Raw genomic sequence first — 47270 nt, 5'->3', positions numbered from 1 at the left:
TCCGCGTCGTCGATCAACAGGTTGATCGAGCGATTCGGAATGTCGATCAGCACTTTGTCGCCGTCGCGGACCAGGCCGATTGCGCCGCCCGCCGCTGCTTCAGGAGAGGCGTGCCCAATGGACAGGCCTGAGGTCCCGCCGGAAAAACGCCCGTCGGTGAGCAGCGCACAGTCTTTGCCCAAGCCTTTGGATTTCAGGTACGACGTCGGGTACAGCATCTCTTGCATGCCCGGGCCGCCTTTCGGGCCTTCGTAACGGATGATCACGATGTCACCGGCCTTCACTTCGTCCGCCAGAATGCCGCGAACGGCGCTGTCCTGGCTTTCAAAGATCTTGGCGTTGCCTTCGAACACGTGAATCGACTCGTCTACGCCTGCGGTTTTCACCACGCAACCGTCGAGTGCAATGTTGCCGTACAGCACGGCCAGGCCGCCTTCTTGCGAATAAGCGTGCTCGACGCTACGGATGCAGCCGTTCTCGCGGTCGTCGTCCAGGGTTTCCCACCGGGTCGACTGGCTGAAGGCCGTCTGGGTCGGAATGCCGGCAGGGCCCGCTTTGAAGAAGTGATGAACCGCTTCGTCGTCGGTCTGGGTGATGTCCCACTTGGCGATGGCTTCTTCCATCGACGTGCTGTGCACGGTCGGCAGATCAGTGTGCAGCAGGCCGCCACGGGCCAGCGACCCCAGGATACTGAAGATACCGCCGGCCCGGTGGACGTCTTCCATGTGGTACTTCTGGATGTTCGGCGCGACTTTGCACAGCTGCGGCACGCGGCGCGACAGACGATCGATGTCGCGCAGGTCAAACGGGATCTCGGCTTCCTGAGCGGCGGCCAGCAAATGCAGGATGGTGTTGGTCGAGCCACCCATGGCGATGTCGAGGGTCATCGCGTTTTCAAATGCCTTGAAATTGGCGATGTTGCGCGGCAATACCGAGTCGTCGTTGTCTTTGTAGTAGGTTTTGCACAGGTCGACGATGGTGCGGCCAGCCTGCAGGAACAGCTGCTCGCGATCAGAGTGAGTCGCCAGTGTCGAACCGTTGCCCGGCAGCGCAAGGCCCAGGGCTTCGGTCAGGCAGTTCATGGAGTTGGCGGTGAACATCCCGGAGCACGAGCCGCACGTCGGGCAAGCACTGCGCTCGTATTCGGCGACTTTCTCGTCGGAAGCGGTGGAGTCTGCGGCGATGACCATGGCGTCGACCAGATCCAGCCCGTGGCTGGCGAGTTTGGTCTTGCCGGCTTCCATCGGACCGCCGGAAACGAAGATCACCGGGATGTTCAGGCGCAATGCAGCCATCAGCATGCCAGGGGTGATCTTGTCGCAGTTGGAGATACAGACGATGGCGTCGGCGCAGTGAGCGTTGACCATGTACTCGACCGAATCGGCGATGATTTCGCGACTTGGCAGCGAATACAGCATGCCGTCATGGCCCATGGCGATGCCGTCGTCGACAGCGATGGTGTTGAATTCCTTGGCGACGCCGCCCGCTTTTTCGATCTCGCGCGCCACCAGTTGACCCATGTCCTTCAAGTGGACGTGGCCTGGAACAAACTGGGTAAACGAGTTGGCGATGGCGATGATCGGCTTTTTGAAGTCGTCGTCCTTCATGCCCGTGGCACGCCACAGAGCGCGGGCGCCGGCCATATTGCGGCCGTGGGTGGACGTTTTCGAACGGTAATCAGGCATTGGAGCACTCCGGCTAATCGGCTAACAAGGAAGGGAGTGAGCTTCTATTGACGTCGGGTGCAAAAGGCAGTGACCGGATGCAGCGAAGAAACCGAACGATACGGGATCACCGTACGCTCAGCCTGAGCTCATAAACCCGCCGGGGGATGACTGGCGATGAATAGCGCTGATTCTACACCTGTGCGGGCGGGAGGGAATGGTGGGGAGACGCGAGGGCATGATCTCTGTCATGAGGCACCGACTTTCCGCCGTCAAACTGCGATAGCACATCACACCCATATCGCGTCCCAGAGCGGGTAATCGTGAATGCGGGTGACCAACCCTGCTCTTATGGGATTCGCAACGATGTAACGCGCGACCGCTTGCAAATCCTCCTCTTTTCTAACCGTTCGATCGTGATAACCCTTCTGCCATAGTCGGTGGCTGCCTCCATTGAGCTCGTTGAATGCCCGCACGGCTCTTGACTTGGTTTTACACATCAAGACAGGCAGATGAACGTTCTGAAGTTCAACTAACCAATGAAAATGGTCTGGCATGACGACCCACGCCAACGATCTTGCGGCGCCTTCTTCCTCTGCGAGGCGAAACGCGTTTACCAGGAGACGCCCCGTTTGCCAGTCGCTGAAGAAAGGCACGCGACCTCGTGTCACGCTGGTTAGGAGATATATTTGGCCGCTTTCGGAAAAACGTCCGAAGCGCAGGCGATGTGCGCCGGGGGATAGTTCAGACAATACGCTGCCCTCATCTTTGAAAGTGAGGAAAACGTTAGCGGCTCGAGGATCGTATCAACGCGAAATTGTGTGACAGAAGATCGCGGGCCTGTAGGAGCGTGGCTTGTCCCGCGATCTGTTGCGAAGCGACAGCAACCCTGCGAAGGCATTTAACCAGGCACACCACAAGCGCCTGGTTTCACTGCCGGTTTCCGGCACAATCGCGGGACAAGCCACGCTCCTACAGGTTTTGCATTTTGACCTGCAGGAGTGTGCGGGCTCGTTACGCCACAGGCATCAGCTGTTCGGCAATAGCCGGCAGGTGATGCTCTTGATGTAGCGCGTCTCCGGGATAGCAGGGTGGACCGGGTGGTCCGGACCCTGCCCGCCGCGCTCCAGCAACTGGATGTTGCGGTCCAGATGGCGGGCGCTGGTGAGGAGGATGTTCTGCAAATCGTCCTCCGGCAGGTGCATCGAGCAGGAAGCGCTGACCAGGATGCCGTCCTTGCTGAGCAGACGCATGGCTTGCTCATTCAGGCGACGGTAAGCGCCTTCGCCGTTTTTCATGTCCTTCTTGCGTTTAATGAACGCAGGCGGGTCGGCGATGATCACGTCGAAGCGCTCTTCAGCCGCTTTCAGCTCCTTGAGCGCTTCAAACACGTCGCCTTCGATGCAAGTAACCTTCTCCGCAAAGCCATTGAGCGCTGCGTTGCGCTCCACGCCGTCCAGCGCAAAGGCCGACGCATCGACGCAGAACACTTCGCTGGCGCCGAACGCACCGGCCTGAATGCCCCAGCCGCCGATGTAACTGAACAGGTCCAGTACACGCTTGCCCTTGGCGTACGGTGCGAGACGCGCGCGGTTCATGCGGTGGTCGTAGAACCAGCCGGTCTTCTGACCTTCCATCACTGGCGCCTCGAACTTTACGCCGTTCTCTTCCAGCGCAACCCACTCCGGCACCAGGCCGAACGCGGTCTCGACGTACCGGTTCAACCCTTCGGCGTCGCGCGCGGCAGAGTCATTCTTTAGCAGGATGCCGCTCGGCTTGATCACTTGAATCAGCGCGGCGAGTACGTCGTCCTTGAGTTGCTCCATGGCCGCTGACGCCAACTGCACCACGAGGATGTCACCGAAGCGGTCCACCACCAGACCCGGCAACAGGTCGGAATCGCCATAGACCAGACGATAGAACGGCTTGTCGAACAGACGCTCGCGCAGCGACAGGCAGACGTTCAGGCGATGAACGAGCAACGACTTGTCGAGGGGCAGCTTGATGTCGCGCGACAGCAAACGCGCGCAAATCAGGTTTTGCGGGCTCATCGCGACGATGCCCAGCGGCTTGCCGCCAGCGGCTTCAAGAATCGCTTGGGCGCCCGGCGCGAAGCCGTTGAGCGGGGTGGCAGCGACGTCGATTTCGTTGCTGTAGACCCACAAATGGCCGGCGCGCAGGCGGCGATCGGCGTTGGGCTTGAGGCGCAGGCTAGGCAGGGACATGACGTCGCTCCGGAAAAAAGAGCGGGAGTATACCGCGTGATCTGGTTGGCAGGCGCGCCGTGCTTGATTACCGTCTGGCAGTCCGTCGGATCCGTAGAATCGTTACCCGGTTGCCGACGCATGGGCGCGAGGGGTTAGAATCGTGCCCTGAACCCGAGTGAGAAGTTATGTCTCAAGAGCTTACGTCCGAGCAGATCCAGCAGGCGCTACAAGGCATCAGCGTTCCGCCCCAGCCGCAAATCATGGTGGATTTGCAGATGGAGCAGTACATGCCCGACCCTGACCTGGGTGCCATCGCCCGGTTGATCTCCCAGGATCCGGGGCTCTCCGGCGCGCTGCTGAAAATCGTCAATTCCAGCCACTACGGCTTGAGCAACAAAATCGCCTCGATCCAGCGGGCGGTTAACCTGCTCGGCAGTCGCTCGGTCATCAATCTGATCAACGCGCAATCGATCAAGGGCGAGATGAGCGATGAAACCATCGTGGTGCTCAACCGGTTCTGGGACACCGCCCAGGACGTTGCGATGACCAGTCTGACGCTGGCCAAGCGCATCGGCTCGCAAACGGCCGACGAATCCTACGCGCTGGGTCTGTTCCATGACTGCGGCGTGCCGCTGATGATCAAGCGCTTCCCCGATTACATGAGCGTGCTGGAACAGGCTTACGCCAACACCACGGCCGAGTGCCGGGTGGTGGACACCGAAAACAGGCTGCTGAATACCAACCACGCCGTGGTGGGTTATTTCACCGCCAAATCCTGGCGTTTGCCTGAACATGTCAGCAATGCGATCGCCAACCACCACAATGCGCTGGCGATTTTTCAGGACGACTCGGGTCGCAACGCACCGCTGAAAAACATGCTGGCCGTCCTCAAAATGGCTGAACATGTCTGTGAATCGCACCGAGTTCTGGGCAACACGGACGTCGACCACGAGTGGAACAGCGTTGGTCCTCTGGTGCTCGACTACGTCGGTTTTTCCGACTACGACTTCGAAAACCTCAAAGAAAGCATTCGCGAGTTGCGCGCGCACTGACCCTGTACGCCTGACTTCGCCCTTCATCGAGCTGCCGCATGCCTGAGTTACCTGAAGTCGAAACCACCCGCCGGGGCATTGCGCCGCATCTGGTGGGCCAGCGCGTTAGTCGCGTCATTGTGCGTGATCGTCGCCTGCGCTGGCCGATCCCCGAAGATCTCGACGTGCGCCTGTCGGGGCAGAAGATCGTGGCCGTCGAGCGGCGTGCCAAGTATCTGTTGATCCAGGCGGAGGTCGGCACGTTGATCAGCCACCTCGGCATGTCCGGCAACTTGCGTCTGGTGGACGCCGGTTTGCCGCCCCTCAAGCACGAGCACGTCGACATCGAACTCGAGTCAGGCATGGCATTGCGCTACACCGACCCTCGTCGTTTTGGCGCCATGCTCTGGAGCCTCGACCCGCTCAATCACGAGTTGCTCGCACGGCTTGGACCGGAACCGCTGACCGAGGTGTTCGACGGTCTGCGTCTGTTCGAAATGTCCCGTGGCCGCGCGATGGCGGTGAAGCCGTTCATCATGGATAACGCCATCGTCGTCGGGGTCGGCAATATCTATGCGACCGAAGCACTGTTTGCCGCCGGCATTGATCCGCGTCGCGCCGCCGGGAGCGTTTCCAAGGTGCGCTATATAAAGCTCGCGATTGAAATCAAACGCATTCTGGCCGCTGCCATCGAGCGGGGCGGTACCACGCTGCGTGATTTCATCGGCGGAGACGGCCAGCCGGGCTACTTCCAGCAGGAGCTGTTCGCATACGGCCGCGGCGGGCAACCGTGCAAGGTATGCGGAACCACGCTTCGAGAGGTGAAGCTGGGTCAGCGGACCAGTGTCTACTGCCCGAAATGCCAGAAGTAGTTCATGGCAGCGCTGCGGCCTGAAGAGCTTAATCGCCGCTTGATACCCCGGGGCGCTATTCGACTCCTCCTACAGGACGTGTGTCGTCAATGAGACGCCTCGGCTCTTGCGTAAGCCCAAGCCGTGTTTATAGTGAACAGCATCATTTCTGCCAAAGCCTGAAGGACCATGCCATGAGCCCGTTTCGCCTGCTTGCTGCCACGTTGGCCGTGTTCTTCGGTTTGCAAATCACGCCTGCACTGGCTCAAGACGCGGCGGGCAGTGGTGATCCCGTCTACGAGATCGAGAGTCCTCCTGCGTACGCGATGATCGGCGATCTGCTGATTGCACGGCCGATTCTGATCGCGGCAACCATCATTGGCGCAGGGCTGTTTGTCGTCGCGTTACCTTTCACCGCCACCGGTGGCGGCATTGGCCGCACCGGTAAGGCGCTGGTCGTTGACCCGGGCAAGGCCGCTTTCGTCCGCTGCCTCGGTTGCACCGGAGATGGCTACGGCAAGCAGGACTGATCGGCGCAGGCGCGCATCAGCTTCAGCGCGGCATCGGGTTTGAAGGTCGTCGAAACGCCGACACCCCGCGGATCGCTGGCTGCTTCAACCCGGGCACTGTTCTTGTGCCACAACAATACCTGCTGATTGCCAAAATCTTTCGCGGTCTCCTTCAGCGTATAGCCGCGCTCGCGCAGATCAGCCAAGTCGTGCTCCGTGAAGGTGCCCGGCTCGTACTCCACCACATCCGGCGTGTATTGATGGTGGTAGCGAGGCGTTGATACCCAGTTGGTGATCGGCTGACCGTCCAGGTATTGCAGCATCGACAGCAATACCATGCTGGGGATGCGGCTGCCCCCCGGGGTACCAAAGGCGGCGAGCGACTGCGGGCCTTCGATAAAACTCGGACTCATGCTTGAGAGGGGCCGCTTGCCCGGCTCGATGGCGTTGGCATGAGCGGCTGGAAGCGCCGAGGTGCCCTGGCCTTTAGGGTCGATGGCGAAGTCGTCCATTTCATCGTTCAGGACTACCCCGGTACCGGGAACGGTAAACGCGGAGCCGAAGGGCAGATTCAGCGAAAGTGTCGCCGTGACGGCGTTGCCTGCGTTATCCAGCACGGCGAAATGGCTGGTGTTGTCGCCCTCACGCCAGCGCGGTGCGGGCGGCAGGATGTTATTGGGCGTAGCGCGATGAGGGTCGATGCTGGTGGTCAGTTGCTCCAGGTAATCGGCGTCCAGCAGTTGAGCCACCGGGTTGGGCACAAAGTCCGGGTCGCCCAGCAAGACGCGATCACGGTACGCGCGGCGCAGGGCCTCGATCACAAAGTGCGCTCGCTGGATTTTCCCCGCCTCTCGCCAGGGCAGTTGCTGCAGCATGGACAGGCTCTGGGCCAGAGCAATGCCGCCTGCCGAGGGTGGCGGTGCGCTGATCAGCTCGCGTTGATCGGCCATCTGCACGCGCAGAGGGGTGCGCGTTATGACTTCGTATTCTTCAAGGTCGTGGTAATTCCAGATGCCGCCGGCGCGGCGAACGCCGCTGACCATCGACTGGGCCACCAGGCCGCTATAAAACCCGGCGCGGCCCTGGTCGGCAAGGCGCTCCAGCGTTTGCGCCAGTTCAGGCTGGGTAATCACTTCACCCAGGTTGGGCACGTCGTTGTTGCGCAGAAACAGGCGCGCGCTTTCCTTGTTGTTGCGCAGCGCGAAAAGCCGCCAACTGGCGCGCTCGCGATAAACGCTGTCCACCTTGAAGCCCCGGTAGGCGACCCGAATGGCTGGCGCCAACGAGATCGAGAGCGGTAGCTGACCGTAGCGCTCCGCCAGCTCAACCAGCGCAGCGGGCAGCCCCGGAATGGCCGCTGCCAGAGGGCCGTTCAGGGACAGGTCCGGCTGGAGGATCCCGTTGCGATGGAACATTTTGGGTTTGGCTTTGAGGGGCGCTTTTTCACGTGCGTCGAGAAACTGATACTGAACAGGGTCGCCCGATTGCCGCAGCAGGAAGAACCCGCCGCCACCGAGACCCGATCCGTAAGGTTCGACGACGGCGAGCGTGGCGCTGATGGCAATGGCGGCATCGAATGCATTGCCGCCGTCGATCAGGATCTCCTGACCGGCGGCCGTGGCGATGGGATGCGGGCTGGCAATGGCGGCCTGATCAGGGTGATCGGGACTGGCCTTGGCCGAAAAAACGCACAGCAGAACCACTGCGCCTGACAAAACAGGTATCCGTTCCAGCATAGAGATCATGCGTGTCTCGCTCAATTCAACGGGCGTTATAAGCCAGTGTCTTCGGCGAAAGCACGTATGCCGACAGGGTATGCGTTCGGTTTATGCCTTGGTGGTGATCAGGTTGTACTTGGCCATGAGCTCGTCCTTGCTCTCCACGTGGTTTTCGTCCAGCGGAATGCAATCCACGGGGCAGACTTGCTGACACTGCGGCTCGTCATAGTGGCCTACGCATTCGGTGCACAGGTTGGGATTGATCACGTAGATCTCTTCGCCTTGGGAAATCGCTTCGTTCGGGCACTCGGGTTCGCAGACGTCGCAATTGATGCAATCGTCGGTGATGATCAGGGACATGGATACTCCTGCCACGGTCGGGACCGGGCATATCAAAACGAATGCGGCGAATTGTGCCGCATTAGCGCTCGGTATGCACCTCGCCTCGACGCAAGGCTTCAGGCTTTGAAAAGTTCGCTCAGCGCCTGGGCCACGGCAGGATGTACGAATTTGGTGATATCACCGCCTAACGCTGCGATTTCCCTGACCAGCGTAGATGAAATGAACGAATAGCGTTCTGATGGCGTAAGAAAAAGACTTTCGACGTCCGGTGCCAGTTGCTTGTTCATGTTGGCGAGCTGAAATTCGTACTCGAAATCGGAAACCGCACGCAGGCCGCGCAGCAGAATGTTGGCGTTCTGTTCCTGGGCGAAGTGCGCCAGCAGCGTCGAAAACCCCACGACTTCCACGTTGGGCAGGTGTTTGGTCGCTTCGCGGGCGAGCGCAACACGTTGCTCCAGCGGGAACAGCGGATTTTTCTTGGGGCTGGCGGCGACGGCAATGACCACTTGATCGAACAGGCGCGAGGCGCGTTCAACCAGATCGCCATGACCCTTGGTGATAGGGTCGAAGGTGCCGGGGTACAACACTCGGTTCATCGCGTCGTCCTGGTCGGAGTTCGTTGGGGACTCGATGGTAGCTCAGCGGGATGGGTCGGCCAAGTCGCCGAAGGGTGTGGTTGAATTTATGGATAATGGCGCTATGACGTCAGCGGCGCTTGCGCTCGGTCACAGGCGCACGCCAGACTGCCGGGACTACATTTTCACCACGGCCCCGCACTACCTGACACGGAGTCTTGATGCGCACGGACTATCTGGCGTTTTTCATTTCCCTTTTTCTCTCACGGCTCGCCGATCAGGTTCTCCTGTTTCTGGTGCCGCTGATCGTTTTCCAGACCACTAACAGCGCGTCTCTGGCAGGCCTGGCGTTCTTTGTCGAGACGTTGCCGCGCTTTCTTGCATTCCCGCTTTGCGGCGCGCTTTGCGACACCTGTTCACCCATCCGGCTGCTTCACATCAGCCAGATCTACCGCGCCGCCGTGTGTCTGGTCGCGATGGGCCTGTACGGCCTGTTTGGCGGCATCGGCTGGCTGATCGGGCTGTCGGCAATCTGCGGCATTCTGACCACTCAGGGCATCATGGCCCGAGAGGTAGTGATGCCGCATATCTTCCCGGATTACCGCTACGGCAAGACGCTCTCCTACTCCCAGATTGCCGATCAGAGCGGCCTGGTGCTTGGGCCGCTGCTGGCAGCGCTTGCGCTGGAGGTGTGTCCCTGGTGGGGCGTCGTCATCGGTGTGGCGCTGGTTTTCGTTGCGGCTGATGTGGCCATGCGCATCTGGCAACGCAAAAGCGATGTCACCCTGCAACGCTTCGAGCAGCACGCAGGCATCTGGACGCAGCCGCTTGGAATCGCCCTAGGTCACATTCGGCGACTGCCCGAGCTTCAGAAAATCATTTTGCTGGCCGTCGGGGTCAACCTGATCGTCGGCGTCACCCTGGCGAGCTCGGCAGCGATGGTGATCGGCTCGTTTGGCGAGAGCAAAGACTTCTACGCCGGCCTGCAGGCAGCCGGCGCTTTGGTGACCATTGCGATCCTCTTCGTGCTGGCCCGCATCAGCCTGCCGCTGAAACTGCTCGGTGTGATGTCTTACATCGCCTTGCTGCTGGGCGCACTCGTTACCGCCACCAGTGCTTCATCGGGGCTCTACCTTGTCGGCTTTCTGCTGATTGTCGGCTTCGACAAAGTGTTCAATGTCTATATGCGCACCGTTCGGCAGCGGGTCATCCCGGCGCGCGATTTTGGCAAGACAGTGGGCGTCATCACGCTGCTGAATAACCTGTCGCAACCGCTCGCCGGTCTGCTGGTCGGGGTGCTGACGGCGCCCCTCGGGCTGCGCGCGGTTATTTTGATCAGCGCGTTGGGGGCAGGCGTGGTCGGCTTCGGCGCAGCGGCGATGGTGCGGCTCAAGGTGGCGACCGCCGTGGAGCGATGAAGTCTGCAACGGGTTCAACGCTTGCGTTAAGATCCAGCACATCCCTGTTACGTTTCGACGTTCGAGTTGAACATGGCGCCGCGCATCAAAACCGTACGCATCAGCACCCGTGGACGCATCGTGCACAGCAGCCTGGAGCTGTTCAATCAGCAGGGCGAGCGCAGCGTGAGCACCAATCACATCGCGGCGCACATGGAAATGTCGCCCGGCAATCTGTACTACCACTTCCCCAACAAGCAGGCGATCATCGCTGAGCTTTTCACCGAATACGAAACGCTGGTCGACAGCTTCCTGCACCCGCCCAAGGGCCGTTTGCCCAGCGTCGAAGACAAGCGTCATTACTTGATGGCGATTCTCGACGGCATGTGGCGCTACCGTTTTCTGCACCGCGATCTCGAGCATCTGCTTGAAACGGACCCTGAGTTGGCGGTGCGTTACCGGCGCTTTTCCCAGCACTGCCTGATCAAGGCGATGTCCATCTACAGCGGCTTTGTCGACGCGCAGATCCTCAGCATGGACAAGGTCCAGATCGAATCGCTGACGCTCAATGCCTGGATTATTCTGACGTCCTGGGTGCGGTTTCTTTGCACGACCCGGGAACATGCGGCTCACGTGAATGACGACGCGATTCGAAGGGGCGTTTACCAGGTGCTGATGCTGGAATTGGCTTACGTCACGCCCCAGGCCCGAGAAGCCGTGAACGCGCTGTGCGCAGAGTTTTATGTGCCCCTGGCCAAGGCACTGGAGGCCGCTGGCTGACCGCAGTCACCTCACTAGCCGATTGTCATATTCCACTTTCACTGCCTGCAGGAGCCTGTCATGTCCATCGCACAATTGATCAGCCCGCAACAATTGTCAGAACGTCTGACGCAGCCCGGGCTTGTCGTCCTGGATTGTCGTTCGTCGCTGGACGATTTGGACTACGGCCAGCGCAGCTACTCAGAGGGCCATATTGAAGGTGCTTCCTACGCTGACTTGCTCAACGATCTCAGCGGGACCATCGCCAAAGGTGTGACCGGTCGCCATCCGCTGCCGGACCCAAAGACGCTGATTGAGCGCTTGCGGTTTTGGGGCGTGAACAATCAGAGCGATGTCGTGCTATATGACGATGGTCCGGGTGCTTACGCCGCCCGGGCCTGGTGGCTGCTGGCATGGTTGGGCAAGCGCGACGGTGTGTATGTGCTCGATGGCGGGCTCAAGGCCTGGCATGCCGCGGGTTTGCCGCTCAGCCTTGATCCTCCGCAGCAGCCTCAGGGCTCATTCGACGGCGTGCCGGATGACTCGATCGTGCTGACAGCCCAGGAGCTGCAGGCCCGTATCGGGCGTCCCGCCATGACGCTGATCGACGCGCGTGCGCCCGCGCGGTTTCGGGGTGAAGTCGAGCCGATCGATCCTATTGCCGGGCACATTCCTGGCGCGCAATGCGCGGCGTTCACCGACAACCTCGGACCGGACGGGCGTTTTCTTCCGGCCGACCAGCTGAAACGGCGGTTCGACGAGGCGCTTCAGGGGCGTCCTGTCGACGAGCTGGTCGCCTATTGCGGCTCCGGCGTGACGGCATGCCACAACCTGTTTGCGCTCTGCCTCGCCGGGTATCCGCTGGGTGCGTTATACGCGGGGTCCTGGAGCGAGTGGATCAATGATCCGCAGCGTGGCGTGGCGACTGGGGACTGAGGCAGCAGTGCCTGTCTCAGATCTGCCCCATCGCCCAGCGCAGTGCGAAGAACACGGCCAATCCACCGCCAATGGTCGCCAGAAGATGGCGGGTGATGGCCGCGATGCCGATCGACACGATCCCGGCCAGCAAGTAGGCATTGTCCAGCGACAGCTGCCAGTGCGTGCCGTCGGGTAGCAACATGCCGGGCACCACAATGGCCGTCAGCACGGCGGTGGGTACGTAATGCAACCCTTGGCGCACCAGTGGCGGGAAACGCAGGTTCGGCCAGGCGAACAAGCTGTAGCGCATCAGAAAGGTGATCGCCGCCATGCCCAGCATCAGCCACCAATAGGTCATGGGCGCACCTCGTTTGCGGGCATGTCATCCTGCTTCGCGACCTGTCGTCTTTCCAGAAGCACCCCCGCCGCGATGCCGCTGAAGGCTGCAGCCATGAGGCCTAACTTGCAAGGCCAGGACCACGTCAGCAGGGCAACCGCGCCAGCGACGACCGCGGCCGCGATCTGGGGCCGGTTGCGCAGCAGTGGCACGACGATGCCGATGAAGGTGGCCAACATCGCGAACTCCAGGCCCCAACTGGCCATGTCGGGAAAGGCCTGACCAAACAACACACCGACCCAGGAGCAGCTCACCCAGCAGGTGTAAAGCGAACTCGCCACCCCCAGCCAATACCAGTGCGCCAACGGTGTCCGGCCGTGGACCAGATAATGGCGTTGAACGATGGCGAAGGTTTCGTCCGTCAACCAGAACGCCAGCAACAATCGCCAGCGCTGCGGCAGACCTTGCACCTGTGGCTGCAAGGTTGCGCTGTACAGGACGTGACGCAGGTTGACGATGAACGTCGTCAACAGAATCACCACCGCACCGGCGCCGGCACCCATCAGGCTGACAACGATGAATTGCGCCGAGCCCGCGTAAACGAACATTGACATGCCAACCGCCTGCCAAAGCGTCAGCCCGCCAACACCGGCCAGGGTGCCGAAGATGATGCCGAACGGGGCAATGCCGACCAGCATTGGCACGCTGTCGCGAAGGCCGCGCGCGAAGAATTGATTCCGGGACATGATTGTTCTCCTTATGACCCGGATGGTAAGCGGGCGACGCCTGGGTGTCTTGAACGATCGTGCAGCGCTAGAGGCCTGCCCGCGCGCCATGGACATCCGTCAGCCACGCCGGAATTCGTTGCTCCAGGTAATACGTTGGCGTTCTGACCGTGCCGCCGACGAAACCTACGTGTCCGCCTTTTTTCTGCAGATCAAACTCGGTGCCGGGCGATAGCTCGGACGCGTCAGGCAGGCTGTGCTTGAACACGAAGGGATCGTCCAGAGACTGAATCAGCAGGGTTGGCGTACGAATGGCGCCGAGGAAGTACCGACTGGAGGCGCGCTTATAGTAATCATGAGCATCCAGGAATCCATTGAGCGGGGCCGTCACGCGCCCGTCGAATTCCCAGAACGTGCGCAGGTCTTTCAGCGAACCCAGTGCTGCCAGTTCCGCCAGCCCATCGCTGAGCCCCTCATGCTGAAAGCGTCTCTGCTTGTCCTTGATGTAGCCCACCATCTCGCGCATGAAATGGCGTTGATAGACTTTGGAAAACCCCAGTCCGATACGGTCGGCGCACTCGTCCAGGCGAAACGGCACCGACACCGCCACAGCCCCTTGCAGGTGGCTGTCGAGCCCGGTTTCTCCGAGGTGCTTGAGCAAGATGTTGCCGCCCAGGGAATACCCGACGGCATATAGCGGCGCCAACGGCCGGGCCTTGCGAAGATGATCGATCACGGCCGCAAGATCTTCACTGGCGCCCGAGTGATAGCTGCGAGGCAGCAGGTTAGGCTCCCCGGAACAGCCTCGCCAGTTCAGGGCGACACTCGCCCAGCCGCGTTTTTCCATCGCCTGCTGCAGCCCTGCCACATAGGGGGAGTTGGACGAGCCGGTCAAGCCGTGCAGCACCAGCACGACCGGCACGTTTGCGTCATGAGGGCCGTGCCAGTCCATGTCGAGAAAGTCGCCATCTTCCAGCCAGATGCGCTCGCGCCGTCGGTCCAGGTGAGTGGTCGGGCGCCAGAGCGGGCCCCACAACGTCTGCAGATGCGGGTTGCCCAAGCCAAAGGCCGGGATGAAGCCGGCAAGGTCAGCTCGCGAGGACACTTCGTTCCCACAGTGCGTAATGAACCTGGCCGGCTTTTTTCTCACGGTGCAGGCGCCAGTTGGCGGGCATGCCCAGCGTGGACGGCGCGGTTTCGCTTTCGGTGTAGATCCACGCGTTGTCCGCCAGCCAGTTGCGCTCTTCAAGCAGCGCGCACGCAGGCATCAGCAGGTCCTGGTGGAACGGCGGGTCCAGAAACACGACGTCAAATTGTTCCGCAGTCTGACTCTCCAGGTGGCGGAGCGCATCGCCGGTTGCGGTTTTGCCAACGGTGCAACGCAGCGTGCCCAGGTGTTCGCGCAGGCTGGAGATCGCCGTCGAGTTGGTGTCCAGCGCCAGCCCCATGCTGGCGCCGCGCGAGAGGGCTTCGAGGTACAGCGCGCCGCTGCCGGCGAACGGATCGAGCACGCGCGCGCCCTCGATGTAGGGCGCCAGCCAGTTGAACAGGGTTTCACGCACGCGATCCGGCGTCGGGCGCAGGCCCGGTGCGTCAGGGAAACTCAGACGCCGACTGCGCCATTCGCCGCCGATGATCCGCAGTTGGCCCAGGCCTGTGTGGATTTTGTGCCCTTTGTGAATACGCGGCGGCTTGGAAGTCGAGGTCATCAGTGCTCCGGAACGCCGAGTGGTTGCTCGGCGGGTTTGTCAGTAGGGGGCGGCAGTGGCTTCTGCGCGACAGTCGGACCTGCCGTCACGACCACCAGCTTGTCAGCGTCCAGGTGTTTGTTCATCACGGTCTTGATCTGCTCGACCGTCACGCTCTGGGACTGCGTCATGAAATCTTCGAGGTACGTCAGCGGCAGATTATAAAAGCCGACGGCGCCCAGTTGGCCAACGATCGCCGCATTGCTGGCAGTCGCCAGAGGAAAGCTGCCGGCCAATTCGCGCTTGGCATCGTCGAGCTCTTTCTGGGTCGGGCCGTTGGCAAGGAAGTCGCGGGTGATGTCCTTGACCAGTTTGAGGGTGTTTTCGCTCAGCTCGGCCCGGGTCTGCAGGCTGATCATAAACGGACCTTGTGCCTGCATGGGCGTGAAGCCCGATGAAACGCCGTACGTCAGGCCGCGTTTTTCCCGGACTTCGGTCATCAGACGGCTGCCGAAACCACCGCCTCCCAGGACCGAATTGCCCAGTGACAGGGCTGCGTAATCAGGATCGCCGCGTGCAATGCCCAGTTCAGCCAGCATCAGGTGCGTCTGCTTGGACGGAAACTCAATGTGAGTCTCACTCGGCTTGGGCTCGGTTGGCGCGACGGTTTTCGCCAGCGCCGGACCTTTGGGCAGCGAGGCGGAAACTCGCGCTGCCACCGCTTCAGCCTCGGCGCGTGTCAGGTCGCCGGCCAGTGCGATGACGGCATTGCCGGCCGCGTAGGCCTTGGCGTGAAAAGCCTTCAGCTGAGCCAGCGTAAGGGGCGCGATGCTTTTCGCCGTGCCCATGCTCGGGTGCGCGTAAGGATGATCGCCGTATAGCCGCTTGAAGAGCTCATCGCCTGCGAGGCTGCCCGGGTTCTGCTTTTGATAGTCGAAGCTCGCCAGCAATTGGTTTTTTATCCGCGCCAGTGAGTCCGCCGGGAATGTCGGTTTGCCCACCACTTCGGCAAACAATTCAAGCGCGGGCTCACGCTTGTCGGCGGCGCTCAGGCTGCGCAGCGAGGCGATCGCCATGTCGCGGTAAGAGCCGTTGCCGAAGTCAGCACCCAGCCCTTCGAAACCCTCCGCGATGGCGCTGACGTTCTTGCCTTTGACGCCTTCGTTGAGCATCGCGTTGGTCACCAGCGCGATTCCGGGGGTGGCGCCATCCTGGCTGCTACCGGCCGCAAACAGCAGGCGCATATCGAACATGGGCAGCTCATGGGCTTCAACAAAGAGCACCCGTGCGCCTTCGGCCGTATTCCACGACTGAATATTCAGCGAACGGCGGGCTGGCGCCTTGCCGTCCAGTTCTTTGAGAGATTCCAGCGTGCTGGCAGCCTTGTCGATGGCTTTCGGGGCATCGGCGGCAGTCTCCGCCATTACCGGTGCGGCACCGAGCAGGCCGAACGTCACGGCAAATACGAATGAGCAGGCCCGCGTTCGTGCACAGCGGGATTCGTCGCGCGGGGTCATTGGGCTTTCTCCTCAGGCAAAACATGCGCAACGGCAAGGCGCTCGCGGGTGAAGTAAGTACGCGCGGCTTTCTGAATGTCTTCCGGGGTCACGCTTTGCAGTGCTCCCAATTCCTGATCGATGAGCGTCCAGGACAGGCCGACGGTTTCCAGCTCGCCAATGGTGCTGGCCTGGCTGGTAATGGAATCACGCTCGTACACAAGTCCTGCAATTACCTGGGCTCGGACCCGTTCAAGTTCTTCCTTGGCGGGCGGTTTGGTTTTCAACTCGTCGAGCAGGCGCCAGATGCCCGCTTCAGCGTCGGCGAGGGTTTTCTTCTTCTGCTGATTGGGGGTGGCGCTGATGGTAAACAGGCTGTCGCCGCGGGTGTAGGCGTCGTAGTCGGATGAAGCGCCGGTGACCAGTTCTTCGCCGCGTTCCAGACGGGTCGGGATGCGAGCGCTATAACCGCCATCCAGCAGGGCCGAAATCAGGCGCAGCGCGTTGACCGATTGCGGGTCGGTGGCGGTGGACAGGCTGGGCACATTGAAGCCATACATCAGGCTGGGCATCTGCGTGGCGACATGCACGGTGATCTGGCGCAGGCCGGGCTCGGCGAGCTCGAGCGGCTTTTTCGACGCAGGCACGTCGCGGCGCGGCACCGGGCCGAAGAATCGCTCCGCCAAGGCTTTCACTTCATCGGGCTTCACATCACCGACCACCACCAGGGTGGCGTTGTTGGGCACGTACCAGGATTCATACCAGTGGCGCAGCTCGCCGACTGTCATGCGGTCCAGGTCCGCCATCCAGCCAATGGTCGGCGTGTGGTAGCCGCTGGCGGGATAGGCGAGGGCTTTGAAGCGCTCGTAGGCTTTGGCGTTCGGCTTGTCGTCGGTGCGCAAGCGGCGCTCTTCCTTGATGACTTCGATTTCCCGAGCGAACTCTTCCGGCGGCAGGCGCAGTGTGGCCATGCGGTCGGCTTCCAGTTCGAAGGCAACCGCCAGCCGATCCCGGGCCAGTACCTGGTAATAAGCGGTGTAGTCGTCGCTGGTGAAGGCGTTCTCTTCAGCACCCAGGTCGCGCAGGATCAGCGACGCTTCGCCAGGGCCGGCCTTGGAGCTGCCCTTGAACATCATGTGTTCCAGGGCATGGGACAGGCCTGTCTGGCCAGGCGTCTCGTAACTGGAGCCGACCTTGTACCAGACCTGCGAAACCACGACTGGCGCGCGGTGATCCTCACGCACAACGACCTTCAAGCCGTTGGCCAGCGTGAACTCGGTGGTGGGTTGTGGGTCGGCAGCCAGTGCGGCGAAGGGCAAACAGATTGTGCTGAGCAGCAGGCCTGCGGCGCAGCGGGCAAGAGCATTCATTCGTGATTTGAACCTTGGAGACGGCCTGCTTAGCGTCAGCGGGCGCGGGGGTTAGGGCGTATCATCACATATTTCCACCACCGCGCCGGAGTCTGAGATTGCGCAGGGCAAGGCGCGAGGAGAGTGGTTTGGTCATTCCAAACAAACGACGAGTAACGCAGCCCTGCACAATCTCAGGCCCGGCCCTACGGGTTGTCGCCTAAAAACGCGCCATACTGCGTTGCAGGCCTTGGCAAGGAAACGCACATTCCCTGCGGCCTACGCCTTGTCTGGCGCGCTTTTAGGCGGCAACGCGGTGGTGGAAATATGTGATGACACGCCCTAGGATAGCGGCCAGTTTGTTCGGCGACTATGTCTAAGATGTCTGAGTTGTAAACACGCTTCGTAAGAAATGGCCTGAGCGATGTAGTCAGTATGGCTGCGCTGCCACTGTGGCGGGCAACCTATGAACAAGCGGACATAAAAGCAGTCTGCTTCGCATACAGAATTTTTCAGAGGCGCCGCTCTGGCGCGTCGTTACCGTGAGATAGCCGTCCTCCATGTTTGGTTCCAACGACGACAAGAAGACCCCAGCTCCGGCTGGCGAGAAGAAAGGCCTGTTCGGATGGCTGCGCAAGAAGCCGCAGGAAGCCACTCCCGAGCCGCCTCAGAATACCCCCGCAACAGCGCCAGACTCCGGGCTCGATCAGGCGCCGGCTGCCGCTGAGCAGAACAACGCGCCCGTCATCCCTGCCGAGCGCGCGCCACAACCCGCGCCGCAGCGCTTGCCAGAAACTGCCGCGACTGAAGCACCTTCCCCTGCCGTTGCCGAGGAGCCATGGCTGCACCTGCCGGTCGCCGAAGAGCCTGTGGCCTTCACCGACGAGCGCGAGCCTCACGTTACACCGTCCATTCCGGCTCACACTGAGTCCAACGTGGCGTCTGCCGCCGTGCCGTTGCCGGATGTGCCTGCCCCGCCGGCGATCATTGACACCACATCGTTCGAAGTCGCTCCCTCCATCGAGCCGGTCCCTGTTGCACTTCCTGACCCGGTTTCTGGCAGCGATCTCCCCTCGCTGACGCCGCCGTTGTCCGTCGCGCCGGTGATTCCAGCCCCGTCGGTGGCGCCGGTTCTCGACCCCCAGGTGGCGCCTGTTCCGGTCGAAGGGGTCGCCGAGCCCAAGCAACCGGGGTTCTTTGCGCGCCTGAAGCAGGGCCTGTCGAAAACCAGCGCCAGCCTGGGCGAAGGCATGGCCAGCCTGTTCCTGGGCAAGAAAGCCATCGACGACGACATGCTCGACGAGCTGGAAACCCGGCTGCTGACCGCAGACGTCGGCGTGGAAGCAACGTCTGCAATCGTGCGCAACTTGACGCAGAAGGTGGCGCGCAAGCAGCTCACCGATAGCGACGCCCTGTACAAGTCGCTGCAAAACGAACTGACCGACATGCTCAAGCCCGTGGAAGCGCCACTGGTCATCACGGCACAGCACAAGCCATTCGTGATCCTGGTCGTCGGCGTTAATGGGGCGGGCAAAACCACCACCATCGGGAAGCTGGCCAAGAAGCTTCAGCTTGAAGGCAAAAAAGTCATGCTGGCGGCGGGTGACACCTTCCGCGCCGCTGCCGTTGAGCAGCTGCAGGTCTGGGGCGAGCGCAACAAGATCCCGGTTATTGCTCAGCACACGGGCGCTGATTCGGCTTCGGTGATTTTTGACGCCGTGCAGGCCGCAAAAGCGCGTGGCGTGGATGTGTTGATCGCCGACACTGCCGGCCGCCTGCACACCAAAGACAACTTGATGGAAGAACTGAAGAAGGTTCGTCGCGTGATCGGCAAGCTTGATGCCGACGCACCGCACGAGGTCCTTCTGGTGCTGGACGCCGGCACGGGCCAGAACGCTATCAATCAGGCCAAGCAGTTCAACCAGACCGTTCAGTTGACCGGCCTTGCCCTGACCAAACTCGACGGCACGGCCAAGGGTGGCGTGATTTTCGCCCTGGCCAAGCAGTTCGGCCTGCCGATTCGCTACATCGGCGTCGGTGAAGGTATCGATGATCTGCGAACGTTCGAAGCCGAGCCGTTCGTTCAAGCCCTATTCGCTGAGCGGGAGCGCCCATGATTCGTTTCGAACAGGTCGGTAAACGCTATCCGAACGGACACGTCGGCCTGCATGAGCTGAGCTTTCGAGTGCGTCGTGGCGAATTTCTGTTTGTAACCGGCCACTCCGGCGCGGGGAAGAGCACTTTGCTGCGCCTGTTGCTGGCAATGGAGCGCCCAACGACTGGCAAGCTTCTGCTGGCGGGTCAGGACCTGGGTCAAATCAGCACGGCGCAAATTCCGTTTCTGCGTCGGCAGATCGGTGTTGTGTTCCAGAACCACCAGTTGCTGTTCGATCGCACCGTGTTCAATAACGTCGCGCTGCCGCTGCAGATCCTCGGCCTGTCCAAGACTGAGGTGGTCAAGCGTGTTGATTCGGCCCTGGAGCGCGTGGCGTTGTCGGACAAAGCCGAGCTTTACCCGGGCGACTTGTCCACCGGTCAGCAACAGCGCGTTGGCATCGCCCGGGCCATCGTTCACCGTCCGGCCCTGCTGTTGGCGGACGAACCCACCGGTAACCTCGATCCGCGTCTGGCAGCTGAAATCATGGGCGTGTTCGAAGACATCAACCGACTGGGCACCAGTGTGCTGATTGCAAGCCACGACCTGGCACTGATCGCGCGGATGCGTCATCGCATGCTGACATTGCAGCGCGGCCGACTGATCGGCGACGGGGAGGCTGGCGTATGAGTGCCACTCGCAGCCCCAAGGTTTCCGAGCGCGTCGCCCCCAAGGCTTCAGATCCGACGCCGCCAAAGAAAAAGAAACACGATGACGAGGATGGCCCGAGTTTCGGCGCCTTGTTCAGTGCCTGGATCGAGGCTCACCGGTCGAGCCTGCTGGACAGCTTGCGTCGTCTGGGCAAACAGCCCATCGGCAGCTTCTTCACCTGTCTGGTAATGGCGATTGCCCTCAGCTTGCCAATGGGCTTGTCCTTGTTGCTCAGCAATGTCGAGCGTCTTGGCGGTTCGTGGCAGCGCGCGGCGCAGATATCCCTGTACTTGCAGCTCGAAGCGTCGCCGAGTGAAGGCGAAGGTCTGGTTCGCCAGATCAAGGAAATGGCAGGCGTCGCCGATGCCGAGTACATCAGCCGCGATGAGGCGCTTAACGAATTTCAGAAACAGTCCGGGCTGGGCGAGGCGCTGAAGGAGTTGCCTGAAAACCCGCTGCCCGGCGTTGTGCTGGTGACACCGCTGGAAGTTGACAAAGCTGCGCTGGAGGCGTTACGTACGCACCTGGCCGAGTTGCCTAAAGTGCAGCAGGCTCAGCTCGATCTGGTCTGGGTCGAGCGTCTCGCAGCCATTCTCAAACTGGGTGACCGATTTGTTTTCGGGCTGACCGTGTTGCTGGTCGCGGCCCTGCTGCTGGTCATCGGCAATACCATTCGTCTGCACATCGAGAACCGTCGCACGGAAATCGAGGTCATCAAATTGGTAGGCGGTACCGACAGCTATGTGCGTCGCCCCTTCCTATATATGGGTGCGTTGTACGGGCTGGGTGCCGGGGTCTTGTCATGGGGCGTGCTCGCGTTTGGGCTAGACTGGCTGAACGAGGCGGTGGTCCGGCTGGCCGGGCTGTATGGCAGTAACTTTGCCCTCGCCGGCGTGCCTGTCTCCGACGGTCTGTCGCTCTTGCTTGGCGCGGTGCTGTTGGGGTATATCGGTGCCTGGATTGCTGTTGCACGCCATTTGAGAGAGTTGGCGCCTCGTTAATGTTGAATTAAGACGTGTTGAGTAAATTTTGTTTCATCTATTGACTTTTCAGCTTTAGGGAACTTGTTTAGCGGTCCCCGGTCAATTTTCGCAGTGCTGAACTGCACGAGTCATGTGTCGGAGGTTTTTTCGTATGACCACTTCTTTGCAACCTGCTTATGCCTTGGTTCCGGGTGCAAACCTGGAAGCCTATGTGCACACGGTGAACAGCATTCCATTGCTGACGCCCGAGCAGGAGCGTGAACTGGCCGAGAGTCTCTATTACGAGCAGGATTTAGGGGCGGCTCGGCAGATGGTGCTCGCCCACCTGCGATTTGTCGTGCATATCGCACGCAGTTATTCGGGTTATGGTTTGGCTCAGGCTGACCTGATTCAAGAAGGTAACGTTGGCCTGATGAAGGCCGTCAAACGCTTCAACCCAGAGATGGGTGTGCGTCTGGTGTCCTTTGCGGTGCACTGGATCAAGGCGGAGATTCACGAGTTCATCCTGCGCAACTGGCGCATCGTGAAAGTCGCGACCACCAAGGCTCAGCGCAAGCTGTTTTTCAATCTGCGCAGCCAGAAGAAGCGTCTGGCGTGGCTGAACAACGATGAGGTTCATCGCGTCGCAGAAAGCCTGGGCGTTGAGCCCCGTGAAGTGCGCGAGATGGAGAGCCGTCTGACCGGCCATGACATGGCGTTCGACCCGGCTGCAGAAGCCGATGACGACAGCGCCTTTCAGTCGCCGGCCAACTACCTGGAAGACCATCGTTACGATCCGGCGCGTCAGCTGGAAGATTCCGACTGGACCGACAGCTCGACGGCCAACCTGCACGAAGCGTTGAATGTGCTCGACGACCGTAGCCGCGACATTTTGTACCAGCGCTGGCTGGCGGAAGAGAAAGCGACGCTGCACGACCTGGCCGAGAAGTACAACGTCTCTGCCGAGCGTATTCGTCAGCTCGAAAAGAGCGCGATGAACAAGCTGAAGCTGTCGATTGCGGCCTGATTAAAAGCCGAAATGCAAAACGCCCCGAGATGATCGGGGCGTTTTTGTTTGTGGGTCTATCTCAGTAGGACCGGCTTCAGCCGGGAAGAGGCCGGGTTGATCACCATTAGGATTGCGGCGTGACGCGTAACGCTTTCCCGGCTAAAGCCAGTCCTACGAAAGCTTTAAAGCCAGACTTGGGCTCACCACTTCCGGCTGTGATTCAACCCCGTCAAATACTCATCCCCACCCAACTGCCGCATCTGCTGGCGGATCCAGCCTGCGCGCCGTGAGACGTAGCTACTGGGATGGCTGGCGCTCCATTCCCGTGGGTTGGGCAGGACGGCGGCCAGGTAGCTGGCCTGTTGCGTGGAAAGCTGGCTGGCGTTCACATGAAAGTGATGCTGCGCAGCGGCCTGTGCGCCGAATACACCGTCGTCCCACTCCACGCTGTTCAGGTACACCTCAAGGATGCGCTGCTTGGACCAGAACACCTCGATCAACGCGGTGAACCACGCTTCCAGGCCTTTGCGGAAGTAACTGCGGCCCGACCACAGAAACAGGTTTTTCGACACTTGCTGGCTCAGCGTGCTCGCCCCGCGCAGGGAGCCGCCTCGCTCGTTGTGAACCAGTGCGGCCTGAATGGCGTCGATATCGAAGCCCCAGTGCTCGGCGAACTTTTGATCCTCGCCGGCAATGACGGCGATTTTCAGCTCATTGGAGATGTTGTCCCATGATTCCCAGTCGCGCTGGAGGTCAATGGGCTGGCCGTTGAACCAGGATTCGACTTTGCGTTCGACCATCAACGCCGTAAACGGAGGGGGGACCCAGCGAAAAATCAGTACCAGCACGACACTTGCCGCTGCGAACCAGAGCAGGCCTTTGGCGACACGACGGAGGACTAACTGCAGCATAGAGATGGCTTGGCCGAACCGGTTGAGCGGGCCATTATACAGACCACGCGTCATTGAACCTGCCTGGAGTTGTACATGTTACGAACCTTTCTGATGCTGTCGGCGTTCTTCGGATTTACCGGCGTCGCCCTTGGCGCATTTGCTGCCCACGGACTCAAAAACCGCCTGACCCCGGAATACCTGGCGGTCTTCCACACCGGCGTGCTTTACCAGCTCATTCATGCGCTGGCGATTTTTGGCGTGGCGCTGCTCGCGATGCAGATTCAGGGCCGTCTCGTTACGTATGCAGGGATCTCCTTCACCCTTGGCATCATCCTGTTTTCCGGCAGCCTCTATCTCATGACGCTGACCGGCGCGACCAAGCTGGGCATCATCACCCCCTTCGGCGGCCTGTTTTTCCTCATCGGCTGGGCCATTCTGGGCTGGACGGCATGGCGCCTGGGCCTCGACACGCTCTGACCCGCCTGCGAGAGGGCGCTTGCGTCCTGATGCGCGACAAACCGGTGGTCACGCCTGAGACGAATGGCGTGGCTTTGCCTTGGTCATACCGGCCGATCGGGCTAGAATGCTCGCCCCCTAAAATGATGGCTGCCCTCTCGCATGCGCATTCAGTTGAACGGTGAATCCTTTGAGCTGCCCGACGGCGAGACCGTTACGGGATTGCTGACACGTCTGGATCTGACCGGGCGACGAGTCGCTGTCGAGCTTAATCTGGACATCGTCCCGCGCAGTCAGCACCCCTCCACGACGCTGACCGAAGGTGATCAGGTCGAAGTGGTGCACGCCATCGGTGGCGGCTAGCCTTCAACTGGCCGCCGCCGGCCTGACTCGCAAGCACTGCAAGAACCTCAACCGCAAAGAGGATTTCAGATGAGCAACGTTCGCAGCGACAAGCCCTTCACCGTGGCCGGTCGTACTTTTCAGTCGCGCCTGCTGGTCGGCACTGGCAAGTACCAGGACATGGAACAGACCCGGCTCGCCATCGAAGCCTCGGGTGCCGAGATCGTCACCGTTGCAGTGCGCCGGACCAACCTGGGCCAGAACCCGGGCGAACCGAACCTGCTCGACGTGCTGCCGCCGGACCGCTACACCATCCTGCCGAACACCGCCGGTTGCTACGACGCCATCGAAGCCGTGCGCACCTGCCGACTGGCCCGCGAACTGCTCGACGGCCACAATCTGGTCAAGCTGGAAGTCCTCGCCGACCAGAAAACCCTGTTTCCCAACGTCATCGAAACGCTCAAGGCCGCCGAAACGCTGGTCAAGGACGGCTTCGATGTCATGGTTTACACCAGCGATGACCCGATCATTGCCCGCCAACTCGCCGAAATCGGCTGCTGTGCGGTGATGCCCCTCGCGGGCTTGATCGGCACTGGGCTGGGGATCTGCAACCCGTACAACCTGCAGATCATTCTCGAAGAATCGAAAGTCCCGGTGCTGGTCGACGCCGGTGTCGGCACGGCTTCGGACGCGACCATCGCCATGGAGCTGGGCTGCGAGGCGGTGCTGATGAACTCGGCCATCGCTCACGCGCAGCATCCGGTGCTGATGGCTGAAGCCATGAAGCACGCCATTCTGGCTGGACGCATGGCCTACCTGGCCGGTCGCATGCCCAAGAAACTCTATGCCAGCGCGTCCTCGCCGCTGGATGGTCTGATCAAGTAAGAGCCTGTTGATGATTGATTCGCAAACGCCCGACCCACTTCCGGAAGACGAAGTGATGAATGACGAAAATGCCAAAGCCCAGGGTGATGACAGCCATCACCGGCGCATCAAGAGCTTTGTGATGCGCGCCGGTCGCATGACCGAAGGGCAGCAGCGCGGGCTGGATCAGGGCAAGTCTCTGTTTGTGCTGCCCCTGGCGGACGCCCCGGTTGATTTCGATCAGGTCTTCGGCCGTTCGGCCCCGCGCACCCTTGAAATCGGTTTTGGCATGGGCCACTCGCTGCTGGAAATGGCCGCTGCCTCGCCAGAGCAGGATTTCATCGGCGTGGAAGTGCATCGTCCGGGCGTCGGCGCCTTGCTCAACGGCGTGCTGACCCAAGGGCTCACCAACCTGCGCGTTTACGATTGCGATGCGATCGAAGTGCTCAACCGTTGTGTGGCGGACAACAGCCTGAACCGTCTCATGCTGTTTTTCCCGGACCCATGGCACAAGTCTCGCCACCACAAGCGCCGCATCGTTCAAGCGGAATTTGCCGAGCTGGTGCGCACCAAGCTCAAGCCCGGCGGCGTGTTGCACATGGCGACCGACTGGGAACCGTATGCCGAGTACATGCTGGAAGTGATGAATGTGGCTCCGGGTTACCGCAACCTGGCCGAAGACGGCAAATGCGTTCCGCGCCCTGCAGAACGTCCGATCACCAAGTTCGAGCGCCGTGGCGAACGCCTCGGTCACGGCGTTTGGGATCTGAAGTTCGAGAAGCTGGCCTGATCACTTTTCGGTCAAAGCGGCCCGCCTGGCGGCCGCTTTTGAGTTTTTGCAGCACATTTCAGCCCCTAGTTGCCTTCGTCTGACGAACCCTTCGATTTCTTCCTAAGAAGGCTACAAGGTCTTCGGAATCGTCCGACATCCAATTTCAATTCCGATCTTCATAGTCCCCGCCGTTGCATATATCAATATTGATGACGAGGAATGAAGATGAACAAGTTTTGGCAAATGGCTGCGATCGCCACGCTGATTGCGACCACCAGCGGCTGTGTCAGCTACAACGTCAGCCAGCCAAGCGCTTCGCTGTCCGGCGACGTGAAGACTGACCTGAAGGCTGACGTTAAAGTCGGCGAAACCATCAGCGGCGAGTCGTCCACCAATGTTCTGTTCGGCTGGTTGAACATCGGCGGCGATACGCAATTCGCGGACGGCGTGACCTACGGCGGCGCGAGCGGTGGCGGCGGCATGGGCCTGCCTCTGCCGGACCCAATCTCCTCCACCAAAGCAGCTGCTGCGTTCAAGGCCGTCAAATCGTCCGGCTCCGACCTGATTGTCGCGCCGCGTTACGAAGTCACCGTTAACGATTACTTCATCTTCAAGCAAGTGAACGTGAAAGTGACTGGCAACAAAGGCAGCATCCAGAGCATTCGCTGATGGGCTGATCGCATTCGGCAACAGCGGAGTGTGATTTCTTGAGAGCGTCCTTCCCGCGATAGCGGGCAAGGGCGCTTTTGCATTTGCGGCCGGTTATTTCCGGTCCGCGACAACCCCGATCAATACCAGCACCACCAACAGCACCGGCGCCAGGCTATAGTTGTTGAACTGGCTCAGGCCGCGCACAACCCAGGGCGTGGCATAAATCAACGCAGCGCCACTGCCAACCGTGCAGAGCAGCGCCATGATCGGAATACGCAGGGCGCCGGTGAAACTCCCGAGGCGACCTTCGATCCAGCCCTTGATGTCGGTTCCGAACAAAATCAACAGGCACCCCACCAGCGCCAGGGCGATCTCCGACAGATTGCTGCGACTCCAGCGCGAGACGGTGGCCAGCAAGTCGAGTACGTATTCCATTCAATGTCCTTAGTGTTGAGCCTTAAAGCAGAAAGTGCTGCAGCAGGTCGTTGAGGAATAACTGGCCGCGAGCGGTCGCCACCAGCCGTGACGGATCGGTCTCCAGCAGGCCGCGTTGTTCCGCCTCAAGACGGGCGCTGGCGAGCGAATCGACGCTTAGACCGGTGCGGCGTTGAAATAACGCAGCGTCCACGCCATTTGTCAGGCGCAGCGCGTTCATCAAGAATTCGAACGGCATCTCGTCCAGCGGCAACAGCTTCTCGCCAGCCTGAAAGGCCTTGGCTGGATTGAGGTAGTCCTTGGGCAGCCGGGTCTTCCAGGTGCGGACGATGCGCCCGTCCGGGTGGCTGAGTTTGCCGTGGGCGCCAGCGCCGATGCCGATGAAATCCCCGAAACTCCAATAATTCAGGTTGTGCCGTGCTTCGCGCCCCGGCTGTGCGTAGGCAGACACTTCGTATTGCTCGTAGCCGTTTTCCCGGAGCAGCGTCTGCCCGGCCTCTTGGATATCCCAGAGGAGGTCGTCTTCCGGCAGCGTGGGCGGCTGATTCCAGAACACCGTGTTCGGCTCAAGGGTCAACTGATACCAGGACAGATGAGTCGGCGCGAGGGCGATCGCCTGACGCAGGTCGCCGAGGGCATCTTCCTGGGACTGGTCAGGCAGGCCGTGCATCAGGTCCAGGTTGAAGTTGTCGAAACCCGCCTGACGGGCCATGTCCGCCGCCCGCACGGCTTCATCGCCGTTATGAATGCGGCCGAGCGCTTTGAGCTTGGCTTCCTGAAAACTCTGTATACCGATGGACAGCCGATTGATGCCCAGGCTGCGGTAGGCGCTGAATTTCACCTGCTCGAACGTGCCGGGGTTGGCTTCCAGGGTGATTTCGATGTCAGGCGCGAAGCGGACGCGTTGTTCGACGCCTTTCAGCAAACGGCCCAGCGCGTTGGCGCTGAACAGGCTGGGCGTGCCGCCACCGAAGAAGATCGTGCTCAGCTCGCGTCCATAGACGTGGGGCAGATCCTGATCGAGATCGGCCAGCAGCGCGTCGACGTATTCCTGCTCCGGCAACACCGGGCTTGCGGTGTGGGAGTTGAAATCGCAGTACGGGCACTTGCGCACGCACCACGGGATATGGATGTACAGCGACAGCGGTGGCAGCTCGGCAAGCGGCGTGCGCGGCTGCTCCGAAGAGAAGCCGGCCGCACCCAGAATCAACGGCCGGGTTGTGGGATCCTGAGTCATTGTTGATCAGTGCTCAGCCCCAGACGCTGACGCAGGATGGCCATGGCGCGCGCGCGGTGGCTGATCTGATTCTTGTCGGAGGGGGTGAGTTCGGCGCTGGAGCAATGGCGCTCCGGTACCCAAAACAACGGGTCGTAACCGAAGCCATGCTCGCCGCTGGCGGCGGTGAGGATGCGGCCGTGCCACAGGCCTTCGCAGAGGATCGGCAGCGGATCATCGGCGTGGCGCACCAGCGCCAGAACGCAGACAAACTGGGCGCCACGTTGTTCGGTGGGGACGTCCTTGAGCGCTTCCAGCAATTTGGCGTTGTTCGCTGCGTCACCCTGGCCGTCGGCGTAACGGGCCGAGTAAATGCCCGGCGCACCGCCCAGATAATCCACTGCCAGCCCGGAATCATCGGCGAGCGCCGGCAGGCCTGAGATGCGCGCGGCGTTGCGCGCCTTGAGGATGGCGTTCTCGACGAACGACAGCCCGGTTTCTTCGGGCTCCACGGTGCTGAACTCGCCGATCGAGCGCAGCTGCACGCTGGCGCCGAGCATGGCCTGAAGCTCTGTGAGTTTGCCGGCGTTGTGGCTGGCCAGTACAAGCTGGGTGAGGGTCATGATAAGTCCGTGAAAATCGGCTGCGTGAAAATCTGCTGATCAAAGCCGAGCCTGACTGCGTCGCCGTGGCCCGCTTCTTCTTCGATGCTGCTGACGCTGTTCGGCAGGGCTTTTACCGCCCCGCTGCGTAGGTCACACGGCAATCTGGTGGTCCTGCAAGCCGGGGCTGCTGACACGATAGATGCCGATTTCACCCAACAGATTAGGCCAAAGCTTGCTGGCCCAACCATGCCGATGCTGTTGATCGACTGCGAGCCGATCAATGACCTTCGCCGACCGACCGCGGCACAGTGCTTCGAAGTCCTCGAAGGTGCAGAAGTGGATGTTTGGCGTGTTGTACCAGGTGTACGGCAGGAATTCGGAAACCGGCATCCGCCCCTTGCTCGCCAGGTACCAGCGGCAACGCCAGTGCCCGAAGTTGGGGAAGGTGATGATGCACTGCCGACCGACGCGCAGCATTTCGTCCAGGATGCGATCCGGGTAATGCACGGCCTGAAGGGCCTGGGTCATGACCACGACATCGAAACTGTTGCTGGCGAAGTTGCCCAGCCCCTTGTCCAGGTCCTGCTCGATGACGTTGACGCCCCGCGCCACGCAACGCGCAATGTTATCGGCGTCATTTTCCAGGCCGTAGCCCGTCACTTGCTTGTGCTCCTGCAGCCAGGCGAGCAGTTCGCCGTCGCCGCAGCCGAGGTCGAGCACACGGCTGCCAGCCGGTATCCAGTCTTGGATGATTTCCAGGTCGGCTCTCATGGTGTCCTCAGAGTGCAATTCGGTTCATGTAGCTGGAGAAGGCCTGCAAATAGCGCGGGATCGGGATCAGGAAAGCGTCGTGGCCCTGAGGCGCATCGATTTCCAGATAACAGACGTCCTTTTTCGCCGCCATCAGCGCGTCGACCAACTCCCGCGAGCGGGCCGGGGAGAAGCGCCAGTCGGTGGTAAACGACATCACACAGAACCTGGCGCTGGCATTGGCGAAGGTGGCCGCGAGGTTATCGTTGAAATTGGCGGCCGGATCGAAGTAGTCCAGGGCTTTGGTCATCAGCAGATAGGTGTTGGCGTCGAAACGCCCGGAAAACTCCTCGCCCTGATAACGCAGGTAACTCTCGACCTGGAACTCGACGCTGTGAAAGTCGTAATTGAGGTTTTCGTTCTTCAGACCCCGGCCGAATTTCTCACCCATCGAGTCATCGGACAGGTAGGTGATATGGCCCACCATGCGCGCCAGCATCAGGCCGCGCTTGGGAATCACGCCGTGCTCCTGAAACGAGCCGCCGTGGAATTCCGGGTCAGTCAGGATCGCTTGCCGCGCGACTTCGTTGAACGCGATGTTCTGCGCCGACAACTTGGGCGCTGAGGCAATTGCCAGGCAATGCCGCACGCGCTCGGGATAGGTAATCGTCCATTGCAGCGCCTGCATGCCGCCCAGGCTGCCGCCGACGATGGCGGCCCACTGATCGACACCCAGCCGGTCGGCAAGACGCGCCTGGCTATGTACCCAGTCTTCGACCGTCAACACCGGGAAGTCGGCGCCGAAAGGCCTGCCGGTTTCGGGATTGAGGCTGCTGGGGCCGGTGGAGCCGTTGCAACCGCCGAGGTTGTTCAGGCTGACGACGAAAAACTTGTCGGTATCGATGGGTTTGCCCGGGCCGATGCAGCTGTCCCACCAGCCCGGCTTGCGGTCTTCGGCGCTGTGGTAGCCCGCCGCATGGTGATGACCCGAAAGCGCGTGGCAAATCAGCACCGCGTTGCTTCTGGCGGCGTTGAGTTGACCGTAGGTTTCGTAGATGAGGTCGTAGGCAGGCAACGAACGTCCGCAGGCCAATGCCAGCGGCTCATTGAAATGCGCCGTTTGCGGCGTGACTAGACCGACAGAATCTTTGGGAAAGACCGTGGACATCGACCTGCTCTCGCTGAAATGAGGCGTAAGTCTAAAGATCGCGCCGGGGTGCGGCAACAAAGGAAATGGGGGAGGGTGACACTTTGGATTCTGCCCGGACGCGATGTTCGGTAGAGAGGCAGAAAGGCGACGGCAGGTGATGCCGTCGCCCTAGGGGTCAGATCAACCGCCACAGCTCTTGCGGCATGCCGGCGTATGCCGCCAGTGCTGGCATGACATACGACTGAAGCACCTGGATCGCCAGGAAGGCAAAGATTGGCGAGATATCCATACCGCCCAGATTGGGAATGATGCGGCGGAACGGCGCCAGGATCGGCTCGCTGATCTGGTAGGCCAGTTCGGCTGCCGGGTTATGGGTGCCTGGGGCAATCCACGACACGATGACCATGATGATCATCGCGACCCAGAAGATCTTCAGCAGCAACGACGTGATGCCGATGACTGACCACATCAACAGGTGTGGGACATCGCCAATGGTGCCGTAGGTCATCATCAGCACAAACGCCATCAACAGCGCCTGAATGACGATTGCCAGCAGCAGCGAGGATGTGTCCAGCCCGAAAACGCTCGGCACGATGCGACGGATGGGCTTGAGCAATGGCTGGGTCGCACGGACGGCGAACTGGCAGAGCGGGTTGTAAAAGTTGGCTTTGACCAGCTGCAGCACGAAGCGCAGCAGGACGATGGTCAGGTAAAGGCTGATGAGCGTCTGAATGACGAATATCGTGGCGCCGGTGAGTGCGTTCATAAATGGCTCCTTATTTGCCCAGCTGTTCGGCGAGTTCGGCGGAGCGATGTGCGGCGGCGCCCACCGCCTTTTCAACGATGGCTTCAAAGCCGTCGGCCTGGAACGATTTGATGGCGGCTTCTGTGGTGCCCGCAGGCGAGGTCACACGACGACGCAGCTCGGCGGCATCCACATCGCTGCCAGTGGCCATCAAAGCGGCGCCCAGCGCGGTTTGCAGCGTGAGCGTGCTGGCGACGTCAGCCGGCAGGCCGAGTTTGACGCCTGCGGCCGTCATGGCCTCGATCAGCAGGAAGAAATACGCCGGGCCGCTGCCCGATACGGCGGTAACGGCATCAATATGTGCCTCTTCGTCGACCCACAATGCAGTCCCGACCGCCGACAGCAACGTCTCGGCCTGTTCGCGCTGTGCCTGGGTGACATCCGCTGTGGCGTACAGGCCGCTGACGCCTTGGCGCAGCAGCGCCGGCGTATTGGGCATGCAGCGCACCAGCGGTTGCTCGCCCAGCCAGGCTTGCATGCTGGCGCAGGTGATACCGGCGGCGATGGACACAATCAGTTGATGAGGCTTGAGCGCCGGCTTCAGCGCTTCACACATGGCTTTCATCATTTGCGGCTTGACCGCCAGCAGCACCACATCGGCGCCTTCGATGGCCTCGGCGTTGTCGGCGACCACCTTTATGCCGTGCTCTTTTGCCACGCGCTCGCGGGTTTCTGCGCCCGGGTCGCTGGCGCGAATCAGCTCGGCGTCGACGCCTTGGGCGCGCATGCCGCCAATCAGGCTGGCGGCCATGTTGCCGGCGCCAATGAACGCGATACGTGTTTTGCTCATAAACGGTTTCCTGTGGGGCAAAGGTTAAGGCTGGCCATAATTGCGGGCGCCAAAGAGGGCAGTGCCAATCCGCACCCAGGTCGCGCCTTGTGCGATGGCGGCTTCCAGGTCGTGGCTCATGCCCATGGAAAGCGTGTCCAGCGGCAGGCCCAGTTGCGCCTGCAGCGTACTGACGGCGGCGAACGAAGCGTTCTGTTGGTCGTGATCGTCAGTGGGTTCGGGAATGGCCATCAGGCCGCGCAATTTCAGATGGGGCAGCGCGCTGATCGCCTGGGCCAGAGCGGGCAGGTCTTCAGGGCTGCAGCCTGACTTGCTGGCCTCGCCGCTGACGTTGACCTGGATGCAGATGTTCAGCGGTGGTAGCTCCGGCGGACGCTGTTCGGACAGCCGTTGCGCGATTTTCAGACGGTCCACGGAATGCACCCAGGCAAAGTTCTCGGCGATGGCGCGCGTCTTGTTGGACTGGATGGGGCCGATGAAATGCCAGATCAAGGGCAGGTCGCTCAACTCGACCTGTTTGCCAAGGGCTTCCTGCAGGTAGTTTTCGCCAAAGTCGCGAAGCCCGGCATCGTAGGCTTCGCGCAGGTCGCTCGCCGGTTTGGTCTTGCTCACCGCCAACAGGCCGACAGACGCCGGGTCGCGCTGCACGGCTTGCGCCGCACTTCGAATTCGCTCGGCCAGCGTTGAAATGTTCTCTGCTATCGTGGACATTGATTTGCGCCAGCAGGGCTAAAGTCTGCGGCATTCTATGTGATGAGGAGCTGTATGGATATTACCGAGCTGCTGGCCTTCAGTGCCAAGCAAGGCGCGTCGGACTTGCATCTCTCTGCCGGCCTGCCCCCGATGATTCGAGTCGATGGCGATGTGCGGCGGATCAACCTGCCAGCCCTGGACCAGAAAGAGGTTCAGGCGCTGATCTACGACATCATGAACGACAAGCAGCGCAAGGACTTCGAGGAAGATCTGGAGACAGACTTCTCCTTCGAGGTGCCGGGCGTGGCGCGCTTTCGGGTCAACGCGTTCAACCAGAATCGCGGCGCGGGCGCAGTGTTCCGGACCATTCCTTCGAAGGTCCTGAGCATGGAAGAGCTGGGCATGGGCGAAGTGTTTCGCAAGATTACCGACGTGCCGCGCGGCCTGGTGCTGGTTACGGGACCGACAGGCTCGGGCAAGTCGACCACGCTGGCGGCCATGGTTGATTACTTGAACAGCAACAAGCATCACCACATCCTCACCATCGAAGACCCCATCGAATTCGTTCACGAGTCCAAGAAGAGCCTGATCAACCAGCGCGAAGTCCATCGCGACACCCATGGCTTCGCCGAAGCGCTGCGTTCGGCGCTGCGTGAGGACCCTGATGTGATTCTGGTGGGTGAGCTGCGCGACCTTGAAACCATTCGCCTGGCGCTGACCGCTGCCGAAACCGGCCACCTGGTGTTCGGCACGCTGCACACCACGTCGGCTGCGAAAAGCATCGACCGTATCGTCGACGTGTTCCCCGCTCAGGAGAAATCGATGATCCGCTCGATGCTCTCCGAGTCGCTCCACGCGATCGTGTCCCAGGCGTTGCTGAAGAAGGTTGGCGGAGGGCGGGTCGCGGCGCACGAGATCATGATCGGCACGTCGGCGATTCGTAACTTGATCCGCGAGGACAAGGTGGCGCAGATGTACTCGTCGATTCAGACGGGGGGATCGCTGGGTATGCAGACGCTGGACATGTGTCTGAAGGATCTGATCAGCAAAGGGCTGATCACGCGCGAGAGTGCGCGGGAGAAGGCGAAGACGCCGGACAACTTCTGATCGCCAGGACAAACGAACGGGGGCGCGAATGAATTCGCGCCCCCGTTGATGTCTTCAACCCGTATGTGCGATCAACGCTGGGCGATGCGCACGGTGCCTTTTTGGCTCGGCGGCTGCTTTGGCAGCACACGCTTGGCGACGACGTAATGGCTGTCCCAATACGGCTTCTTCAGCGTGTCGATCGTCACGGACTTGCCACGGCGTGGCGCGTGAACGAATCGATCGTTGCCCAGGTAGATTGCAACGTGATTGACCTTGCGGCTCTTGATGTTGAAGAACAACAAATCGCCCGGCTTCAGATCCTTGCGGTCAACCTTCTGCCCGTGCCCTTCGGCCATGGCGTTGGATGTGCGCGGCAAATCGACTTCGCTCACGTCGTTGAAGGCATATTTCACCAGACCGCTGCAGTCGAACCCTTTTGTTGGGCTGGTGCCGCCCCAACGATAAGGTGTACCGATGGCATTCACGGCCCGGTTGACGACGGTGCTGCTCTGTTTGGTGCCCATCTGCGCCGTGTTGGCCAGGGCGACAGTGTTTTGCGAAATCTTGCGGGTGCTGCGGGGAGATTTCCCTTTAACAGCCTTCGCTCGCTTGCCAGAGGTCTCGAGTGGAGTAGCCGTCTGTTCCAGTGCAGCCATTGCAGCCCGTTGAGCTGCGATGTTGCGTGAAACGGATTCCGGCGACTCGGACCTGGCAGTGAAACCGGTGAAGCTGGGTGGAAGCGTTTGCTCACGATTGGTGGCGTGGGCGGCCAGTGGCATAAATAGACAAATAGTCAGCCATGTCTTCAAAAATGGACGCATTAGGCAGGGCTCTTGTTGGTCAGCGCGCAACTTTATAACAGCTTTTTGTGAAAATCTGAGGCCACTTGTCGAACAATTTACTGCCCTGAAAGTCAGTTTTAGCCTCAGTATGGACATCTCACGGCGCTGATCACCTTGCAGAACAAGGGTTTGCAGGATTGAAAAGAGGTTCAAGCCATACGTCGGACGGCGCTACGAAAGTCACAAAACTTACGCATATTTTTTTCTATTGCAGCAGTCGAGGTCAACAATGAACACCTATCATCCTGACGTTCAACGTCCCGATACCCACAGCAAGGTCATGGGCTATGTGCTCTGGATTGTGGGATTCACTGGCGCCCATCGCTTCTATTACGGCAAGCCGGTCACCGGTACGATCTGGTTTCTCACCCTGGGCCTTTTAGGCATTGGCTGGCTGATCGACCTGTTCCTGATCCCGGCAATGGACCGGGAGGCGGACCTTCGATTCAACGCGGGCTCGACCGATTACAGCCTCGCCTGGATCCTGCTGACCTTTCTGGGTGTCTTCGGTGTACACCGGATGTATCAAGGCAAATGGATCACCGGGATCATTTACCTGCTCACCGGTGGCCTGGCGTTGATTGGTGTGCTGTATGACTTCTGGACCCTGAATGACCAGATCTCAATGAAGAACGCGCGCAAGTAACTGACCGTACCCCTACACAGGCGGTGTTAGCTCGGGGAGTACGCAACACCCTGTAGGAGCCGGCTTGCTGGCGAACACGATGGATCAGTCACAGATGATGTAAATGACCGATCGCGTTCGCCAGCAAGCCGGCTCCTACGGATTTGGGGGTCGGTAGGAATTCCCTGAAAAGAAATCCCGCCGATGTGGATCAGTTGTAACGGATCACCCAGCGCGCTGATTAACCGATATAGCTAACCCGGCCATCCACAAACGTGTATTTCACGGCACTCGGCAGGCAATGGGCGAGGAACGGGCAGTTCTCGCCTTTTGATAGCCACTTTTCGCCCGCAACCGTTGAAGCGGCTGGATCGAACAGCACCAGGTCCGCTGGCGAGCCGGCGGTGAGGGTCCCGGCGGGCAGGCGCAACGCGGCGGCGGGGCCGGAGCTCAGGCGTGCCAACAGTGTCGGCAGGTCAAGCAGACCGTCTTCGACCAGTGTCATCGCCAGTGGCAGCAGCAGCTCCACGCTGCTGATGCCCGGCTCGGTCGCACCAAACGGAGCCAGCTTCGCGTCACGCTCATGGGGCTGGTGATGGCTGGAAATTGCCTGCACCACACCTGACTTCACCGCATCGCGCAGGGCGTCGCGGTCTGCACGTGTGCGCAGGGGAGGCTGCACGTGGTACAGGCTCGAGAAGCCGGTCAGGGCCTCGTCGGTCAGGATCAACTGATAGAGCGCCACATCCGCCGTTACCGGCAGGCCGCGCGCTTGCGCCTGGGCAATCAAGGCCACACCTCGTGCGCTGGTCAGTTGAGTGAAGTGCGCACGCACACCGCTTTGCTCGACCAGCAAAAGGTCTCGCGCCAGGGCCACCGTTTCGGCGGTCTCAGGGATGCCTGGCAAGCCAAGGAACGCAGCCGTCGGACCATCGTGGGCCAGGCCGCCTTCAGCGAGGTCGTGGTCTTGGGAGTTGAAAATCACCGTCAGGTTGAACGTCGCGGCATATTCGAGGGCGCGGCACAGCGTGCGGTTGCTGCGAAAATTCACCATGCCGTTGGTGAACGCCACGCAGCCCGCGTCGCGCAGCGCAATCAACTCGGCCAGTTGCTCGCCTTCCAGGCCCTTGCTCAGCGCGCCGATGGGGTACACCTTGCTGTGGCCGGCCTCACGGGCGCGGTCGAGGATAAGCTCGGCAACGGCGGAGGTGTCCAGCACCGGTTTGGTACGCGGCGGGCAGCACAGGCTGGTAACGCCCCCTGCTGCGGCGGCGCGGGTTTCGCTGGCGATGTTGCCCTTGCGGCTGTAGCCCGGCTCACGCAACGACACGTTAAGGTCGACCAGGCCGGGTGCGGCGATGAGGCCGGCGGCGTCGATGGTTTCGGTAGGACTGAAACCGGCAGGCGCCGCGCCGAGGGCGAGCACCTTGCCTGCTTCAAAATGGATGTCGATGACTTTATCCAGACCGCTGACAGGGTCGATGACGCGAGCGCCGAGGATGCTGAACTTCACTGGGCGATCTCCTGCTCGAACTGACGTTGTGCGGTTTGGCCACTCATGGCCATGGACAGTACGGCCATGCGCACCGCGATGCCGTAGGTCACCTGATTGAGGATCACCGAATGCGCGCCGTCAGCCACTGCCGATTCGATTTCCACGCCGCGGTTGATCGGGCCCGGGTGCATCACGATGGCATCGGGCTTGGCGCCGGCCAGTCGCGCGGTGGTCAGGCCGAACAGCCGGTAAAACTCGCCTTCACTCGGCAGCAGCCCGCCTGACATGCGCTCGCGCTGCAGGCGCAGCATGATCACCACGTCGACGTCCTTCAGGCCTTCGGTCAGGTCGGTGTACACCTTCACGCCGTATTGCTCGACGCCGACCGGCAGCAGCGTTTTCGGCGCGACCACGCGGATGTCCGGGCAGCCCAGTGCTTTCAGCGCGATCATGTTCGAGCGAGCCACGCGCGAATGCAGGATATCGCCGACGATCGCCACCGAGAGGTTCTCGAAATTACCCTTGTGGCGGCGGATGGTCAGCATGTCCAGCATGCCCTGGGTCGGGTGCGCATGGCGGCCGTCGCCGCCGTTGATAATCGCGACCTGCGGACTGACATGTTCAGCGATGAAGTGCGCTGCGCCGGAGTCGCCGTGGCGCACCACGAACATGTCGGCGGCCATGGCCTCCAAGTTGCGCAGCGTATCGAACAGGGTCTCGCCTTTGCTGGTCGAGGAGGTCGACACGTTCAGCGTGATGACATCCGCCGACAGCCTCTGCGCCGCCAGCTCGAACGTGGTGCGGGTGCGGGTCGAGTTTTCGAAGAATACGTTGCACACGGTTTTGCCGCGCAGCAACGGGACTTTCTTCACCGCCCGGGCGCCGACTTCCAGGAAGGAGTCGGCGGTGTCGAGGATTTCAGTAAGCAGTTCGCGGGGCAAACCGTCCAGGGACAGAAAATGTTGCAGCTGGCCCTGATGGTTCAGTTGCAGCGGGCGCTTGGCGTCGAGAGGCGTCATCGCAAAGGACTCTTAGAGGGCGGCGGAATCGGTGGAAAGGTCTTGCAGCTCAAGCGCCAGCGGCATTGGTCCGGAGAGCTTGACCCGTTCGTTCGGCCCCAGTGACAACGTCGCGCCCGTCACATTGGGCCGGATGGGCAGGTCAGCGGCGTCCAGGTCGAGCAGCGACACCAGCGTGACGCTGCCCGGGCGGCCGTAATCGAACAGTTCGTTGAGCGCCGCGCGAATGGTGCGCCCGCTCATCAGCACGTCATCGATCAGCACCAGGTGCTGGCCTTCGATCTCGAACGGCAGCTCCGACGGACGCACTTGTGGGTGCAGGCCGTTCTGGCTGAAGTCGTCGCGATAAAAGGAGACGTCCAGTGTTCCGAGCGGCGACTGGATGTTGAGGGCCTCAAGGAGCGCCTGCGCGACCCACACGCCACCTGTGCGAATGCCGATGAAGCGAGGCTCGTGAATGCCACGTTTGTTCAGGTGCGCGGTGAGATCAATGGCCATCTGGCTGATCAGTTCGGCGGGATTTGGCAGGCTCATGGTTGCTCCTTCAGGTGCCCCGACGTGCGCTGCAAGAACGGCCGGGGTAGATCGAATTCGGTGCAGCGTAGCGTGATCAGGTTTCAAACAGCGCGGTATTGGCTTCTAGCCAGCTTTGCAGCAGAAGCGCTGCGGCAATGGCATCCACGGGGTTATCCCGGTAGCTGCCGTGCTGGCCGCCACGAGAGGCGCGCTCGCCCTTGGCTTCGAAAGTGGTCAGGCGTTCATCGTGGGTGTAGACGGGCAGGTTGAAGCGGCCGTTGAGCTTGCGTGAAAACTTTTCGGCGCGTGCGCTCATCTCGCTCGGGGTGCCGTCCATGTTTAACGGCAGGCCGACAACGATGGCATCCGGTTTCCACTCGGTGATCAGCGCCTGAACCTTGTCCCAGTCCGGTACGCCGTTCTGCGCTTTCAATGTGCAGAGCTCACGGGCCTGCCCGGTAATCACCTGGCCCACCGCCACACCGATCTGTTTGGTGCCGTAGTCGAATCCCAGCAATAGGCGCAGCCCGGCCATCAGGCGTGACCCGCCTGGCTGGTCAGCAGGCTGAGGTTGATCCCCAGCTTGGCCGCAGCGGCGTCGAGGCGGTCTTCACTTTCAACCTCGAACAAGATCGCAGGGTCGACCGCACAGTTGAGCCAGGCGTTGGCGGCAAACTCGGCGTCAAGCTGCCCCGCGTCCCAGCCGGCATAGCCCAGGGTGATCAGATTTTGATCAGGGCCGTAGCCGTCCGCGATAGAAAAGAGGACATCCTGAGAGGTCGAAAGCGAAATGCCGCCCAGGTCCACTGTTGCCTGAAAGACCGGGCCGGAAGGGTGCAGCACAAAGCCGCGATCGGTTTGCACCGGGCCGCCGAGATGAATGGGAATGGCCTTGCACCGCGTGGGTGGCGGCAACTCGGGGCGTAGCTGTTCAAGGATATCTGCCAGCGACAGGCTTTGCGGTCGATTGATGACCAGGCCCATGGCGCCATTGGCATTGTGCTCGACGATGTAGGTCAAGGTCTGAGCGAAGTTCTCATCGTGCATGTGGGGCATGGCGATCAGAAACTGGTGTTTGAGGTACGACGGAGAGACGTTTTTCATGAGCCCTAGTGTGGCGTCGCGGGGCTGATGTGACAACTAGGGGATGAGGCGTAGGATGTAAAAACTGTGGGAGCGTGGCTTGTTCCGCGATCGGCGGGGAACCCGTCGCGGCGTTCAGCGGACCACGCCTGCCTTAATTACTCGACAGCTTGTCCCCGCGCGCGAATTTCCAGGTGCGGATGATCTCAAGGCGGTCGATGTCGGCGAGATCGCCACTGAACGGCGCAAACGGTGCGGCCAGCCGGACGATCTTCTGCGCCGCCTGATCCAGCAACGGCTGACCCGATGACTCGAGAATCAGTACTTCATACAGTGAACCGTCGCGATTGATCGACACCATCATGCGCAGGCTGCCGTATACCTGTTTGCGACGCGCTTCGTCCGGGTAGTTCAAGTTGCCGACGCGCTCGATCTTCTTGCGCCAGTCCTCTTTATACCAGGCGCCTTTGTCGCGCATCGTCGAGGCGGCGCTCAACCGGTGAATCTTCGGTCGCTTGGCGTAGGCCTGCTGCTCGTCCGCCAGCTCCGCCTCAAGGCTGGCGATTTCGCTGTTCAGCTGAGTGCTGTCGATGGTCGGTGCGACTTTCTTTTGTTCTTCAGGCTTGACCTCGTCGCGCTTGGCAACGGTCTTCTGCGGGGACTGGGCTTTGGTGGCAACAGCGGTCTTCGGCGCATCCTGCTTGACCACCGGCTTGGCGGCAGGCGGTGGCGTCACCTTGTTGATCTGGTTGTCTTGATACGGCGCGATTTCGGTGGTCTTGGGCACCGCTTTCTTGTCGAGGGTGCCGCTGCCCTGCTGGTTTTCCTGGGCCAGGAAGTCAGCGTCCTTGGGCTTGGTGTCGCTTCTGAAGGGGGCGAGCGTAATCTCGAGGGTCTGGCTGATCTTATCCGGTTTAACGAAGGTAAAACCAACGCCAAGGATGACCGCCAGGTGCACCAGTGCGGCGATCATCAGGGTAAATCCGAGACGATCGGCAGGGCGCACGCCGGTGCGGGTCAGGGACAGGGGGAGATCATCGTCGACCGCAGCGTTCATCCACGCTCCGGCAGCACTTGTGCCAGCATTACTCACTCACCTAGCGCAAAAATTCAGGCCGCGCATGATAACGCAATGTCAGGGCTTGCCTGGCGTTTGATGTGGGTGGGCCGATTAGCGGGAGGAGGGCTCGCGGGGCCTGTAGGAGCGTCGCTTGTCCCGCGAACGGCGAGGCACCCGTCGTGAATCCGGCAAATGCGGTACACCAGATATACCGTATTCGCCAAACTTGCTGCCAGTTCCCGGCAGATCGCGGGACAAGCCACGCTCCTACAATGCTGCGGCTAGACCTTCTGCAGCTTCTTTTCGATCACATCCATCAACATCCCGCCGATGTCCGTCCCGAACGCGTTATCGATCTCGCGGATGCAGGTCGGGCTGGTGACGTTGATTTCGGTCAAGTGCTCGCCGATCACGTCAAGGCCTACGAACAACAGCCCTTTTTCCCGCAGTGTCGGGCCGATTTCAGCCGCGATCCAGCGGTCACGGTCAGTCAGGGGACGGGCTTCGCCGCGACCGCCCGCGGCCAGGTTGCCCCGGGTTTCGCCAGCGGCCGGGATGCGCGCCAGGCAATACGGCACGGGTTCGCCGTCGACCATAAGGATGCGCTTGTCGCCGTCCTTGATTGCCGGAAGGTAGGCCTGCGCCATGATCTGCTCCTGACCATGCCGGGTCAGGGTTTCCAGAATCACCGAGAGGTTCGGGTCACCGACGCGGTGACGGAAGATCGACGCGCCGCCCATCCCGTCCAGCGGTTTGAGAATGACGTCGCCATGCTTCGCGGCGAACTCGCGAATGATATCCGCACGACGGCTGACCAGCGTGGGCGGGGTGCACTGCGCAAACTGCGTCGCGAACAGCTTCTCGTTGCAGTCACGCAGGCTCTGCGGCTTGTTGACCACCAGCACCCCGGCACGCTCGGCTTGTTCGAGCAGGTACGTGGCGTAAACGAATTCCATGTCGAACGGTGGATCCTTGCGCATCAGGATTACGTCCAGATCATCCAGGCCGCTGTCGACTTCGGCTTCCAGCTCGAACCAGTGGGCCGGGTCTGCGAAGACTTTCAGCGGTTTCATGCGCGCACGTGCCTGGCCGCCGTCCTGATACAGGTCGTGCTGCTCCATATAAAACAACGACCAGCCGCGGGCCTGCGCTGCCAGGAGCATGGCCAGCGAGCTGTCCTTTTTATAGGAGATGCGCTCAATGGGGTCCATGACGATTCCCAGGCGAATGCTCATGGGTAATATCCTCTGATCGGTAATGGCCACGACAGGCCGAAAATAGGCGTCAGGGTGGCGCCGCGCCGGCTTTGGGTCAAGGGGCAAGGCTTTATGGATTGACCGTGGAGAGTGTGCTAAAAAGGCTCGGCATCCGGCGCCACGCCAGCGGTCTTTGGCGCCTCCCGATGATCCCGACCCAGACCAGATGCCCGGCAGAAGGCAACCCATCTGATTCGCCGCGGCGATGGTAGAGCAGATATGGAACAGCACTCAGCCCCATTGAAAGTGATGGTCATAGACGACTCCCGAACGATTCGTCGCACCGCCGAGACGCTGCTGAAAAACGTCGGCTGTGAAGTGATCACCGCCATCGACGGCTTCGACGCCCTGGCCAAGATTGCCGACAATCATCCCAGAATCATTTTCGTCGACATCATGATGCCCAGGCTCGACGGGTATCAGACGTGCGCGCTCATCAAGAACAACCGGGCGTTCAAATCCACGCCGGTGATCATGTTGTCCTCAAGGGACGGGCTGTTCGACAAGGCCAAGGGCCGCATCGTCGGTTCCGATCAGTTTTTGACCAAACCGTTTAGCAAGGAAGAACTGCTCAGTGCGATCAAGGCTCACGTGCCCGGGTTCGTTGCAGTAGAACAACAACTATCTTGATGCCGACCCCCTCGTGCGGGTCGGCCGTTTCTATGGGGAAGCACCATGGCTCGAATTCTGATCGTCGATGACTCGCCGACCGAAATGTACAAGCTGACCGGTATGCTGGAGAAGCACGGTCATCAGGTCCTCAAGGCCGAAAATGGTGCCGACGGCGTGGCGCTGGCCCGTCAGGAAATGCCCGACGCCGTCTTGATGGACATCGTCATGCCGGGCCTCAACGGTTTTCAGGCGACGCGTCAGCTGACCAAGGACGCTGACACCAGCATGATCCCCGTGATCATGATCACCACCAAGGATCAGGAAACCGACAAAGTCTGGGGCAAACGCCAGGGCGCGCGGGATTACCTGACCAAGCCGGTGGATGAAGAGACCCTCATGAAAACCCTGAACGCGGTGCTCGCGGGCTGACCCCCGGCTGACGCTCATGGCCCGGTCACAAACCGCCTTCCAGTTGCTGCTGGATATTGACCAGCGCTGCCGCTCCCTCGCCGCCGGCCTGCCGTTGCAGGAAACCCGGCAGCAAGGCTGGGGCGGCATCGGCTTTCGCATGGGTGAGCGCCATTACGTGGCGCCCATGGGCGAGGTCGATGAAATCCTCCACGAGCCGCGCTGCGCGGTTTTGCCGGGTGCCAAGCCATGGGTCCGGGGCATCGCCAATCTGCGCGGACGGCTATTGCCCGTCATGGACTTGTGCGCCTTCTTCGGCCACGAACTTTCCCTTTTGCGCAAACACCGACGGGTACTGGTGATCGACTTCGAGGGTGTGTTCGTCGGCTTGCTCATCGACGAAGTGCTGGGCATGCAGCATTTCAGTGAGCGAAGCCTGATGCCCGAGTCGGGACACGACAGCGAACCCGGCGTCGCGCCTTACATACAAGGGCGTTTCGTGCGCGAGCAGGCCTGGCAGGTGTTCAGCCCCAGAGCGCTGGTCCGGTCGCCTGATTTCATGGATGTAGCGCTTTGATGCGCGGCGGTATGGCTGAGCCAGCGTGCCGTATCGTTCACACGTTCCCAGGCGCCTGCGCACGCTCGGCACTTCGGACTGGCCCAACCCCTGTAGGAGCCGGCTTGCTGGCGAAAGCGGTGGACCAATGGCAGATGCGTTGCCTGACACAGCCGGTTCGCCAGCAAGCCGGCTCCTGCAGCAGCGGGTCCGTGTTCCAGCCATTGACCTTCCCACTGACCCTCCCCTAAATCGAACATCAGGCGGAGCCCTGAGACATGAGTCAAACCGGCAAGTCACTGGAAGGCGCGCGCAGTCGATCTCAGATCGTCGTGCTGTTCATCTGCCTCATCGTGTTCATCATGCTGCTGTTCGTGAACTTCGCGTACCTCAGCACGCAATCCAACTACGACAAACAATACATCGGTCATGCGGGAGAGCTGCGCGTGCTGTCCCAGCGCATCGCCAAGAACGCCACGGAAGCAGCGTCGGGCAAGGCGGCGGCGTTCAAATTGCTGGCCGACGCGCGCAACGACTTCGACACGCGCTGGCAGTATTTGAAAAAAGGCGACAAGAACACCGGCCTGCCTGCCGCGCCGGCAGCGGTGGGCGATGAGCTGAACGCGGTGCAGAACGACTGGGAAAACCTGCGCAAAAGCACCGACGTCATTCTTGCCCGTGAGCAGACCGTGCTTTCGCTGCATCAGGTGGCGGCGACCCTTGCCGAGACCATCCCGCAATTGCAGATTGAGTCGGAAAAGGTGGTGGACATCCTGCTGCAAACCCGCGCCCCCGCCAGTCAGGTGGCCCTCGCCCAGCGCCAATCGCTGCTGGCGGAACGCATACTGGGCGCGGTCAACACCGTATTGTCCGGAGACGAAACAGCGGTGCAGGCAGCGGATGCTTTTGGGCGCGATGCCAGCCAGTTCGGGCGTGTGCTCAACGGCATGCTCGAAGGCAACCCGACGTTGAAGATCGCCCAGGTCGAAGACCGCGATGCGCGGGCGCGGCTGGCCGAGATTGCCGAGTTGTTCCAGTTCGTCTCGGGGTCCGTCGACGAAATCCTCGAAACGTCGCCGGAACTGCTCGAAGTCCGCGAAGCGGCGGGCAGCATCTTCAACCTCTCCCAGACGCTCCTCGACGAAGCCTCGGTGCTGGCCAACAGTTTCGAGCACATGGCCGGTGGCCGCGCAGCCTACAGCTATGGCGGTTACATTCTGGGGTTGCTCGCGCTGGCGTCGATCATCCTGATTGGCCTGGTCATGGTCCGCGAAACCAACCGGCAACTGCGCGAAACCGCGGAGAAGAACGAGCGCAATCAAAACGCAATCATGCGCCTGCTCGACGAGATCGAGGACTTGGCCGACGGGGACCTGACCGTGGCCGCTTCGGTCACAGAGGACTTCACCGGTGCGATTGCCGATTCGATCAATTACTCCATCGACCAGTTGCGCGAATTGGTGTCGACCATCAACCTCACCGCCGAGCAGGTGTTCGGCGCCGTAAAGGACACGCAGACCACCGCCACGCAACTGGCCGCCGCGTCCGAGCATCAGGCATTGCAGATCGCCGCGGCGTCCAACGCCATCAATGACATGGCGACCTCCATCGATCAGGTCTCGGCCAATGCCTCCGAATCCGTTGCAGTGGCCGAACGGTCCGTGACGATCGCCAACAAGGGCAACGAGGTGGTCCACAACACCATCACCGGCATGGACAACATCCGCGAGCAGATTCAGGACACGTCAAAACGCATCAAGCGTTTGGGCGAGTCGTCCCAGGAGATTGGCGACATCGTCAGCCTGATCGATGACATCGCCGACCAAACCAACATTCTGGCACTCAACGCTGCGATTCAGGCGTCGATGGCCGGCGATGCCGGGCGCGGGTTTGCCGTGGTGGCCGATGAAGTTCAGCGGTTGGCCGAACGCTCATCGTCGGCGACCAAGCAGATCGAAACGCTGGTGCGCGCGATTCAGAACGACACCAACGAAGCGGTCATCTCCATGGAGCAAACCACGGCAGAAGTGGTGCGGGGCGCCCGGCTGGCGCAGGATGCCGGTGTCGCGCTCGAAGAAATCGAAGGGGTTTCGAAGATCCTTGCCGCGCTTGTCGAGAGCATCACTAACGCGGCGCAGCAGCAGGCTGCGCTGGGTCAGCAGATCTCCTCGACCATGATGGTGATTCAGCAAACCACCACGCAAACCACTTCAGGCACGGCGGCGACCGCCAGAAGCATGGGCAACCTGGCGAAGATGGCCAGCGAGATGCGCCGCTCGGTGTCCGGCTTCACGCTTCCGGACTCGCGGCATTGATGGCCGTTTTGAAAGCCGGTTTGATCGTCCCTCTCATGCAGAACAACCAGCGTCAAAGCACAGGCAATCGGAGTCACCATGGCTGACCGTCACGATTACGTGGCCCTGGAGTGGGTCAAAGGCGAAATAGCCGATACCCTCGCACACGCCCGACAGGCACTGGACACCTTCGTCGCCCGGCCGCATGACGTGGCGGCAATGGACGAGTGCCTGGAACTCATCCATCAGGTTCATGGCAGCCTGCAAATGATCGAGTTCTACGGCGCCGCCCTGTTTGCCGAGGAAATCGAACAACTGGCGCTGGCGCTCAAAGACGGGCATGTCGCTCAGGAAAACGAAGCGATTCATCTGCTGAACCTGGCCATGACCCAGTTGCCGTTGTACCTGGAGCGTGTGCACACCGGCCGCCGCGATCTGCCGCTGGTGGTGCTGCCGCTGCTTAACGACTTACGCAGCGCCCGGGGCGAAAGCCTGCTGTCGGAAACCAGCCTGTTCTCGCCTCAATTGCTGTCGATTCCTGCCCTCGATGCTCAGGCGCTGGCCGAGCGCGACAGCCCGGAACTGCCGGCCAGGCTGCGCAAGCTGCGTCAGACGCTGCAAACCGCGCTGGTCGGGCTGCTCCGTGATCAGGATGTGCAGACTCAGTTGGGCTACATGGGCAAGGTGTTCGCCCGCCTTGAGGGGTTGTGTGCGGACGCGCCGCTCGAACCGCTTTGGCGCATTGCCTCTGCGCTGGTCGAAACCATGGTCAGCGGCCATTTCACCAACAGCCCGGCGCTGCGAAGCCTGTTCAAGGACGCCGACAAAGAACTCAAGCGCTTGCTGGATCAAGGCATTGACGGGATCAACCAGCCTGCACCCGACGAACTCCTGAAAAGCTTGCTGTTTTACATCGCCAAATCCGACAGCGAGGCGCAGAAGATGACGGATTTGAAGGATCAGTACGCGCTCGCCGATGCCTTGCCGCACAGCGCGCTGGTGGATGAAGAGCGTGAGCGCATGGCTGGCCCGGATCGGGACGCCATGCGCTCGGTGATCATCGCTTTGTGTGATGAGCTGGTGCGCACCAAGGAGCGGCTTGATGTGTTTGTGCGCGGCGACCGTCAGCATGTCAGCGAGCTGAATGCGCTACTGCCGCCACTGCGGCAGATCGCCGATACCCTGGCGGTGCTGGGTTTCGGGCAACCGCGCAAAGTCATCATCGATCAGATGAGCGTGGTGCAGGGCATGGCCCAAGGGCAGCGCGCGCCCGATGACGCCACCTTGATGGATGTCGCTGGAGCGCTGCTGTATGTCGAATCGACCCTGGCGGGCATGGCCGGGACGGTTAACCAGAGCAGCCGCGAAGAGAGCCGTCTGCCAACCACGGACCTCAGCCAGATTCATCAATTGGTCATCAAGGAAGCACGCATCGTTCTGCAGCAGGCCAAGGACGTCATCGACGCTTACGTCGATGGCGAGCTGGACCGTGCACGTTTGCAGCCGCTGTCGGAACAGTTGGTCCAGGTGCGCGGCGCACTGGCGATGATTCCGCTGGCGCGGGCATCCGGCCTGCTGGCGGCCTGTAACGAGTACATCACCGAACACTTGCTGGTCGACGCTGAAAGCCCGGCCGCATCGCAGCTCGAT

Annotated in this window: 50 protein-coding genes and 1 pseudogene; 22 read left to right on the top strand and 29 right to left on the bottom strand. The window is 61.0% G+C overall.

Annotated elements, in window-relative coordinates; translation table 11 throughout:
• The 3 genes from ilvD to VF672_RS08130 form a co-directional block, all read right to left on the bottom strand.
• Nucleotides 1-1685, bottom strand: a 1685-nt coding sequence (ilvD, locus tag VF672_RS08140; RefSeq protein WP_331103452.1) for a dihydroxy-acid dehydratase, incomplete at its 3' end; no start/stop codon positions are given.
• Between the two features lie 269 nt (nucleotides 1686-1954).
• Complete coding sequence (locus tag VF672_RS08135) at nucleotides 1955-2416, bottom strand: REP-associated tyrosine transposase (RefSeq protein ID WP_331103450.1); 462 nt, start codon at nucleotides 2414-2416, stop codon at nucleotides 1955-1957.
• A gap of 276 nt (nucleotides 2417-2692) precedes the next feature.
• Nucleotides 2693-3889: a class I SAM-dependent rRNA methyltransferase gene (locus VF672_RS08130; protein WP_331103448.1), complete on the bottom strand. Its 1197-nt coding sequence runs from the start codon at nucleotides 3887-3889 to the stop codon at nucleotides 2693-2695.
• Nucleotides 3890-4056: 167 nt separating this feature from the next.
• Between VF672_RS08130 and VF672_RS08125 the strand changes: the two genes are divergently transcribed.
• The 3 genes from VF672_RS08125 (at nucleotide 4057) to VF672_RS08115 (ending at nucleotide 6283) form a co-directional block, all read left to right on the top strand.
• Complete coding sequence (locus VF672_RS08125) at nucleotides 4057-4923, top strand: HDOD domain-containing protein (RefSeq protein ID WP_331103446.1); 867 nt, start codon at nucleotides 4057-4059, stop codon at nucleotides 4921-4923.
• Nucleotides 4924-4961: 38 nt separating this feature from the next.
• Entirely contained in the window at nucleotides 4962-5774 is an 813-nt protein-coding gene (gene mutM, locus VF672_RS08120) for a bifunctional DNA-formamidopyrimidine glycosylase/DNA-(apurinic or apyrimidinic site) lyase (RefSeq protein ID WP_331103444.1), read from the top strand.
• 173 nt (nucleotides 5775-5947) lie between these two features.
• Nucleotides 5948-6283: a multidrug transporter gene (locus tag VF672_RS08115; RefSeq protein ID WP_331103442.1), complete on the top strand. Its 336-nt coding sequence runs from the start codon at nucleotides 5948-5950 to the stop codon at nucleotides 6281-6283.
• Here VF672_RS08115 and ggt read toward each other — a convergent pair.
• From ggt to coaD, 3 genes are all read right to left on the bottom strand, one after another.
• Complete coding sequence (gene ggt, locus VF672_RS08110) at nucleotides 6265-8007, bottom strand: gamma-glutamyltransferase (protein ID WP_414705582.1); 1743 nt, start codon at nucleotides 8005-8007, stop codon at nucleotides 6265-6267. The genes VF672_RS08115 and ggt overlap by 19 nt on opposite strands.
• 81 nt (nucleotides 8008-8088) lie before the next feature.
• Nucleotides 8089-8340, bottom strand: a complete 252-nt coding sequence (locus tag VF672_RS08105) for a YfhL family 4Fe-4S dicluster ferredoxin (RefSeq protein ID WP_331103440.1) — start codon at nucleotides 8338-8340, stop codon at nucleotides 8089-8091.
• Nucleotides 8341-8438: 98 nt separating this feature from the next.
• Nucleotides 8439-8918 carry a pantetheine-phosphate adenylyltransferase gene (coaD, locus tag VF672_RS08100; protein WP_331103438.1) on the bottom strand — a complete coding sequence of 160 codons (480 nt, stop codon included), beginning with the start codon at nucleotides 8916-8918 and terminating at the stop codon, nucleotides 8439-8441.
• 200 nt (nucleotides 8919-9118) lie between these two features.
• Here coaD and VF672_RS08095 point away from each other — a divergent pair, with 200 nt between their 5' ends.
• The 3 genes from VF672_RS08095 to VF672_RS08085 all read left to right on the top strand — a co-directional run bounded on the left by VF672_RS08095 (nucleotide 9119) and on the right by VF672_RS08085 (nucleotide 11989).
• Complete coding sequence (locus VF672_RS08095; RefSeq protein WP_331103436.1) at nucleotides 9119-10315, top strand: MFS transporter; 1197 nt, start codon at nucleotides 9119-9121, stop codon at nucleotides 10313-10315.
• Between the two features lie 72 nt (nucleotides 10316-10387).
• Nucleotides 10388-11074 carry a TetR/AcrR family transcriptional regulator gene (locus VF672_RS08090; protein WP_331103434.1) on the top strand — a complete coding sequence of 229 codons (687 nt, stop codon included), beginning with the start codon at nucleotides 10388-10390 and terminating at the stop codon, nucleotides 11072-11074.
• 60 nt (nucleotides 11075-11134) lie between these two features.
• Nucleotides 11135-11989 (top strand): sulfurtransferase, encoded by an 855-nt coding sequence (locus VF672_RS08085; protein WP_331103432.1) that lies wholly within the window; start codon nucleotides 11135-11137, stop codon nucleotides 11987-11989.
• 16 nt (nucleotides 11990-12005) lie between these two features.
• Here VF672_RS08085 and VF672_RS08080 read toward each other — a convergent pair whose 3' ends face one another.
• The 6 genes from VF672_RS08080 to VF672_RS08055 all read right to left on the bottom strand — a co-directional run bounded on the left by VF672_RS08080 (nucleotide 12006) and on the right by VF672_RS08055 (nucleotide 17587).
• Nucleotides 12006-12329, bottom strand: coding sequence for an AzlD domain-containing protein (locus VF672_RS08080; RefSeq protein WP_331103430.1), 324 nt, complete (start codon nucleotides 12327-12329; stop codon nucleotides 12006-12008).
• Nucleotides 12326-13054, bottom strand: coding sequence for an AzlC family ABC transporter permease (locus VF672_RS08075; RefSeq protein ID WP_331103428.1), 729 nt, complete (start codon nucleotides 13052-13054; stop codon nucleotides 12326-12328). The genes VF672_RS08080 and VF672_RS08075 overlap by 4 nt, the downstream gene beginning before the upstream one ends.
• Nucleotides 13055-13121: 67 nt before the next feature.
• Nucleotides 13122-14138: a hydrolase gene (locus VF672_RS08070; protein ID WP_331103426.1), complete on the bottom strand. Its 1017-nt coding sequence runs from the start codon at nucleotides 14136-14138 to the stop codon at nucleotides 13122-13124.
• Nucleotides 14122-14742, bottom strand: a complete 621-nt coding sequence (rsmD, locus tag VF672_RS08065; protein WP_331103424.1) for a 16S rRNA (guanine(966)-N(2))-methyltransferase RsmD — start codon at nucleotides 14740-14742, stop codon at nucleotides 14122-14124. Before rsmD ends, VF672_RS08070 begins: the two co-directional genes overlap by 17 nt.
• Nucleotides 14742-16145 (bottom strand): M16 family metallopeptidase, encoded by a 1404-nt coding sequence (locus VF672_RS08060; RefSeq protein ID WP_414705583.1) that lies wholly within the window; start codon nucleotides 16143-16145, stop codon nucleotides 14742-14744. Before VF672_RS08060 ends, rsmD begins: the two co-directional genes overlap by 1 nt.
• Nucleotides 16146-16234: 89 nt before the next feature.
• Nucleotides 16235-17587, bottom strand: coding sequence for a pitrilysin family protein (locus tag VF672_RS08055; protein WP_331103422.1), 1353 nt, complete (start codon nucleotides 17585-17587; stop codon nucleotides 16235-16237).
• An 809-nt stretch (nucleotides 17588-18396) separates the two neighbouring features.
• Here VF672_RS08055 and ftsY point away from each other — a divergent pair.
• The 4 genes and pseudogenes from ftsY to rpoH all read left to right on the top strand — a co-directional run.
• Nucleotides 18397-19683: pseudogene (ftsY, locus tag VF672_RS08050) on the top strand (signal recognition particle-docking protein FtsY); the annotation flags it as partial.
• Nucleotides 19680-20351, top strand: a complete 672-nt coding sequence (gene ftsE / locus VF672_RS08045) for a cell division ATP-binding protein FtsE (protein ID WP_037018829.1) — start codon at nucleotides 19680-19682, stop codon at nucleotides 20349-20351. The pseudogene ftsY and the gene ftsE, both read left to right, overlap by 4 nt.
• Nucleotides 20348-21373: a permease-like cell division protein FtsX gene (gene ftsX, locus VF672_RS08040; protein ID WP_331103415.1), complete on the top strand. Its 1026-nt coding sequence runs from the start codon at nucleotides 20348-20350 to the stop codon at nucleotides 21371-21373. Before ftsE ends, ftsX begins: the two co-directional genes overlap by 4 nt.
• 133 nt (nucleotides 21374-21506) lie before the next feature.
• Nucleotides 21507-22361 (top strand): RNA polymerase sigma factor RpoH, encoded by an 855-nt coding sequence (rpoH, locus tag VF672_RS08035; protein ID WP_331103413.1) that lies wholly within the window; start codon nucleotides 21507-21509, stop codon nucleotides 22359-22361.
• A gap of 182 nt (nucleotides 22362-22543) precedes the next feature.
• Here rpoH and mtgA read toward each other — a convergent pair whose 3' ends face one another.
• Nucleotides 22544-23254 (bottom strand): monofunctional biosynthetic peptidoglycan transglycosylase, encoded by a 711-nt coding sequence (gene mtgA / locus VF672_RS08030; protein WP_331103411.1) that lies wholly within the window; start codon nucleotides 23252-23254, stop codon nucleotides 22544-22546.
• A gap of 75 nt (nucleotides 23255-23329) precedes the next feature.
• On the opposite strand from mtgA, the gene VF672_RS08025 reads away from it, so the two are divergent.
• From VF672_RS08025 to VF672_RS08005, 5 genes are all read left to right on the top strand, one after another.
• Nucleotides 23330-23713 carry a DUF423 domain-containing protein gene (locus VF672_RS08025; protein WP_331103409.1) on the top strand — a complete coding sequence of 128 codons (384 nt, stop codon included), beginning with the start codon at nucleotides 23330-23332 and terminating at the stop codon, nucleotides 23711-23713.
• Between the two features lie 141 nt (nucleotides 23714-23854).
• Nucleotides 23855-24055, top strand: a complete 201-nt coding sequence (gene thiS / locus VF672_RS08020) for a sulfur carrier protein ThiS (protein ID WP_331103407.1) — start codon at nucleotides 23855-23857, stop codon at nucleotides 24053-24055.
• Between the two features lie 69 nt (nucleotides 24056-24124).
• Nucleotides 24125-24919 carry a thiazole synthase gene (locus VF672_RS08015; protein ID WP_331103405.1) on the top strand — a complete coding sequence of 265 codons (795 nt, stop codon included), beginning with the start codon at nucleotides 24125-24127 and terminating at the stop codon, nucleotides 24917-24919.
• A gap of 55 nt (nucleotides 24920-24974) precedes the next feature.
• A complete protein-coding gene (trmB, locus tag VF672_RS08010) occupies nucleotides 24975-25688 on the top strand; it encodes a tRNA (guanosine(46)-N7)-methyltransferase TrmB (protein WP_331103456.1) in 714 nt (237 codons plus the stop codon).
• 207 nt (nucleotides 25689-25895) lie between these two features.
• Nucleotides 25896-26339, top strand: a complete 444-nt coding sequence (locus VF672_RS08005; protein ID WP_331103403.1) for a hypothetical protein — start codon at nucleotides 25896-25898, stop codon at nucleotides 26337-26339.
• 93 nt (nucleotides 26340-26432) lie between these two features.
• Here VF672_RS08005 and VF672_RS08000 read toward each other — a convergent pair whose 3' ends face one another.
• The 8 genes from VF672_RS08000 to VF672_RS07965 form a co-directional block, all read right to left on the bottom strand.
• A complete protein-coding gene (locus VF672_RS08000; RefSeq protein WP_331103401.1) occupies nucleotides 26433-26756 on the bottom strand; it encodes a DUF3392 domain-containing protein in 324 nt (107 codons plus the stop codon).
• A gap of 22 nt (nucleotides 26757-26778) precedes the next feature.
• On the bottom strand, nucleotides 26779-27993 hold the full coding sequence (gene hemW, locus VF672_RS07995) for a radical SAM family heme chaperone HemW (protein ID WP_331103399.1): 1215 nt from the start codon (nucleotides 27991-27993) through the stop codon (nucleotides 26779-26781).
• A complete protein-coding gene (gene rdgB, locus VF672_RS07990) occupies nucleotides 27990-28598 on the bottom strand; it encodes an RdgB/HAM1 family non-canonical purine NTP pyrophosphatase (protein WP_331103454.1) in 609 nt (202 codons plus the stop codon). Before rdgB ends, hemW begins: the two co-directional genes overlap by 4 nt.
• A gap of 129 nt (nucleotides 28599-28727) precedes the next feature.
• A complete protein-coding gene (gene metW / locus VF672_RS07985; RefSeq protein ID WP_331103397.1) occupies nucleotides 28728-29348 on the bottom strand; it encodes a methionine biosynthesis protein MetW in 621 nt (206 codons plus the stop codon).
• 7 nt (nucleotides 29349-29355) lie between these two features.
• Nucleotides 29356-30495 carry a homoserine O-succinyltransferase MetX gene (gene metX, locus VF672_RS07980; protein WP_331103395.1) on the bottom strand — a complete coding sequence of 380 codons (1140 nt, stop codon included), beginning with the start codon at nucleotides 30493-30495 and terminating at the stop codon, nucleotides 29356-29358.
• 157 nt (nucleotides 30496-30652) lie between these two features.
• Nucleotides 30653-31243, bottom strand: a complete 591-nt coding sequence (locus VF672_RS07975) for a YggT family protein (RefSeq protein WP_331103393.1) — start codon at nucleotides 31241-31243, stop codon at nucleotides 30653-30655.
• 10 nt (nucleotides 31244-31253) lie between these two features.
• Nucleotides 31254-32072, bottom strand: a complete 819-nt coding sequence (gene proC, locus VF672_RS07970) for a pyrroline-5-carboxylate reductase (RefSeq protein WP_331103390.1) — start codon at nucleotides 32070-32072, stop codon at nucleotides 31254-31256.
• Nucleotides 32073-32096: 24 nt separating this feature from the next.
• The gene (locus VF672_RS07965) at nucleotides 32097-32783 is read right to left on the bottom strand and encodes a YggS family pyridoxal phosphate-dependent enzyme (protein WP_331103388.1); all 687 of its coding nucleotides are present in this window, start codon (nucleotides 32781-32783) and stop codon (nucleotides 32097-32099) included.
• A gap of 54 nt (nucleotides 32784-32837) precedes the next feature.
• Here VF672_RS07965 and VF672_RS07960 point away from each other — a divergent pair, with 54 nt between their 5' ends.
• Nucleotides 32838-33872 (top strand): type IV pilus twitching motility protein PilT, encoded by a 1035-nt coding sequence (locus VF672_RS07960; protein ID WP_074892369.1) that lies wholly within the window; start codon nucleotides 32838-32840, stop codon nucleotides 33870-33872.
• A gap of 71 nt (nucleotides 33873-33943) precedes the next feature.
• On the opposite strand, the gene VF672_RS07955 is transcribed toward VF672_RS07960, so the two are convergent.
• Nucleotides 33944-34675 carry a C40 family peptidase gene (locus VF672_RS07955; protein WP_331103385.1) on the bottom strand — a complete coding sequence of 244 codons (732 nt, stop codon included), beginning with the start codon at nucleotides 34673-34675 and terminating at the stop codon, nucleotides 33944-33946.
• Between the two features lie 250 nt (nucleotides 34676-34925).
• On the opposite strand from VF672_RS07955, the gene VF672_RS07950 reads away from it, so the two are divergent.
• On the top strand, nucleotides 34926-35342 hold the full coding sequence (locus tag VF672_RS07950) for a TM2 domain-containing protein (RefSeq protein WP_331103383.1): 417 nt from the start codon (nucleotides 34926-34928) through the stop codon (nucleotides 35340-35342).
• A 220-nt stretch (nucleotides 35343-35562) separates the two neighbouring features.
• Here VF672_RS07950 and VF672_RS07945 read toward each other — a convergent pair whose 3' ends face one another.
• The 7 genes from VF672_RS07945 to gshB all read right to left on the bottom strand — a co-directional run bounded on the left by VF672_RS07945 (nucleotide 35563) and on the right by gshB (nucleotide 41729).
• A complete protein-coding gene (locus tag VF672_RS07945) occupies nucleotides 35563-36834 on the bottom strand; it encodes a dihydroorotase (RefSeq protein ID WP_331103381.1) in 1272 nt (423 codons plus the stop codon).
• A complete protein-coding gene (locus tag VF672_RS07940; RefSeq protein ID WP_192135527.1) occupies nucleotides 36831-37835 on the bottom strand; it encodes an aspartate carbamoyltransferase catalytic subunit in 1005 nt (334 codons plus the stop codon). Before VF672_RS07940 ends, VF672_RS07945 begins: the two co-directional genes overlap by 4 nt.
• Before the next feature lie 12 nt (nucleotides 37836-37847).
• Nucleotides 37848-38369: a bifunctional pyr operon transcriptional regulator/uracil phosphoribosyltransferase PyrR gene (gene pyrR / locus VF672_RS07935; RefSeq protein ID WP_331103376.1), complete on the bottom strand. Its 522-nt coding sequence runs from the start codon at nucleotides 38367-38369 to the stop codon at nucleotides 37848-37850.
• 76 nt (nucleotides 38370-38445) lie between these two features.
• Entirely contained in the window at nucleotides 38446-38886 is a 441-nt protein-coding gene (gene ruvX / locus VF672_RS07930; RefSeq protein WP_331103374.1) for a Holliday junction resolvase RuvX, read from the bottom strand.
• A complete protein-coding gene (locus VF672_RS07925; protein ID WP_331103372.1) occupies nucleotides 38886-39455 on the bottom strand; it encodes a YqgE/AlgH family protein in 570 nt (189 codons plus the stop codon). The genes ruvX and VF672_RS07925 overlap by 1 nt, the downstream gene beginning before the upstream one ends.
• Before the next feature lie 133 nt (nucleotides 39456-39588).
• Complete coding sequence (locus VF672_RS07920; protein ID WP_331103370.1) at nucleotides 39589-40491, bottom strand: energy transducer TonB; 903 nt, start codon at nucleotides 40489-40491, stop codon at nucleotides 39589-39591.
• Between the two features lie 284 nt (nucleotides 40492-40775).
• Complete coding sequence (gene gshB / locus VF672_RS07915; RefSeq protein WP_331103367.1) at nucleotides 40776-41729, bottom strand: glutathione synthase; 954 nt, start codon at nucleotides 41727-41729, stop codon at nucleotides 40776-40778.
• Nucleotides 41730-41969: 240 nt separating this feature from the next.
• Between gshB and pilG the strand changes: the two genes are divergently transcribed.
• From pilG to VF672_RS07890, 5 genes are all read left to right on the top strand, one after another.
• A complete protein-coding gene (pilG, locus tag VF672_RS07910; protein WP_065991170.1) occupies nucleotides 41970-42380 on the top strand; it encodes a twitching motility response regulator PilG in 411 nt (136 codons plus the stop codon).
• Nucleotides 42381-42425: 45 nt separating this feature from the next.
• Nucleotides 42426-42791, top strand: a complete 366-nt coding sequence (pilH, locus tag VF672_RS07905) for a twitching motility response regulator PilH (RefSeq protein WP_331103364.1) — start codon at nucleotides 42426-42428, stop codon at nucleotides 42789-42791.
• A gap of 16 nt (nucleotides 42792-42807) precedes the next feature.
• Nucleotides 42808-43347 (top strand): chemotaxis protein CheW, encoded by a 540-nt coding sequence (locus tag VF672_RS07900; protein WP_331103362.1) that lies wholly within the window; start codon nucleotides 42808-42810, stop codon nucleotides 43345-43347.
• A gap of 257 nt (nucleotides 43348-43604) precedes the next feature.
• Nucleotides 43605-45641, top strand: coding sequence for a methyl-accepting chemotaxis protein (locus VF672_RS07895; RefSeq protein ID WP_331103360.1), 2037 nt, complete (start codon nucleotides 43605-43607; stop codon nucleotides 45639-45641).
• A 78-nt stretch (nucleotides 45642-45719) separates the two neighbouring features.
• Nucleotides 45720-47270, top strand: a 1551-nt coding sequence (locus tag VF672_RS07890; protein WP_331103358.1) for an Hpt domain-containing protein, incomplete at its 3' end; no start/stop codon positions are given.

The sequence above is a fragment of the Pseudomonas sp. genome, assembly GCF_036387035.1.
Lineage (GTDB): Bacteria > Pseudomonadota > Gammaproteobacteria > Pseudomonadales > Pseudomonadaceae > Aquipseudomonas.
The sequence above is the reverse complement of the archived record's forward strand: the minus strand, read 5'-3'. Positions and strand labels throughout refer to the sequence as shown.

What these genes read in the sequence shown, in the direction of transcription:
- VF672_RS08130 (WP_331103448.1), bottom strand. Translation starts at nt 3,889, where the DNA reads ATGTCCCTGCCTAGCCTGCGCCTCAAGCCCAACGCCGATCGCCGCCTG.
- VF672_RS08125 (WP_331103446.1), top strand. Translation starts at nt 4,057, where the DNA reads ATGTCTCAAGAGCTTACGTCCGAGCAGATCCAGCAGGCGCTACAAGGC.
- mutM (WP_331103444.1), top strand. Translation starts at nt 4,962, where the DNA reads ATGCCTGAGTTACCTGAAGTCGAAACCACCCGCCGGGGCATTGCGCCG.
- VF672_RS08115 (WP_331103442.1), top strand. Translation starts at nt 5,948, where the DNA reads ATGAGCCCGTTTCGCCTGCTTGCTGCCACGTTGGCCGTGTTCTTCGGT.
- ggt (WP_414705582.1), bottom strand. Translation starts at nt 8,007, where the DNA reads ATGATCTCTATGCTGGAACGGATACCTGTTTTGTCAGGCGCAGTGGTT.
- VF672_RS08105 (WP_331103440.1), bottom strand. Translation starts at nt 8,340, where the DNA reads ATGTCCCTGATCATCACCGACGATTGCATCAATTGCGACGTCTGCGAA.
- coaD (WP_331103438.1), bottom strand. Translation starts at nt 8,918, where the DNA reads ATGAACCGAGTGTTGTACCCCGGCACCTTCGACCCTATCACCAAGGGT.
- VF672_RS08095 (WP_331103436.1), top strand. Translation starts at nt 9,119, where the DNA reads ATGCGCACGGACTATCTGGCGTTTTTCATTTCCCTTTTTCTCTCACGG.
- VF672_RS08090 (WP_331103434.1), top strand. Translation starts at nt 10,388, where the DNA reads ATGGCGCCGCGCATCAAAACCGTACGCATCAGCACCCGTGGACGCATC.
- VF672_RS08085 (WP_331103432.1), top strand. Translation starts at nt 11,135, where the DNA reads ATGTCCATCGCACAATTGATCAGCCCGCAACAATTGTCAGAACGTCTG.
- VF672_RS08080 (WP_331103430.1), bottom strand. Translation starts at nt 12,329, where the DNA reads ATGACCTATTGGTGGCTGATGCTGGGCATGGCGGCGATCACCTTTCTG.
- VF672_RS08075 (WP_331103428.1), bottom strand. Translation starts at nt 13,054, where the DNA reads ATGTCCCGGAATCAATTCTTCGCGCGCGGCCTTCGCGACAGCGTGCCA.
- rsmD (WP_331103424.1), bottom strand. Translation starts at nt 14,742, where the DNA reads ATGACCTCGACTTCCAAGCCGCCGCGTATTCACAAAGGGCACAAAATC.
- VF672_RS08060 (WP_414705583.1), bottom strand. Translation starts at nt 16,145, where the DNA reads ATGGCGGAGACTGCCGCCGATGCCCCGAAAGCCATCGACAAGGCTGCC.
- VF672_RS08055 (WP_331103422.1), bottom strand. Translation starts at nt 17,587, where the DNA reads ATGAATGCTCTTGCCCGCTGCGCCGCAGGCCTGCTGCTCAGCACAATC.
- ftsE (WP_037018829.1), top strand. Translation starts at nt 19,680, where the DNA reads ATGATTCGTTTCGAACAGGTCGGTAAACGCTATCCGAACGGACACGTC.
- ftsX (WP_331103415.1), top strand. Translation starts at nt 20,348, where the DNA reads ATGAGTGCCACTCGCAGCCCCAAGGTTTCCGAGCGCGTCGCCCCCAAG.
- rpoH (WP_331103413.1), top strand. Translation starts at nt 21,507, where the DNA reads ATGACCACTTCTTTGCAACCTGCTTATGCCTTGGTTCCGGGTGCAAAC.
- mtgA (WP_331103411.1), bottom strand. Translation starts at nt 23,254, where the DNA reads ATGCTGCAGTTAGTCCTCCGTCGTGTCGCCAAAGGCCTGCTCTGGTTC.
- VF672_RS08025 (WP_331103409.1), top strand. Translation starts at nt 23,330, where the DNA reads ATGTTACGAACCTTTCTGATGCTGTCGGCGTTCTTCGGATTTACCGGC.
- thiS (WP_331103407.1), top strand. Translation starts at nt 23,855, where the DNA reads ATGCGCATTCAGTTGAACGGTGAATCCTTTGAGCTGCCCGACGGCGAG.
- VF672_RS08015 (WP_331103405.1), top strand. Translation starts at nt 24,125, where the DNA reads ATGAGCAACGTTCGCAGCGACAAGCCCTTCACCGTGGCCGGTCGTACT.
- trmB (WP_331103456.1), top strand. Translation starts at nt 24,975, where the DNA reads ATGAATGACGAAAATGCCAAAGCCCAGGGTGATGACAGCCATCACCGG.
- VF672_RS08005 (WP_331103403.1), top strand. Translation starts at nt 25,896, where the DNA reads ATGAACAAGTTTTGGCAAATGGCTGCGATCGCCACGCTGATTGCGACC.
- VF672_RS08000 (WP_331103401.1), bottom strand. Translation starts at nt 26,756, where the DNA reads ATGGAATACGTACTCGACTTGCTGGCCACCGTCTCGCGCTGGAGTCGC.
- hemW (WP_331103399.1), bottom strand. Translation starts at nt 27,993, where the DNA reads ATGACTCAGGATCCCACAACCCGGCCGTTGATTCTGGGTGCGGCCGGC.
- metW (WP_331103397.1), bottom strand. Translation starts at nt 29,348, where the DNA reads ATGAGAGCCGACCTGGAAATCATCCAAGACTGGATACCGGCTGGCAGC.
- metX (WP_331103395.1), bottom strand. Translation starts at nt 30,495, where the DNA reads ATGTCCACGGTCTTTCCCAAAGATTCTGTCGGTCTAGTCACGCCGCAA.
- VF672_RS07975 (WP_331103393.1), bottom strand. Translation starts at nt 31,243, where the DNA reads ATGAACGCACTCACCGGCGCCACGATATTCGTCATTCAGACGCTCATC.
- proC (WP_331103390.1), bottom strand. Translation starts at nt 32,072, where the DNA reads ATGAGCAAAACACGTATCGCGTTCATTGGCGCCGGCAACATGGCCGCC.
- VF672_RS07965 (WP_331103388.1), bottom strand. Translation starts at nt 32,783, where the DNA reads ATGTCCACGATAGCAGAGAACATTTCAACGCTGGCCGAGCGAATTCGA.
- VF672_RS07960 (WP_074892369.1), top strand. Translation starts at nt 32,838, where the DNA reads ATGGATATTACCGAGCTGCTGGCCTTCAGTGCCAAGCAAGGCGCGTCG.
- VF672_RS07955 (WP_331103385.1), bottom strand. Translation starts at nt 34,675, where the DNA reads ATGCGTCCATTTTTGAAGACATGGCTGACTATTTGTCTATTTATGCCA.
- VF672_RS07950 (WP_331103383.1), top strand. Translation starts at nt 34,926, where the DNA reads ATGAACACCTATCATCCTGACGTTCAACGTCCCGATACCCACAGCAAG.
- VF672_RS07940 (WP_192135527.1), bottom strand. Translation starts at nt 37,835, where the DNA reads ATGACGCCTCTCGACGCCAAGCGCCCGCTGCAACTGAACCATCAGGGC.
- pyrR (WP_331103376.1), bottom strand. Translation starts at nt 38,369, where the DNA reads ATGAGCCTGCCAAATCCCGCCGAACTGATCAGCCAGATGGCCATTGAT.
- ruvX (WP_331103374.1), bottom strand. Translation starts at nt 38,886, where the DNA reads ATGGCCGGGCTGCGCCTATTGCTGGGATTCGACTACGGCACCAAACAG.
- VF672_RS07925 (WP_331103372.1), bottom strand. Translation starts at nt 39,455, where the DNA reads ATGAAAAACGTCTCTCCGTCGTACCTCAAACACCAGTTTCTGATCGCC.
- VF672_RS07920 (WP_331103370.1), bottom strand. Translation starts at nt 40,491, where the DNA reads ATGAACGCTGCGGTCGACGATGATCTCCCCCTGTCCCTGACCCGCACC.
- gshB (WP_331103367.1), bottom strand. Translation starts at nt 41,729, where the DNA reads ATGAGCATTCGCCTGGGAATCGTCATGGACCCCATTGAGCGCATCTCC.
- pilG (WP_065991170.1), top strand. Translation starts at nt 41,970, where the DNA reads ATGGAACAGCACTCAGCCCCATTGAAAGTGATGGTCATAGACGACTCC.
- pilH (WP_331103364.1), top strand. Translation starts at nt 42,426, where the DNA reads ATGGCTCGAATTCTGATCGTCGATGACTCGCCGACCGAAATGTACAAG.
- VF672_RS07900 (WP_331103362.1), top strand. Translation starts at nt 42,808, where the DNA reads ATGGCCCGGTCACAAACCGCCTTCCAGTTGCTGCTGGATATTGACCAG.
- VF672_RS07895 (WP_331103360.1), top strand. Translation starts at nt 43,605, where the DNA reads ATGAGTCAAACCGGCAAGTCACTGGAAGGCGCGCGCAGTCGATCTCAG.